At 67.6% G+C, this 55,159-nt stretch carries 53 protein-coding genes and 1 pseudogene (2 of these 54 running past the window's edge); 33 read left to right on the top strand and 21 right to left on the bottom strand.

The window, feature by feature from the left end; translation table 11 throughout:
* From HNP51_RS02985 to odhB, 7 genes are all read left to right on the top strand, one after another.
* Nucleotides 1-1,979, top strand: partial view of a TonB-dependent receptor gene (locus HNP51_RS02985; protein ID WP_184266906.1) — the 3' portion only. The gene continues 229 nt to the left of window position 1, outside the view; the window shows 1,979 of its 2,208 coding nt (coding positions 230-2,208); the start codon falls outside the window, past its left edge; its stop codon occupies nt 1,977-1,979.
* A gap of 149 nt (nt 1,980-2,128) precedes the next feature.
* Nucleotides 2,129-3,655 (top strand): MFS transporter, encoded by a 1,527-nt coding sequence (locus HNP51_RS02980; RefSeq protein ID WP_184266904.1) that lies wholly within the window; start codon nt 2,129-2,131, stop codon nt 3,653-3,655.
* Between the two features lie 158 nt (nt 3,656-3,813).
* Nucleotides 3,814-5,004 (top strand): ADP-forming succinate--CoA ligase subunit beta, encoded by a 1,191-nt coding sequence (gene sucC / locus HNP51_RS02975; protein ID WP_184266902.1) that lies wholly within the window; start codon nt 3,814-3,816, stop codon nt 5,002-5,004.
* 52 nt (nt 5,005-5,056) lie between these two features.
* A complete protein-coding gene (locus HNP51_RS02970) occupies nt 5,057-5,956 on the top strand; it encodes a glycosyltransferase family 2 protein (RefSeq protein ID WP_184266900.1) in 900 nt (299 codons plus the stop codon).
* Between the two features lie 13 nt (nt 5,957-5,969).
* Nucleotides 5,970-6,872 carry a succinate--CoA ligase subunit alpha gene (gene sucD / locus HNP51_RS02965; RefSeq protein WP_114817160.1) on the top strand — a complete coding sequence of 301 codons (903 nt, stop codon included), beginning with the start codon at nt 5,970-5,972 and terminating at the stop codon, nt 6,870-6,872.
* Nucleotides 6,873-7,196: 324 nt separating this feature from the next.
* Nucleotides 7,197-10,214, top strand: coding sequence for a 2-oxoglutarate dehydrogenase E1 component (locus HNP51_RS02960; protein ID WP_184266898.1), 3,018 nt, complete (start codon nt 7,197-7,199; stop codon nt 10,212-10,214).
* Nucleotides 10,215-10,270: 56 nt separating this feature from the next.
* The gene (odhB, locus tag HNP51_RS02955; protein ID WP_184266896.1) at nt 10,271-11,761 is read left to right on the top strand and encodes a 2-oxoglutarate dehydrogenase complex dihydrolipoyllysine-residue succinyltransferase; all 1,491 of its coding nucleotides are present in this window, start codon (nt 10,271-10,273) and stop codon (nt 11,759-11,761) included.
* 64 nt (nt 11,762-11,825) lie between these two features.
* Here odhB and HNP51_RS02950 read toward each other — a convergent pair whose 3' ends face one another.
* Both HNP51_RS02950 and HNP51_RS02945 read right to left on the bottom strand, forming a co-directional pair.
* Nucleotides 11,826-13,016, bottom strand: coding sequence for a CaiB/BaiF CoA-transferase family protein (locus HNP51_RS02950; RefSeq protein WP_184266895.1), 1,191 nt, complete (start codon nt 13,014-13,016; stop codon nt 11,826-11,828).
* 38 nt (nt 13,017-13,054) lie between these two features.
* Nucleotides 13,055-13,321: a DUF6356 family protein gene (locus HNP51_RS02945; RefSeq protein ID WP_184266893.1), complete on the bottom strand. Its 267-nt coding sequence runs from the start codon at nt 13,319-13,321 to the stop codon at nt 13,055-13,057.
* A gap of 156 nt (nt 13,322-13,477) precedes the next feature.
* On the opposite strand from HNP51_RS02945, the gene HNP51_RS02940 reads away from it, so the two are divergent.
* Nucleotides 13,478-14,668 (top strand): acyl-CoA dehydrogenase, encoded by a 1,191-nt coding sequence (locus tag HNP51_RS02940; protein WP_184266891.1) that lies wholly within the window; start codon nt 13,478-13,480, stop codon nt 14,666-14,668.
* Here the strand turns inward: HNP51_RS02940 and HNP51_RS02935 are convergent.
* Complete coding sequence (locus tag HNP51_RS02935; protein ID WP_184266889.1) at nt 14,665-15,471, bottom strand: DUF3313 domain-containing protein; 807 nt, start codon at nt 15,469-15,471, stop codon at nt 14,665-14,667. The genes HNP51_RS02940 and HNP51_RS02935 overlap by 4 nt on opposite strands.
* Before the next feature lie 124 nt (nt 15,472-15,595).
* On the opposite strand from HNP51_RS02935, the gene HNP51_RS02930 reads away from it, so the two are divergent.
* Nucleotides 15,596-16,921: a S1C family serine protease gene (locus HNP51_RS02930; RefSeq protein ID WP_184266887.1), complete on the top strand. Its 1,326-nt coding sequence runs from the start codon at nt 15,596-15,598 to the stop codon at nt 16,919-16,921.
* A gap of 109 nt (nt 16,922-17,030) precedes the next feature.
* Nucleotides 17,031-17,501, top strand: coding sequence for a hypothetical protein (locus HNP51_RS02925; RefSeq protein WP_184266885.1), 471 nt, complete (start codon nt 17,031-17,033; stop codon nt 17,499-17,501).
* A 358-nt stretch (nt 17,502-17,859) separates the two neighbouring features.
* Here the strand turns inward: HNP51_RS02925 and fabB are convergent, their stop codons facing one another.
* The 3 genes from fabB to HNP51_RS02910 all read right to left on the bottom strand — a co-directional run bounded on the left by fabB (nt 17,860) and on the right by HNP51_RS02910 (nt 20,267).
* Nucleotides 17,860-19,089 carry a beta-ketoacyl-ACP synthase I gene (gene fabB, locus HNP51_RS02920; protein ID WP_184266883.1) on the bottom strand — a complete coding sequence of 410 codons (1,230 nt, stop codon included), beginning with the start codon at nt 19,087-19,089 and terminating at the stop codon, nt 17,860-17,862.
* Nucleotides 19,090-19,150: 61 nt separating this feature from the next.
* Entirely contained in the window at nt 19,151-19,684 is a 534-nt protein-coding gene (gene fabA, locus HNP51_RS02915) for a 3-hydroxyacyl-[acyl-carrier-protein] dehydratase FabA (protein ID WP_184266881.1), read from the bottom strand.
* A gap of 112 nt (nt 19,685-19,796) precedes the next feature.
* Nucleotides 19,797-20,267 carry an SH3 domain-containing protein gene (locus HNP51_RS02910; protein ID WP_184266879.1) on the bottom strand — a complete coding sequence of 157 codons (471 nt, stop codon included), beginning with the start codon at nt 20,265-20,267 and terminating at the stop codon, nt 19,797-19,799.
* A gap of 153 nt (nt 20,268-20,420) precedes the next feature.
* Between HNP51_RS02910 and HNP51_RS02905 the strand changes: the two genes are divergently transcribed.
* Nucleotides 20,421-21,407 carry a D-glycerate dehydrogenase gene (locus HNP51_RS02905; protein ID WP_184266877.1) on the top strand — a complete coding sequence of 329 codons (987 nt, stop codon included), beginning with the start codon at nt 20,421-20,423 and terminating at the stop codon, nt 21,405-21,407.
* Here HNP51_RS02905 and HNP51_RS02900 read toward each other — a convergent pair.
* Entirely contained in the window at nt 21,404-22,177 is a 774-nt protein-coding gene (locus HNP51_RS02900; protein WP_184266875.1) for a molybdopterin-synthase adenylyltransferase MoeB, read from the bottom strand. The two genes, HNP51_RS02905 and HNP51_RS02900, sit on opposite strands and share 4 nt — an antisense overlap.
* Before the next feature lie 30 nt (nt 22,178-22,207).
* Nucleotides 22,208-22,618 carry a BLUF domain-containing protein gene (locus HNP51_RS02895; RefSeq protein ID WP_184266873.1) on the bottom strand — a complete coding sequence of 137 codons (411 nt, stop codon included), beginning with the start codon at nt 22,616-22,618 and terminating at the stop codon, nt 22,208-22,210.
* A 140-nt stretch (nt 22,619-22,758) separates the two neighbouring features.
* Between HNP51_RS02895 and hslV the strand changes: the two genes are divergently transcribed.
* Both hslV and hslU read left to right on the top strand, forming a co-directional pair.
* A complete protein-coding gene (gene hslV / locus HNP51_RS02890) occupies nt 22,759-23,313 on the top strand; it encodes an ATP-dependent protease subunit HslV (RefSeq protein WP_184266871.1) in 555 nt (184 codons plus the stop codon).
* Nucleotides 23,314-23,384: 71 nt separating this feature from the next.
* Nucleotides 23,385-24,689, top strand: a complete 1,305-nt coding sequence (gene hslU, locus HNP51_RS02885; RefSeq protein WP_184266869.1) for an ATP-dependent protease ATPase subunit HslU — start codon at nt 23,385-23,387, stop codon at nt 24,687-24,689.
* Nucleotides 24,690-24,707: 18 nt separating this feature from the next.
* Here hslU and HNP51_RS02880 read toward each other — a convergent pair whose 3' ends face one another.
* The gene (locus HNP51_RS02880; RefSeq protein WP_184266867.1) at nt 24,708-25,460 is read right to left on the bottom strand and encodes an alpha/beta fold hydrolase; all 753 of its coding nucleotides are present in this window, start codon (nt 25,458-25,460) and stop codon (nt 24,708-24,710) included.
* An 80-nt stretch (nt 25,461-25,540) separates the two neighbouring features.
* Between HNP51_RS02880 and HNP51_RS02875 the strand changes: the two genes are divergently transcribed.
* From HNP51_RS02875 to HNP51_RS02825, 11 genes are all read left to right on the top strand, one after another.
* Nucleotides 25,541-26,506: a glycosyltransferase family 9 protein gene (locus tag HNP51_RS02875; protein ID WP_184266865.1), complete on the top strand. Its 966-nt coding sequence runs from the start codon at nt 25,541-25,543 to the stop codon at nt 26,504-26,506.
* 126 nt (nt 26,507-26,632) lie between these two features.
* Nucleotides 26,633-27,154 (top strand): translation initiation factor IF-3, encoded by a 522-nt coding sequence (infC, locus tag HNP51_RS02870; protein WP_114817143.1) that lies wholly within the window; start codon nt 26,633-26,635, stop codon nt 27,152-27,154.
* Nucleotides 27,155-27,429: 275 nt separating this feature from the next.
* Nucleotides 27,430-27,627 carry a 50S ribosomal protein L35 gene (rpmI, locus tag HNP51_RS02865; protein ID WP_003166435.1) on the top strand — a complete coding sequence of 66 codons (198 nt, stop codon included), beginning with the start codon at nt 27,430-27,432 and terminating at the stop codon, nt 27,625-27,627.
* A 56-nt stretch (nt 27,628-27,683) separates the two neighbouring features.
* On the top strand, nt 27,684-28,040 hold the full coding sequence (gene rplT / locus HNP51_RS02860; RefSeq protein WP_114818141.1) for a 50S ribosomal protein L20: 357 nt from the start codon (nt 27,684-27,686) through the stop codon (nt 28,038-28,040).
* A gap of 183 nt (nt 28,041-28,223) precedes the next feature.
* Nucleotides 28,224-28,427 carry a dodecin family protein gene (locus tag HNP51_RS02855; RefSeq protein WP_114818166.1) on the top strand — a complete coding sequence of 68 codons (204 nt, stop codon included), beginning with the start codon at nt 28,224-28,226 and terminating at the stop codon, nt 28,425-28,427.
* A gap of 70 nt (nt 28,428-28,497) precedes the next feature.
* The gene (gene pheS, locus HNP51_RS02850) at nt 28,498-29,574 is read left to right on the top strand and encodes a phenylalanine--tRNA ligase subunit alpha (RefSeq protein WP_184266863.1); all 1,077 of its coding nucleotides are present in this window, start codon (nt 28,498-28,500) and stop codon (nt 29,572-29,574) included.
* A gap of 17 nt (nt 29,575-29,591) precedes the next feature.
* Entirely contained in the window at nt 29,592-30,011 is a 420-nt protein-coding gene (locus HNP51_RS02845; RefSeq protein ID WP_184266861.1) for a hypothetical protein, read from the top strand.
* Entirely contained in the window at nt 30,008-30,394 is a 387-nt protein-coding gene (locus HNP51_RS02840; protein WP_184266859.1) for a hypothetical protein, read from the top strand. Before HNP51_RS02845 ends, HNP51_RS02840 begins: the two co-directional genes overlap by 4 nt.
* The gene (pheT, locus tag HNP51_RS02835; RefSeq protein WP_184266857.1) at nt 30,391-32,814 is read left to right on the top strand and encodes a phenylalanine--tRNA ligase subunit beta; all 2,424 of its coding nucleotides are present in this window, start codon (nt 30,391-30,393) and stop codon (nt 32,812-32,814) included. The genes HNP51_RS02840 and pheT overlap by 4 nt, the downstream gene beginning before the upstream one ends.
* Nucleotides 32,815-32,816: 2 nt before the next feature.
* Complete coding sequence (locus tag HNP51_RS02830; protein WP_184266855.1) at nt 32,817-33,368, top strand: TIGR00645 family protein; 552 nt, start codon at nt 32,817-32,819, stop codon at nt 33,366-33,368.
* 244 nt (nt 33,369-33,612) lie between these two features.
* Complete coding sequence (locus tag HNP51_RS02825) at nt 33,613-34,236, top strand: EipA family protein (RefSeq protein ID WP_184266853.1); 624 nt, start codon at nt 33,613-33,615, stop codon at nt 34,234-34,236.
* A 58-nt stretch (nt 34,237-34,294) separates the two neighbouring features.
* On the opposite strand, the gene HNP51_RS02820 is transcribed toward HNP51_RS02825, so the two are convergent.
* The 6 genes from HNP51_RS02820 to glmS all read right to left on the bottom strand — a co-directional run bounded on the left by HNP51_RS02820 (nt 34,295) and on the right by glmS (nt 40,461).
* Nucleotides 34,295-35,194: an NAD(P)H-binding protein gene (locus tag HNP51_RS02820; protein WP_184266851.1), complete on the bottom strand. Its 900-nt coding sequence runs from the start codon at nt 35,192-35,194 to the stop codon at nt 34,295-34,297.
* Between the two features lie 10 nt (nt 35,195-35,204).
* Entirely contained in the window at nt 35,205-36,425 is a 1,221-nt protein-coding gene (locus HNP51_RS02815; protein ID WP_184266849.1) for an NAD-dependent epimerase/dehydratase family protein, read from the bottom strand.
* A gap of 140 nt (nt 36,426-36,565) precedes the next feature.
* Entirely contained in the window at nt 36,566-36,919 is a 354-nt protein-coding gene (locus tag HNP51_RS02810; protein ID WP_184266847.1) for a UrcA family protein, read from the bottom strand.
* A 149-nt stretch (nt 36,920-37,068) separates the two neighbouring features.
* Nucleotides 37,069-37,422, bottom strand: coding sequence for a UrcA family protein (locus HNP51_RS02805; protein ID WP_184266845.1), 354 nt, complete (start codon nt 37,420-37,422; stop codon nt 37,069-37,071).
* Nucleotides 37,423-37,682: 260 nt separating this feature from the next.
* Nucleotides 37,683-38,561, bottom strand: a complete 879-nt coding sequence (gene galU / locus HNP51_RS02800) for a UTP--glucose-1-phosphate uridylyltransferase GalU (protein WP_184266843.1) — start codon at nt 38,559-38,561, stop codon at nt 37,683-37,685.
* 85 nt (nt 38,562-38,646) lie between these two features.
* A complete protein-coding gene (gene glmS / locus HNP51_RS02795) occupies nt 38,647-40,461 on the bottom strand; it encodes a glutamine--fructose-6-phosphate transaminase (isomerizing) (RefSeq protein ID WP_184266840.1) in 1,815 nt (604 codons plus the stop codon).
* A gap of 193 nt (nt 40,462-40,654) precedes the next feature.
* Between glmS and glmM the strand changes: the two genes are divergently transcribed.
* Nucleotides 40,655-42,004, top strand: a complete 1,350-nt coding sequence (glmM, locus tag HNP51_RS02790; protein ID WP_184266838.1) for a phosphoglucosamine mutase — start codon at nt 40,655-40,657, stop codon at nt 42,002-42,004.
* Here the strand turns inward: glmM and HNP51_RS02785 are convergent.
* Both HNP51_RS02785 and HNP51_RS02780 read right to left on the bottom strand, forming a co-directional pair.
* On the bottom strand, nt 42,001-43,311 hold the full coding sequence (locus HNP51_RS02785; protein WP_184266836.1) for an FAD/NAD(P)-binding protein: 1,311 nt from the start codon (nt 43,309-43,311) through the stop codon (nt 42,001-42,003). The genes glmM and HNP51_RS02785 overlap by 4 nt on opposite strands.
* A gap of 41 nt (nt 43,312-43,352) precedes the next feature.
* Nucleotides 43,353-44,852 (bottom strand): phosphomannomutase/phosphoglucomutase, encoded by a 1,500-nt coding sequence (locus HNP51_RS02780; protein ID WP_184266834.1) that lies wholly within the window; start codon nt 44,850-44,852, stop codon nt 43,353-43,355.
* Between the two features lie 197 nt (nt 44,853-45,049).
* Between HNP51_RS02780 and gpmA the strand changes: the two genes are divergently transcribed.
* From gpmA to HNP51_RS02765, 3 genes are read left to right on the top strand one after another with little or no spacing between them, the layout of a single operon-like run.
* Nucleotides 45,050-45,775, top strand: coding sequence for a 2,3-diphosphoglycerate-dependent phosphoglycerate mutase (gene gpmA, locus HNP51_RS02775; protein WP_184266832.1), 726 nt, complete (start codon nt 45,050-45,052; stop codon nt 45,773-45,775).
* 41 nt (nt 45,776-45,816) lie between these two features.
* The gene (locus tag HNP51_RS02770) at nt 45,817-46,416 is read left to right on the top strand and encodes a bifunctional diaminohydroxyphosphoribosylaminopyrimidine deaminase/5-amino-6-(5-phosphoribosylamino)uracil reductase RibD (RefSeq protein WP_184267552.1); all 600 of its coding nucleotides are present in this window, start codon (nt 45,817-45,819) and stop codon (nt 46,414-46,416) included.
* Between the two features lie 60 nt (nt 46,417-46,476).
* On the top strand, nt 46,477-47,748 hold the full coding sequence (locus HNP51_RS02765; protein ID WP_184266830.1) for a pentapeptide repeat-containing protein: 1,272 nt from the start codon (nt 46,477-46,479) through the stop codon (nt 47,746-47,748).
* 65 nt (nt 47,749-47,813) lie between these two features.
* Here HNP51_RS02765 and HNP51_RS02760 read toward each other — a convergent pair whose 3' ends face one another.
* On the bottom strand, nt 47,814-48,287 hold the full coding sequence (locus tag HNP51_RS02760; RefSeq protein WP_184266828.1) for an Hsp20 family protein: 474 nt from the start codon (nt 48,285-48,287) through the stop codon (nt 47,814-47,816).
* A gap of 286 nt (nt 48,288-48,573) precedes the next feature.
* Between HNP51_RS02760 and HNP51_RS02755 the strand changes: the two genes are divergently transcribed.
* From HNP51_RS02755 to HNP51_RS02745, 3 genes are all read left to right on the top strand, one after another.
* Nucleotides 48,574-49,374: a class I SAM-dependent methyltransferase gene (locus tag HNP51_RS02755; protein ID WP_184266826.1), complete on the top strand. Its 801-nt coding sequence runs from the start codon at nt 48,574-48,576 to the stop codon at nt 49,372-49,374.
* Nucleotides 49,375-49,452: 78 nt separating this feature from the next.
* The gene (locus HNP51_RS02750) at nt 49,453-50,355 is read left to right on the top strand and encodes a class I SAM-dependent methyltransferase (RefSeq protein WP_184266824.1); all 903 of its coding nucleotides are present in this window, start codon (nt 49,453-49,455) and stop codon (nt 50,353-50,355) included.
* Complete coding sequence (locus tag HNP51_RS02745) at nt 50,352-51,377, top strand: alpha/beta fold hydrolase (protein ID WP_184266822.1); 1,026 nt, start codon at nt 50,352-50,354, stop codon at nt 51,375-51,377. Before HNP51_RS02750 ends, HNP51_RS02745 begins: the two co-directional genes overlap by 4 nt.
* Before the next feature lie 53 nt (nt 51,378-51,430).
* On the opposite strand, the gene hisN is transcribed toward HNP51_RS02745, so the two are convergent.
* Nucleotides 51,431-52,213 carry a histidinol-phosphatase gene (hisN, locus tag HNP51_RS02740; RefSeq protein ID WP_184266820.1) on the bottom strand — a complete coding sequence of 261 codons (783 nt, stop codon included), beginning with the start codon at nt 52,211-52,213 and terminating at the stop codon, nt 51,431-51,433.
* A 64-nt stretch (nt 52,214-52,277) separates the two neighbouring features.
* Nucleotides 52,278-52,550, bottom strand: a pseudogene (locus HNP51_RS02735) (helix-turn-helix domain-containing protein); the annotation flags it as partial.
* A 185-nt stretch (nt 52,551-52,735) separates the two neighbouring features.
* Between HNP51_RS02735 and HNP51_RS02730 the strand changes: the two are divergent.
* Nucleotides 52,736-52,993 carry a GlsB/YeaQ/YmgE family stress response membrane protein gene (locus tag HNP51_RS02730; protein ID WP_114817939.1) on the top strand — a complete coding sequence of 86 codons (258 nt, stop codon included), beginning with the start codon at nt 52,736-52,738 and terminating at the stop codon, nt 52,991-52,993.
* 76 nt (nt 52,994-53,069) lie between these two features.
* Here HNP51_RS02730 and HNP51_RS02725 read toward each other — a convergent pair whose 3' ends face one another.
* Nucleotides 53,070-53,525, bottom strand: a complete 456-nt coding sequence (locus tag HNP51_RS02725) for a superoxide dismutase (RefSeq protein ID WP_184266816.1) — start codon at nt 53,523-53,525, stop codon at nt 53,070-53,072.
* Nucleotides 53,526-53,672: 147 nt separating this feature from the next.
* On the opposite strand from HNP51_RS02725, the gene HNP51_RS02720 reads away from it, so the two are divergent.
* On the top strand, nt 53,673-55,159 hold the 5' portion of the coding sequence (locus tag HNP51_RS02720) for a phosphatidylglycerol lysyltransferase domain-containing protein (protein WP_184266814.1). It continues 178 nt past the right edge of the window; only the first 1,487 of its 1,665 coding nucleotides appear in the window; its start codon is at nt 53,673-53,675; its stop codon lies beyond the right edge, outside the window.

Genomic DNA, 55,159 nt, shown 5'->3' with positions numbered 1-55,159 from the left:
AGCAGCAGACCCCGAACGCCACGGTTCAGATCGCGCGCGGCTCGAACTCGACCCTGATCTCCTTCATTCGCGGCATCGGCCAACAGGATCCGCTGTGGGGCTTTGAGCCGGGCGTCGGCCTCTACATCGACGACGTCTATGTGGCCCGCCCGCAAGGCGCCGTGCTGGACATCTTCGACATCGAGCGCATCGAAGTGCTGCGCGGCCCGCAGGGTTCGCTGTACGGCCGCAACACCGTCGGCGGCGCGATCAAGTACGTGACCTCGCGTCTGGACGCGGATTCGCCGGAACTGACGCTGCGCGGCGCCTACGGCAGCTACAACCAGATCGACCTGATGGCCCAGGGCTCGATGCCGGTCACCGACAAGCTGCGCATCGGCGCGGCCATCGCCAGCTATGACCGCGACGGCTACGGCGAGAACCTGAACACCGGCGCCGAACACTATGACAAGGATGTTCTGGCCGGCCGCGTCAGCGTCGAGTTCCAGCCCTACGACAACGCCTTCTTCCGCCTGGCCTATGACCGGGTCGAGGACAAGTCGAACCCCCGTCACGGTCACCGCGAAGTCGCCGGCGTCGGCCCCGGCGCGGGCGTCCCCGGCAGCGTCTATGACACCTATGCCGGCCTCGGCGACCGCAACAAGGTGACGACCGAAGGCGTGTCGCTGACCGCCCAGGTCGACCTCAATGATGTCTGGTCGTTCAAGTCGATCACCGCCTATCGCACCGGCGACACCGACACCCTGATCGACTTCGACAACACCCCGGCGCCGACGCTGGACGTGCCGGCCATCTATGGCGACCACCAGTTCACCCAGGAATTCCAGGCGCTGTTCAGCACCGACCGGATTCAGGGCGTGGCCGGCCTCTTCTATCTGGACGGCACCGCCTCGGGCGCCTTCGACACCATCGCCCAGAACTTCGGCATCGTCATCGGCACCGCCGGCTATGTGAAGACGACCAGCATCGCCCTGTTCACCGATGTGAACCTGGACCTGACGGATCGTCTGCATCTGGGCCTGGGCGCCCGCTACACGATGGATGACAAGACCGGCCACGTCTTCCGCGCCAACTACCTGGGCGCGGCGCGCAGCCCGCTGTTGGGCGGCGCGGCGCGCAACCCCATTCTGCTGCGCACCGACTACACCCGCTCCAACACCTTCGACCAGTTCACGCCCAAGGCCTCGCTGTCCTATGACTTCTCGGACCGCCTGACCGGCTACGCCTCCTATTCGAAGGGCTTCAAGTCGGGCGGCTTCGACATGCGCGGCGACGCCATCCTGACGCCGAATACGGTCAACGGCTATCAGCCTGAAATGGTTGATTCCTACGAGATCGGCCTGAAGGGGTCGGCCTTCGACCGTCGCCTGAGCTTCTCGTCGGCCATCTTCTACAACGACTACACTGATCAGCAGGTCACCACCCAGGTTCCGGCCGTGGGCGGCATCGCCAGCTTCGTCGACAACGTCGGCTCGTCGAAGTTCTTCGGCGCGGAATTCGAAGGCTCGGTCGTCCTGACCGACAGCCTGACGGCCAATGTCGCGATCGGCTACCTCGACTCCAAGTTCGAAGAGTTCCTGCGCTACAACCTGACGACCCAGAAGTACGAGGATATCTCGAGCCAGGTCGTGCTGCAGAACGCGCCGAAATGGACGGGCTATCTGGGCCTGACCTGGCGCGGCGACGTGGCCGGCGGTTCGCTGGCGGTGACCCCCTCGGTCAGCTATCGCGACGACTACAGCCAGTTCGAGTTCCCCAACCCCGTGCTGGATCAGGACGCCTTCGCCCTGGTCGACCTGTCGGCGGTCTGGACCGACCCGAGCCGCACCTGGACGGTCGGCGTCTATGGCAAGAACCTGACCGACGAAGAGTATCGCGTCGGCGGCTACAACTTCGCCGGCGCCGCCTACAACAACTCGCTGATCGGCTACTACGGCCCGCCGCGCACGGTCACGGCGTCGCTGCAGTACAAGTTCTGATCGGGATATTTCTCCTGAACGCCTGATCCTCTGATCGCGGGCGGCGGTTCAGCCTGAACCGCCGCCCTTTTTTCTTTTGGCGCCGCCCGACGACGCCGCTACCGTCGTTCTCAAAGAAGACCAAGAACCAAGCCTGAGGGGGCAACGCCATGACCACGTCCGAGGCCGCAGCGCCCAAGGAGGCCGTCGAGGCGGCCATGTCGCCCCGCTACCGCTACTATGTGCTGGCGGTGTTGATCCTGATCTACATGCTGAACTTCCTGGATCGGCAGATCATCGGCATCCTGGCGGCGCCGTTGAAGGAAGAGTTCGGCATGTCGGATAGCCAGTTCGGCCTGCTGGGCGGCATAGCCTTCGCCTCGGTCTATTCGACCCTGGCCATTCCCCTGGCCTGGATGGCCGACCGGTTCAGCCGGGTCTGGATCATGACCGGGGCCCTGGCGGTCTGGTCGGGCTTCACCGCCCTGTGCGGCGTAGCGGGCTCCTTCACCCAGTTGTTCCTGTGCCGCATGGGCGTTGGGATTGGGGAGGCGGGCGGCGTGGCGCCGGCCTATTCGCTGATCGCCGACTATTTCCCGCCGCACCAGCGCGCGCGCGCCATGGCGGCTTTCGCCTTCGGCATTCCTTTGGGCATGGCGGCGGGGACCCTGGTCGGCGGCCTTCTGGCGGCGACCTATGGCTGGCGCACCGCCTTCATCGTGGTCGGCCTGCTGGGCGTGCTGGTCGCGCCCCTGCTGCGGTTGACGGTGCGTGATCCCAAGCGCGGCGGGACGGACGCGGTCAAGACCGCCGCCCAGGTCGCGGCGCTGGAAGCGGCGCCCGTCGGCACGGACCGCCCCGGCAAACTGGCCGCCCAGATCATGTTGGGCATCGGCGGCGGCGCCCTGGTGCTGGCGGCTCTGATCCAGTTCGCCGGGCTGTCGCTGGGCAACCCGCTGGTCTTTGCGTTCGGCGGCCTGCTGGGCGTGGTGATCGGGATTTCCCTGATGATCGCGCGGCGGACAGCCACGGTCGTCATCAGGAAGCGCAGCTTCTGGCTGCTGGCCCTGGGCGCGGCCTCGTCCTCGGTCTGCGGCTACGGCGTGGCCGGCTGGCTGCCGCTCTTTTTCATGCGCAGCTTTGACCTGACCCTGGCGCAGACCAGCGTCTATTACGCCGGCATCGCCCTGATCGGCGGCATCCTGGGCATCTGGATGGGCGGCATGATCGCCGACAAGCTGTCGAGGAAGGGCAAGGGCGCCTATCCGATGGTGCCGGCCGTGGCCTTCCTGATCTCGGCGCCCTGTTTCATCCTGGCGATGAACTCGCCCTGGCTGATCGGCCTGGTCCTGCCGGGCGGCGGCAGCCACGCCCAGCAACTGGTGCTGGCCTTCCTGATCTTCCTGCTGCCCACGGGGCTGAACCTGGCCTGGCTGGGGCCGATCACGGCGGCGGTCCAGCATCTGGTGCCGGCGGCCATGCGTTCGACCGCCTCGGCCCTGTTCCTGTTGATCAACAACCTGTTGGGGATCGCGGTCGGCTTCTACTACTTCGGCTGGATGAGCGACCTGCTGGCCCCGCGCTTTGGCGAGGAGAGCCTGCGGTGGGCTATCTACACCGGCATGGGCTTCTATGTGCTGGCGGCCATGCTGCTGTTCGGGGCCTCGCGCACGCTGAAGAAGGACTGGGTCGACTGATCCCGCCCCGTCAGATGCTGCAACGAGCTGAGCCGTTTCGCGCATAAGAAAAGCCTGGGGGGAGCATAAGGCGACGAACGGTTGCGTCTGCGAAGGGCCGACGCCTATAAGCGCGACCAAAGTTTCCACAAACCTCCTCCCAACGGCGCGGATCAGACATGAACATTCACGAGTATCAGGCCAAGCAGGTTCTCAAGGCCTTTGGCGCACCCGTCGCCGAAGGCGTCGCCATCACCTCGGCCGACCAGGCCGAAGCCGCCGCCAAGCAACTGCCTGGCCCGCTCTATGTGGTGAAGTCGCAGATCCACGCCGGCGGCCGCGGCAAGGGCAAGTTCAAGGAACTGCCGGCTGACGCCAAGGGCGGCGTGCGCCTGGCCTTCTCGATCGAGGACGTGGTCAAGAACGCCAAGGAAATGCTGGGCAACACCCTGGTGACGGCTCAGACGACCGACGCCGGCAAGCAGGTCAACCGCCTCTACATCGAAGACGGCGCCGACATCTCGCGCGAGCTCTACCTGTCGATCCTGGTCGATCGCGCCTACGGCCGCATTTCCTTCGTCGTCTCGACCGAAGGCGGCATGGACATTGAAGCCGTCGCTCACGACACCCCGGAAAAGATCATCACCGTCGTCATCGACCCGACGACCGGCGTGACCGAAGCCGACTGCGCCACCCTGTCGGACGCGCTGAAGCTGGAAGGCGACGCCCGTGAAGACGGCAAGTCGCTGTTCCCGGCCCTGTATAAAGCCTTCGTCGAGAAGGACATGGCCATGCTGGAAGTGAACCCGCTGATCGTCATGGAAAACGGCCGCCTGCGCGTTCTGGACGCCAAGGTGTCGTTCGACGGCAACGCCCTGTTCCGTCACCCCGACATCAAGGAACTGCGCGACGTCACCGAGGAAGACGCCAAGGAAATCGAAGCCTCGGAATGGGACCTGGCCTACGTCGCCCTGGACGGCAACATCGGCTGCATGGTCAACGGCGCCGGTCTGGCCATGGCGACCATGGACATCATCAAGCTGTACGGCAAAGAGCCCGCCAACTTCTGCGACGTCGGCGGCGGCGCCGGCAAGGACAAGGTCGCGGCGGCCTTCAAGATCATCACCGCTGACCCGGCCGTCCAGGGCATCCTGGTCAACATCTTCGGCGGCATCATGAAGTGCGATGTCATCGCCGAAGGCGTGGTCGCAGCCGTCAAGGAAGTGGGCCTCAAGGTGCCGCTGGTGGTGCGTCTGGAAGGCACCAACGCCGAGCTGGGCAAGAAGATCCTGAACGAGAGCGGCCTGGCCATCACGGCGGCGGACGACCTCGACGACGCCGCCCAGAAGATCGTCGCGGCGGTCGGCTGACGTCAACCGCTCACGGCCCTCGCCCTGGCGGGGGCCTGGTTGGAGTGAAGCCTTGGACAAGTTCGAAGTCGTTGCGATGGTCCTGGCGCCAGAGCAGCACATCGCCACCTTCATCGCCCACTATCGTCGGAGGGGCGCGGACCGTGTTCGCGTCTTCTTCGACGGCGACATGGCGCCGGAAGGCCCGTTCGAGGGCGGCGAGATCGTGGTGTGCGACGAGGCCTTCTGGCGCAGCCTGGGGCAGTCACGGCCGCAGGGCGTGGAGAACCGCCAGCGCGCGGTTTACAATCACGCCTACCGGCAGTCCGTCTCGGACTGGGTTCTGGTCGTGGACGTCGACGAGTTCATTCTCGGCGATGACGCGATCGGCGAGCTTCTGTCCAAGGTCGAGCCTGAGCGGGAATCCGTGATCTTCCGTCCAGTCGAGGCTGCCTACTCCAGCCGGAGCGAACTGAGCCAGGAATACGGCGCCGCCTACTTCAGGAAACCCTACGGTCGTCCCTACTGCTCCATCCTGCCGCACCTGGTCTATCCCGGCAGCGGCGGGTGCTTCACCAAGGGCCTGCTGGGCCATGACATGGGCAAGCACGCTGTTCGAACCGGCATCGCCGACATCGTGATCGACATTCACGAGTCCAAGCGGGACGGAAAGCCTCTGGAGGCCGCACGGAACGTTCCGGGGGCGTCTGGTCGACCGCTGTTCCTGGCCCACTATGACGCCATCAGCCTGGAGCATTGGCGCGCCAAGTGGGATCGGCGTCTGGCGGCGCGGGACCTGATGGAGGTGGGCCGCAAGCGCAACCGGCAGTTCGAACTCTACGCCGCCGCCCGGCAGCGTGGGACGGAGACCGAGCTGTTCAGGCGACTCTACACCCTCGGCGCGATCCAGACCTTCCTGCTCAGATGCCTCAACCTGATTATTCCTCACAAACCTAACGACCTGACCGTTTAGAGAAAGTCTTCCGATGTCCATTCTCGTCGACAAGAACACCAAGATCATCGTCCAGGGCCTGACCGGCAAGACCGGCGGCTTCCACACCGAACAGGCCCTGGCCTATCACGGCACCCAGATGGTCGCCGGCGTGCACCCCACCAAGGGCGGCACCAACTGGACCGGCTCGCACGGCGAAACCCTGCCCATCTACGGCTCGGTCGCCGAAGCCAAGGAGCGCACGGGCGCCGACGCCACCGTGATCTACGTCCCGCCGGCAGGCGCCGCCGACGCCATCATCGAAGCCATCGAGGCCGAGATCCCCTTCATCACCTGCATCACCGAAGGCATTCCGGTGCTGGACATGGTGCGCGTCAAGGCGCGCCTGGACCGCTCCAACTCGCGCCTGCTGGGCCCGAACTGCCCCGGCATCCTGACCCCGGAACAGTGCAAGATCGGCATCATGCCGGGCAACATCTTCTCCAAGGGTTCGGTCGGCGTCGTTTCGCGCTCCGGCACCCTGACCTATGAAGCCGTGTTCCAGACCACGAACGCCGGCCTGGGTCAGACCACGGCTGTCGGCATCGGCGGCGACCCCGTCAAGGGCACCGAGTTCATCGACGTCCTGGAAATGTTCCTGGCCGACGACGAAACCCACTCGATCATCATGATCGGTGAAATCGGCGGCGGCGCTGAAGAAGACGCCGCTCAGTTCCTGATCGACGAAGCCAAGAAGGGCCGCTCCAAGCCCATGGCCGGCTTCATCGCCGGTCGTACGGCTCCGGCAGGCCGCACCATGGGCCACGCCGGCGCCATCGTTTCGGGCGGCAAGGGCGACGCGGAGTCCAAGATCGCTGCGATGGAGGCTGCGGGCATCCGCGTCTCGCCGTCGCCGGCGCGCCTGGGCCACACCCTGTTGGAAGTGCTGAAGGGCTAAGAAGCCCTTCGGCAAAATCGCTAACGCTCGCCGCGCGGCGGCTCGCTGTTTGGCGAGTTTGCTGCGCCGCCGCTCCCGGCGAATGTCGGGGTTTCTGCAGCGTTGAGTTAAGCGAACGGTGTTCCGGGGCGAAATTTAGCGTCCCGAGACCCTTTAAAACGCCCTCGGAATCGTCCGGGGGCGTTTTTTCTTGCGGATTCGACCAATTTCCACCCGCAACGCCCCGCTTCGGTCATGACCAGTAAGGAAACACGGCCTATATGAGCGGCGCTGCTCTCCGCGCAGGCGTGCGCGCGCAGCCGAATGTAGGATGACGAGAGAAACATGGCGGACGATGCAGGTCAGCTGAACCAGGTCTTTGCCGAGACCAGCTTCCTCTATGGCGCGAACGCCGCCTTCATTGAGGACCTGCACGAAAAATGGGCCGCAGACCCCGGCTCGGTGTCGGGGGAATGGCGCGCCTTCTTCGATCAGTTGAAGGACAACGCCGACCTGGTGAAGCAGTCGGCCGCCGCCGGCTCCTGGGGCCGTGGCGCCGCCACCGATCCGAGCGAAGACACCGCCGTGTTCGACGGCCGCTGGCCCGCGCCGAAGGTTGATCCCAAGGCCCCCGCCGGCAAGCCCGGCCCGCGCCCGGCCGCTCCGGCCGCCGACGCCTCGGGCGCGCTGACCGCCGCCGACGTGCGCGCCGCCGCCCATGACTCGATCCGCGCCCTGATGCTGATCCGCAGCTACCGCGTGCGCGGCCACCTGCAGGCGACGCTGGACCCGCTGGGCATCGAACAGCCGATCGACAACCCCGAGCTGACCCCCGAATTCTACGGCTTCACCGCCGCCGACATGGATCGCCCGATCTTCCTCGACGGCGTCCTGGGCCTGCAGACCGGCTCGATCCGTCAGGTGCTGGAAATCCTCAAGCGCACCTACTGCGGCAACATCGGCGTGCAGTACATGCACATCGCCGAGCCGGAAGAGAAATCCTGGCTGCAGCAGCGCTTTGAAGGCCCGGACAAGTTCGAGCAGAACGCCTTCACCAAGGAAGGCAAGCTGGCCATCCTGCACAAGCTGATCGAGGCCGAGGGCTTTGAACGCTTCCTGCACAAGCGCTTCCCCGGCACCAAGCGCTTCGGCCTGGACGGCGGCGAGGCCATGGTCCCGGCCCTGGAGCAGGTGATCAAGCGCGGCGGCAATCTGGGCGTTGACGAGATCGTCTTCGGCATGGCCCACCGCGGCCGCCTGAACACGCTCGCCGCCGTCATGGGCAAGCCCTACAAAGCCATCTTCCACGAGTTCCAGGGCGGTTCGACCGTGCCGTCGGACATCGAGGGCTCGGGCGACGTCAAATACCACATGGGCGCCTCGTCGGACCGTGAGTTCGACGGCAACAAGGTCCACCTGTCGCTGACCGCCAACCCGTCGCACCTGGAGATCGTCAACCCGGTCGTCCTGGGCAAGGCGCGCGCCAAGCAGGCCTTCGACATCCGTGAAGCCAACGCCGGCAAGCCGGAGGCCGAATGGGCGCTGGACCGCTCCAAGGTCGTGCCCCTGTTGATCCACGGCGACGCCGCCTTCGCCGGTCAGGGCGTGGTGGCCGAGTGCTTCGCCCTGATGGGGCTGAAGGGCTACCGCACCGGCGGCACCCTGCACTTCGTCATCAACAACCAGATCGGCTTCACCACCAGCCCGCGCAACTCGCGCTCGTCGCCCTATCCGTCGGATGTGGCGTTGATGGTCCAGGCCCCGATCTTCCACGTCAACGGCGACGACCCCGAAGCGGTCGTCTTCGCGGCCAAGGTGGCGACGGAATACCGTCAGAAGTTCCACAAGGACGCGGTGGTGGACATGTTCTGCTACCGTCGCTTCGGCCACAACGAAGGCGACGATCCTACTTTCACCCAGCCGCTGATGTATTCGAAGATCCGCGCCCAGCCGTCGACGCGCGAGATCTACTCCAAGCGCCTGGTCGAACAGGGCGTGGTCACTCAGGCCGAAGTCGACGCCGAAGTCGCGCGCTTCGAGGCCTTCCTCGACGCCGAGTTCGAAGCCGGCAAGACCTTCAAGGCCGACAAGGCCGACTGGCTGGACGGTCAGTGGCAGGGTCTGGGCATCGACAAGGGCGACGACCAGCAGCAGCGCGGCAAGACCGCCGTTCCGGCTGATAAGCTGAAGGATTACGGCCATCGTCTGACGCAGATCCCCAACAGCGTCGACATCCACAAGACGCTGAAACGCGTCGTCGAGGCGCGTCGCGAGACCGTCACGACCGGCCAGAACATCGACTGGGCCACCGCCGAAAGCCTGGCCTTCGCCTCGCTGCTGGACGAGGGCTATAATGTCCGCCTGTCGGGTCAGGACTCAGTGCGCGGCACCTTCTCGCAGCGTCACTCGGGCATCACCGACCAGACCACGGAACAGCGCTACATCCCGCTGAACCACCTGCGCGACGGTCAGGCCCACTTCGAGGTCATCGACTCGGCCCTGTCGGAAGAGGCGGTGCTGGGCTTCGAATACGGCTACTCGCTGGCTGATCCGAACACCCTGACCCTGTGGGAAGGCCAGTTCGGCGACTTCGTCAACGGCGCCCAGGTGGTCATCGACCAGTTCATCAGTTCCGGCGAACGCAAGTGGCTGCGCATGAGCGGCCTGACCATGCTGCTGCCGCACGGCTATGAAGGCCAGGGCCCCGAGCACTCCTCGGCCCGCCTCGAGCGCTTCCTGCAGCAGTGCGCCGAGAACAACATGCAGGTCGCCAACTGCACCACCCCGGCCAACTACTTCCACATCCTGCGTCGCCAGATGCACCGCGACTATCGCAAGCCGCTGATCCTGATGACGCCCAAGTCGCTGCTGCGTCACAAGAAGGCGGTCTCGACCCTGGCCGACATGGCCGAGGGTTCGTCCTTCCACCGCGTGCTGCGTGACGATGCTCAGCTGCGTCCGGACGTGGCCGGCATCGCGATCAAGGCCGACAAGGACATCCGCAAGGTCATCGTCTGCTCGGGCAAGGTCTATTACGACCTGCTGGACGCGCGCGAGAAGGCGGGCGTCAACGACATCTATATCCTGCGCCTGGAACAGTTCTATCCGTGGCCGATCAAGTCGATCTCGGCCGAGCTGGCCCGCTTCCCGAACGCCGACCTGGTCTGGTGTCAGGAAGAGCCCAAGAACATGGGCGGCTGGACCTTCGTCGATCCGTGGATCGAACTGACGCTCGAGAAGATGGATATCAAGGCCAAGCGCGCGCGTTACGTCGGGCGTCCGGCCTCCGCCTCCACGGCGGCCGGCCTGATGAGCCGCCACCTGAAGGAACTCGAGACCTTCCTCGCCGAGGCCATGGCCTGACCGGCCCTGCCTGACCTATAGATACGCCAAGACACAAAAAGACACTGGACCGAACCATGGCCGATATCCTCACTCCCGCCCTCGGTGAATCCGTCAGCGAAGCCTCCATCGCCAAGTGGACCAAGAAGGTCGGCGACGCCGTCCGTAAGGACGAAGTCCTGGTCGAACTGGAAACCGACAAGGTTTCGCTGGAAGTCGTGGCCCCGGCCGACGGCGTCCTGGCGGCGATCAACGCCGCTGAAGGCGACACCGTCGTTCCCGGCACGGTGCTGGGTTCGGTGAGCGAAGGCGCTTCGGCTCCGGCGGCTGCGCCCGCCGCCGCTGCAGCCCCCGCCGCCGCTCCGGCCGCTTCGGGCGGAGCCTCGGTCGAGATCGCCGTCCCGACCATGGGCGAGAGCGTCGCCGAAGGGTCGATCGGAACCTGGCTGAGGAAGTCGGGCGACACCGTCGCCAAGGACGAACTGCTGGTCGAGATCGAGACCGACAAGGTGGCGGTGGAAGTCTCGGCCCCGGCCGCCGGCGTCCTGACCATCCTCGCCGACAACGGCGCGACCGTGACCCCGGCTCAGGTCATCGGCTCCATCTCCGCCTCCGGCGCCGCCGCCGCTCCGGCTGCTGCTCCCGCCGCGGCTCCGGCCAACACCGGCTCGGCCCAGGCTCCCGCCTCGGCTCACCTGTCTCCCGCCGTCCAGCGCGTCGTGTCGGAAAACAACCTGAACCCGGCCTCGCTGTCGGCTTCGGGTCCGAAGGGCAACATCACCAAGGCTGACGCCATCGCCGCCATCGGCGCCGCCGCTCCGGCTGCGCCCAAGGCTGCTGCGGCTCCGGCTGCTCCGCGCGCCGACCAGCCGCGCGAAGAGCGGGTGAAGATGACGCGCCTGCGTCAGACCATCGCCCGTCGCCTGAAGGAATCCCAGAATACGGCCGCCCAGCTGACCACCTTCAACGAGGTGGACATGACCAACGTCATGGCCCTGCGCGCCCAGTACAAGGACGTCTTCGAAAAGCGCCACGGCGTGAAGCTGGGCTTCATGTCCTTCTTCACCAAGGCCGTGGTCCAGGCCCTGCACGAAATCCCGGCCGTCAACGCCGAGATCGACGGCACGGACATCATCTACAAGAACCACTACGACATCGGCGTGGCCGTCGGCACCGACAAGGGTCTGGTGGTTCCGGTCCTGCGCGACGCCGACACCCTGTCGCTGGCCGGCATCGAAAAGGGCATCGGCGCCCTGGGCAAGGCCGCTCGTGACGGCGCCCTGACCATGGATCAGATGCAGGGCGGCACCTTCACCATCACCAACGGCGGCACCTATGGCTCGCTGATGTCGACGCCGATCCTGAACGCGCCGCAGTCGGGCATCCTGGGCATGCACAACATCGTGCAGCGCCCAATGGCCATCAACGGCGAGGTCAAGATCCGCCCGATGATGTACCTGGCCCTCAGCTACGATCACCGCATCGTCGACGGCAAGGAAGCCGTGACCTTCCTGGTCCGCATCAAGGAACTGCTGGAAGACCCGGCCCGCGCCCTGCTGGACCTGTAAGGTCCGCGCGATCCAGAACTGACGACGGCGGCTTTTTCGGGAGCCGCCGTTTTCAATTTCAGATTTAGTCGGCCTTGAGCCCGGCCAGCACCGCGTCCGTGTCCTGACCCAGCCTCGGCGGGGGGGCGTCGTAGCGGACGGGAGTTTTCGACAGGCGGATGGGCGAGGCGACGGTGCGGACCGGCGTGGCCAGATCGGGGCGCATCTGCTCGACGGTGAGGCCGCGATGCAGCGCCTGCGGCTCCTCGAACACCTGGTCAATGGTGTTGACCGGACCGCAGGGGACGCCGGCCGCCTCCAGCGCCGCCATCAGCGCCTTCATGGTGAAGCCCGCAGTCAGGGCCGAGAGCGTCGGGGACAGCTCGGCGCGGTGCTGGACCCGCAGCGCATTGGTGGCGAAGCGCGGGTCGGCGCCCATGGGCGCGACGCCCAGGGCCTTGGCCAGGGCGCGGAACTGGCCATCGTTGCCGACCGCGATGACCACCATGCCGTCCGAACACGGGAAGGGCTGGTAGGGGGCTAGGTTGGGGTGGGCGTTGCCCATCCGCGTCGGGGCGGTCCCTGAGACGAAGTAGTTGGTCGCCTGATTGGCCAGCATGGCTGCCTGGACGTCGAACAGGGCGATGTCGATGGACTGACCCTCGCCGGTCGCCCGGGCGTGCATCAGGGCGGCGAGAATGGCGTTGGAGGCGTAGAGGCCGGTGAACAGGTCCACGACCGCCACCCCGACCTTCATCGGCTCGGCGCCCGGCGCGCCGTCGGGCTGGCCGGTGATCGACATCAGCCCGCCCATGGCCTGGATCATGTAGTCGTAGCCGGCCCGGTGCGCGTCCGGCCCGTCCTGACCGAAGCCGGTGATGGAGCAATAGACCAGGCGCGCATTGACCGCTGACAGGCTGGGGTAGTCGAGGCCGTACTTCTTCAGCCCGCCGGTCTTGAAGTTCTCGACCACCACGTCGCAGGTCGCAGCCAGGCGGCGCACGGCCTCGGCGCCGTCAGGCGTGGCGATGTCCAGAGCGACCGACTTCTTGCCCCGGTTGGCGCACATGAAATAGGCGGCGTCGCCCTTGGAGCCGTCGGTCGTGGCGGTGAAGGGCGGGCCCCAGTGGCGGGTGTCGTCGCCGGCGCCGGGACGCTCGATCTTGATCACTTCGGCGCCGAGATCGGCCAGGGTCTGCGTCGCCCAGGGGCCGGCCAGAACGCGGCTTAGATCAAGAACGCGAACGCCGGACAGGGGGCCTTGAGCTTGGGTCATGCGACAGGACTAGCCCGGCGTCGTCGTGTCGAGAAGACCTACAGCCCGACGTCCCAGACGCCGGCGTTGCGCATGCGGCACTCGCGAGCTTCCTCGGCGCGGCCGCCCATGTCGCGCGCCATGCCGCGAATGGCGTCGGAGACCGTGCTCTTGTGCACCCCCGGCACGATCGCGTGGGCGAAGGCGCAGGCCGCCAGACGGATCAGCTTGAAGCCGAACCGCGACGAGGCGGCCATATGCTGCAGATAGGTTTCGCTCACTTCACGCGGATGATCGCGGAACAGACGTGAAAATTGACTCGACATGACCCCTACCTAACGCGGTTCCCCGCGTCCCTCTACCCGGCCCTTTCATTATCGCCTAAACCGGGCGTCGGAACAGGGGTCGCATCGTCACGCCCCGGTCAGGCGCGCGTGACGATCATTAAGAAGCCCCGCACATTTATGCGCAGGATAAACGCCATGGCCGACGGTTCGACCGCTTCGCAACAGACCTTCCGCTGGGACGACCCGTTCGACCTGCGCGGCCGTCTGACCGACGACGAGCGGATGATCCAGGACGCGGCGCGGTCCTATGCCCGCGAAGCCCTGCTGCCGCGCGTGGTCGAGGCCTTCCGCGACGAGACCTTTGACCGCGCCATCATGACGGAGATGGGCGAGATGGGTTTCCTCGGGGCCATGCTGCCGGAACAGTACGGCGGCTCGGAAGCCAGCCACGTCGCCTATGGCCTGATCGCGCGCGAGGTCGAGGCGGTCGACAGCGGCTATCGTTCGGCCATGAGCGTCCAGTCCTCGCTGGCCATGTACCCGATCTACGCCTTCGGCTCGGAAGAGCAGAAGATGAAGTTCCTGCCGAAGATGGCGGCGGGCGAACTGGTCGGCTGCTTCGGCCTGACCGAGGCCGACGGCGGGTCTGACCCCGCCTCGATGAAGACCAAGGCGGTCAAGGTCGAGGGCGGCTATCGCCTGAACGGCGCCAAATACTGGATCACCAACTCGCCCATCAGCGACCTGGCCATCGTCTGGGCCAAGCTCGATGACAAGATCCGGGGCTTCATCGTCGAGCGCGACTTCGACGGCTTCACCACGGACAAGATCGGCGACAAGCTGTCGCTTCGCGCCTCGATCACCGGCGACATCGGCCTGAACGACGTCTTTGTGCCGGAGGCCAACATCCTGCCGGGCGTCCAGGGTCTGCGCGGGCCGTTCAGCTGCCTGAACAAGGCGCGCTTCGGCATCGCCTGGGGCGCCATGGGCGCCGCCGAGTTCTGCTTCCACGCCAGCCGCGACTATGTCGGCGAGCGGATGCTGTTCGGGCGCCCGCTGTCGTCACGCCAGCTGGTGCAGAAGAAGCTGGCCGACATGCAGACCGAGATCTTCCTCGGCTTCGAGGGCGCCTACGCCCTGGGGCGTCTGCTCGACACTGGCGCCTGGGTGCCGGAGGCCATCAGCCTGATGAAGCGCAACAACTGCGGCAAGGCCCTGGCCGTGGCGCGCGAGGCGCGCGACATGCACGGCGGCGCCGGCATCACCGGCGAGCTTCACGTCATGCGCCACGCCATGAACCTGGAGACCGTAAACACCTATGAAGGCGCCCATGACGTCCATGCCCTGATCCTGGGCCGGGCCATCACGGGCGAAAGCGCCTTCTAGGGCTGGTCGTTGGTCGGCGGCGCCGGCTCGTCCTGCTTTTTCCCGCCGCTGACCTCGGGCTGATAGAGGCCTGTGATGGCGCGGACGACGAAGCCTTCGGGCCGGATGCGCGGACCGAAGCGAGCGCAGGGGTCCGGGTCGGCTATGGCGCGCGGCTTGCGGTCGGCCGGGGCGAAGGCGTCGCCGACCATGTCGCCAAAGACCTCGGCCAGCTGGTGGGCGTCGCCCACGCGCGACAGGCTGGGGTTGTCCGTGCCGACCACGGTGGCGTTGCGCGCCCAGACGATGGCCGCCACCTGACGACCGTCGGGGTCCAGCATCTCGGCCTCGGCGGCCAGGCCGCCGGTCGTACCGGGCGCCCGCAGTCCGATGGGGCCGGGGATAAAGTAGCTGGCGACTGCCGAAGCCGCCGATCCCGCCTGACCGGTGGGGCTGATCCGCGTCGCCGCCAGACGCACCCTTGCGGCGCCCGGCGTCGGTGCGTCGAGGATAGTGAAGCGCTCGCTCAGTTCGTAGCAGACCTGACGATCCATCTCGCCCAGCACCAGGGCCCAGTCCTCGGCGCTCAGGGCGGGGGCGGCGTCCGCGGTCAGTTCCGCGCGTTCGATATGAACTCGCTCCACGCTCTGAGCCAAGGCTTCGTCGCGGCGTTGGCGCACGGAGGCGCGCACCGTGTCCGATCGGGTCTCCAGCCCTTCGTAACTCGAGAGATAGCCAGAGGTGGGCTCCGGCGCGGTGGCGCAAGCGGCCGCGCCCAGCCCCAGGCCAAGAACAAGCGCGACGGTTCGGGTCGTTGTGGTCATGCAATGCCTCCGTCGCCGTAAGTCGGCGGTCCGGTCCATTACGTCTGCGGCTCCGGTTCGGTTCAACGCCCATCGTCACGGCCGGCTTCCCACGCTAGTCTGCGGGCCTGTGAAGGGACCGACCATGACGCGACACACCCTGCTGGCCTCGACCGGCGCCGCCCTTGCCCTGATCTTCAGCGCCGCGCCTGTCGCGGCGGCCTCGGCCCAGACGCCGAGCGTGGCGGGCCTGCCCTATGACGCGCGGCGCGGGGTCTTCACCTTCGCCGCCGGTCTGGACGCCTCCCTGCCCGCCGTCGTGCAGGTCACGACCCTGGGCCAGTCGCGCGGCCCGCGTTCGGACGGCGATCCCAAGCCTTCGCAGGGCGGATCAGGCGTCATCATCGACGCCGCCAACGGCATCATCGTCACCAACAACCACGTCATCGAGAACGGCCAGAAGTTTACTGTCGACCTGAGCGACGGGCGCCTGTTCGACGCCGTCCTGATCGGGGCGGACAAGGCCACCGACATCGCCGTGCTGAAGATTGAAGGCGCGGGACTGTCGCAGGTCCAGACCGTGGATTCCGACACCCTGCGCACCGGCGATCTGGCCTTCGCCGTGGGCTATCCGCTGGGCCTCGATCAGACCCTGACTATGGGGGTGATCTCGGGCCTGAACCGCTCGGGCATGGGCGACGCCATCGAGGACTATATCCAGACCGATGCGGCCGTGAACTCGGGCAACTCGGGCGGGCCGCTGCTGGACAGCCGGGGGCGGCTGATCGGCATCAATACCTCTATCCTGTCGGGCGGCATGGGCGGCGGCAACGACGGCATCGCGTTTGCCGTGCCGACCCGCATCATGATGTTCGTGGTCGACCAACTGCGCGCCACCGGCGAGGTCAAGCGCGGCCAGATCGGCGTGGCCCTGGGCTCGCTGACGGCGGAGCGGGCGCGCGAGCTGGGTCTGAACCTGGTGCGCGGGGCGGTGGTCTATGACGCGGCGCCGGGATCGTCGGCCGAGGCGGCGGGACTGCGCCCCGGCGACGTCATCACCCGCATCCAGAATCGCCCCGTGGCCAACGCCGGCTCGGTTCAGGCCACGGTGGGCATCGCCCGGCCGGGCGCGACCCTGCCGGTCGTCTATCTGCGTGACGGGCGCGAGGCGACGACCAGCCTGACGGTTCAATCATCCGACCTTCCCGCCGTACGTGTCGGGCGCAGCGCGACGATGGCGCGCGGCCTGACCTTCCGCAACGCGGGCGAGGGGGCTCAGATCACCGTGGTCGAGGCCGGCTCAGCCGCAGCGGCGGCGGGCGTTCAGGCGGGCGACGTCGTGGTGTCGGCGGGCGGGGCAAGCGTCAGCGACATGACCGCCCTGGCGACGGCCTTGCAAGCCGCCGCCGGTGCGGCTGAGCTGACGGTGATGCGCGACGGCGAGCGGATCACGATCCACCTGCCCGGCTGATATTCGGCCCCGCTCGGCGGGCGGCTTCGCGCGCCGCCGCGCCCCCGGAAGCAAGCGGAACCATTGTCCTCACAGGGCGGTTTGAGCCCCGAACCGAGGAGATGCGACCGTGGACGATTTCAAGCGAGACGACCCTAATGTGATTACGCCCTTGCCGGGCGTCGAGCGACGCGTCCAGGAGACGGTGATCATTCAACGCGAAAGCAGCAACGCGGCCTGGTGGGGCGTCGGTATCCTGGCCGCCCTGGCCGTTGTGACGCTGTTGTGGTTCCTCACGCGACCGGCTGAACAGGCGACCGACGCCGACCTGCGCGTCGCCCAGGCGGAGGCCGCCGCCGAAAGCGCTCGCCAGACCGCAGAGGCGGCTCTTGTCCAGAACCAGCTCAACGGCGCCCGGGACAGCGTCGCCATCGCCCAGGCTCAGACCGCAACGGCTCGCGCCGAAGCGATTCGCGCCGAAGCCGAGGCGCGCACCGCCCAAGCCCAGGCGTCGGAGCCTGTTGTTATTGAGCGTCAAACCGTGGTTCAGCCCGCGTCGAATGGCCCTGCCGTCGTGACCAGCACGACGCCGCAGCCTTGAGGCCAGGCGGCCGGGGCCGCCCGCTCGTCCTATCTGATCGCTGAGGCTTCGACCCGGCGATCAGGCGGATCAGGTTTTGCCTGCGCTGATGCTCGCGGCTAGGTCCAGACAGCAAAACGCCCGCGTCGCCAGGAGGGGGAGGAGGGCGATCACGGGCGTCTCTGCTTGGAGGAAGCATCGGCCCGTCGAAGCCCACTAGCGGAAAAATCCTGGGGGGCTGGGGGGGCTGTTCAGGATCCGGGACTCTTCCGAACTCCGACAGGCCGATGATGTAGATTTGACCCCCGTTCCGGGCGGGCTCACGACCGAATGGGGGCCTTTTCGTGTTCTGCGAGATTTTTTGCTCGCCGGGTCGAAATCAGACCTTCGACAGGATCAGGGTGCCGTTGGTGCCGCCGAAGCCGAAGCTGTTGGACATGACATGCTTCAGTTCGCCGTCGTGACGCTGACGCAGGATCGGCATGCCCTCGAAGTCGGGGTCCAGGTTTTCGATGTGGGCGCTTTCGGCGGCGAAGCCGTGCTTCATCATCAGCAGGCAGTAGATCGCTTCCTGGGCGCCCGCCGCGCCGAGCGAGTGGCCCGTCAGCGACTTGGTGGAGGAGATCATGGGCAGGTCTTCGCCGAAGACGTTGCGCACCGCGCCCATCTCCTTGGAGTCGCCGACCGGGGTCGAGGTGCCGTGCGGGTTCAGGTAGTCGATGCGCGGGTCGCCGGCCATCTTCAGCGCCAGCTTCATGCAGCGCTCGGCGCCCTCGCCCGAGGGGGCCACCATGTCGTAGCCGTCCGAGTTGGCGGCGTAGCCGGTGACTTCAGCGTAGATGGTCGCGCCGCGCGCCACGGCGCGTTCGTACTCTTCCAGCACCACGATGCCGGCGCCGCCGGCGATGACGAAGCCGTCGCGGTCCTTGTCATAGGCGCGGCTGGCGACCCCAGGTGTCTCGTTGAAGTTGGAGGACATGGCGCCCATGGCGTCGAACATGTTCGACATGGACCAGTCGATGTCCTCGCACCCGCCGGCGAAAACCACGTCCTGCTTGCCCCAGGCGATCTGCTCGGCGGCCGCGCCGATGCAGTGGGCCGAGGTCGCGCAGGCCGAGCTGATCGAATAGTTGATGCCCTTCAGCTGGAACCAGGTGGCCAGAACCGCTGACGGGCCGCTGGCCATGGCCTTGGGCACGGCGAAGGGGCCGACGCGCTTGGGCGAGCCTTTCTCGATGGTGGTCTGGGCCGCCTGCAGGATGACCTGGGTCGAGGGGCCGCCCTCGCCGACGATCAGGCCGATGCGCTCGTCCTTGATCTCTTCGGCGCTCAGGCCGCTGTCCTTCAGCGCTTCTTCAAAGGCGATGTGCGCCCAGGCCGTGCCGTTGGCGAGGAAGCGCGCGGCGCGGCGGTCCACCAGCGGCGTCCAGTCCTCGGCGGTCACGCCGAGCGACGGCGGCGCCCAGACCTGTGAGCGGAAGCCGTACTTGGCGTGGTCGGCGGCGTGCTGGACGCCCGACTTGGCTTCGCGCAGTGAGGCTGTGACCTCGTCCTGGCCAGTGCCGATGGAGGAGACGATGCCCAATCCGGTGACGACAACACGCCGCATGGTGGTTTCCTAACGTTCAGTCTTCAGGCGCCGCGTTGACCGCGGTCTGCATTAAATGGGGTCAGGCTTCGGTCGACGCTACCACGCCGCCGAACAGGCCGACACGCATGTCGGCGCAGGTGTAGATGACCTCGCCGTCGGCCTCGAGCACGCCGTCGGCGATGCCCATGACCAGCTTGCGGTTGATGACGCGCTTCAGGTGGACCTTATAGACCACCTTCTTGATGTCCGGGGTGACCTGGCCGGTGAACTTGACCTCGCCGACGCCCAGGGCGCGGCCCTTGCCGGCGCCGCCGATCCAGCCGAGGTAGAAGCCGACCAGCTGCCACATGGCGTCCAGGCCCAGGCAGCCCGGCATGACCGGGTCGCCGATGAAGTGGCACTGGAAGAACCAGAGGTCCGGATTGATGTCGAGTTCCGCCTCGACATAGCCCTTGCCGTAGTCGCCGCCGTCGGCGGTGATGGTCTTGATGCGGTCGAACATCAGCATCGGCGGGGCCGGCAGCTGGGCGTTGCCCGGACCGAACAGTTCGCCACGGCCCGAGGCCAGCAGGCCTTCATGATCGAACGACGACGGATATTGGGACTGGCTCAAGGATGACGCTCCGGAAGTGTTGCGGGCGGGTTACACGACCCTGCGCGCCCGCTCAACTGTTGTGAAGGCTGGAGCCTGACCGGTGGATCAGCTTCCAAGCCTGATAATCGCTCTAGCTGCGACCCGCGCCGGCAGGGCGGGCGGCGTTGCACAGGGCGCGTTCCTGGGTTCCGAACACGGCGCGCTCGGGCACCCAGCCGCGGATCTTGCGGGCGCGGACCCGGCACCAACCCTCTTCGCATTCATCCAGCGAGACGATGGCGCGGGGCGACAGGCGGGCGCGTACCGAGGAGGTCGCCGACCGGCCCGAATGGATCATGATCTCCTCGGCCGAGCGGTTGAACACGCTGCGGCGGCCCGAGGCCACGGTGCGGTGGATCCAGGCGACCGAGCCGTCGGGGTCGCAGATCTTGCGCCACTCCCTGGTCTCGGCGATCACCTGCACGGGCAGGCCCGCGGCGCGGTACTCCCACAGGATCCGGTAGTCGAGGCCCGGCCCCTGGCGGGCGCGGACCTGAGAGGATTTCAGCGTGACCCAGCGCGGCACGTCCAGCCCGGTCGGCGTGGGCCGACCATCAGGCATGAGGGCGCCGGCGCCCGCGAAGACGCCTAGCCCTAGAACGGCGGTGATGACGGCGATACGCCGGAAACTTTTGAACCTGACCACAGCTTTGCTAAACACCGGATCGACCCGTCCCGTACGTGCGTTCCCGCACGTCGAAAACCCAGGCCCTCTATGTCCGCTCGCAAGCTTAAGGTCGTATTAACCAGACGCCTGCCGGACGCGGTGGAAACGCGGCTGCGCGAACTTTTCGACGCCGAGCTGAACCTGACCGACCGTCCGATGTCGCGCGACGATCTGGCCGCCGCCGTGCAGCGCGCCGAGGTCCTGATCCCGACCATCACCGACCATCTGGACGCCGAGCTGATTGCGGGCGCGGGCGATCAGCTGAAGATGATCGCCAACTTCGGCGCCGGGGTGGACCATATCGACATAGACGCCGCTGTGGCGCGCGGGATCATCGTCACCAACACCCCCGGCGTTTTGACCGAGGACACCGCCGACCTGGCCATGAGCCTGATCCTGGGCGTCAGCCGCCGCATCGTCGAAGGCGCCAATGTCGTCGCCGCCGGTCAGTTCGAGGGCTGGAGCCCGACCTGGATGTGCGGGCGCAAGCTGTGGGGCAAGCGTCTGGGCATCGTCGGCATGGGTCGCATCGGCCAGGCCCTGGCCCGCCGCGCCAAGGCCTTCGGCATGCAGGTCCACTATCACAATCGCAAACCCGTCTCGGACATGATCGCCGAGGAGCTTGGCGCGACCTGGTGGGACGATCTGGATCAGATGCTGGCGCGGATGGACGTCATCTCGCTGAACTGCCCGGCCACCAGGGACACTCATCACCTGCTGTCGGCCGAGCGCATCGCCCGGCTGCAGCCCCACGCCATTGTCGTGAATACGGCGCGCGGCGAACTGATCGACGAGGCGGCCCTGGTCGAGGCCCTGGACCGCCGCGCCCTGTTCGGCGTCGGCCTGGACGTGTTCGAGCACGAGCCGGCGGTGCATCCCGGCTTGATGGGGCGCTCAAACGTGGTGCTGCTGCCCCACCTTGGTTCGGCCACCATCGAGGCCCGTCAGGACATGGGCGACCGCGTCATCGCCAACATCATGACCTATCAGAACGGTCACCGTCCGCCCGACCGGGTCATCCCGGCCATGCTCTAGGCTTGAGCTGATCCGCAAACCGGGCAGGCTGGGTCGGCGGCGACCCTGACCACCCGGCTGGTTCCGGCCAGGCCGTCATAGAGCGTCAGACGGCCGGTCAGGGGCTCGCCGGCCCCGGTGATCAGTTTGATCGCCTCCAGCGCCGCCATGGCGCCGATGACGCCGGCCAGAGCCCCGACGACGCCGACGCGGGCGCAGGTCTCGGCGTCGGGCGGGGTCTCGGGCACCAGGCATTGATAGCAGGGCTGGCCGGTGAAGACCCCGACCTGGCCGTTCCAGCGGCCCAGGGCGCCGGACACCAGCGGCACGCCGTTCGCGACGCAGGCGGCGTTGACGGCGAAGCGGGTCTCGAAGTCGTCGGTGCCGTCCAGCACCACATCGAACCGTTCGATGATGCTGCGGGCGTTGTCGGGCGTCAGACGCTCGACAAAGGGCTCGACGGCGACATGGGGGTTGAGCGCGGCGAGATGCGCGGCGCCCGCTTCGACCTTGGGCCGCTCGGCGTCGGCGGTGGTGAAGATGATCTGGCGTTGAAGGTTCGACAGGGCGACCGCGTCATGGTCGATCAGGCCCAGGGTTCCGACCCCGGCGGCGGCCAGGTAGAGTGCGGCGGGCGCCCCGACCCCGCCCAGGCCGACGATCAGCACCCGCGCGCGCTTCAGCGCCTGCTGGCCGGGGCCGCCGAGCTCGGACAGCACCAGTTGGCGCGCGTAGCGATCGACCTCTTCATCAGAGAAGCGGGTGGGGGCGGGAGCGGAAGACTGGGTCACGCCTCTGTCTAGCGCAGTCGAGCCAAGCCGTCAGGCGGGAATGGGCAGGGCCTGGGCCGCCGTGGTCAGCAGGGCTTCGGCGCGATGAGGGCTCAATTCGTCGAGGGCGGCCCCGTTCAAAATGCGGGCGGCCTCAGGCGTCATCTGCGCCAGGGTCATTGGCCACGCCGGAAAGAGGCGGGCCGGCACGTCCTGATCCGACAACAGGCGGAGGTTCTCGTGGCGGGGATCGGCCCGGAGTCGATCCAGCAGCCGGTCCACGTCGGCGCGGTGACCCTCGATGGCCTGAAGGAACCGCCCGTCATGACGCATCAGCACCCCGGTCAGCCCGTCTCGACGATTGTTGCGCTCCGACTCGCCGAGGATTTCGGCCAAAATCAGCAGGCTGGTCGCGGCGTCGCCGACGGCGTCGCTGACGTAGAGGGCGCGGTGGAGAGGCAAGGCGGGAACTCGAACTGAACGCGACGCAACTGATATCGGAAGACTCCCTGTCACGGGGGCGGGGGATAGGCAAGCAATGCGCCGCCCCTGCGGCGTGGCGGCGTCTTGCGAGAGGGCGCAATCCTCGCCATCTGATCGCCATGACCCAGACCTCAAGCTTCCCCGACTGGCACGGCACCACCATCCTGGCGGTGCGCAAGAACGGCCGCACCGTCATCGCCGGCGACGGCCAGGTCTCGATGGGGCCGACCATCGTCAAGGGGGCGGCGCGCAAGGTGCGCACCCTGGCGGGCGGCAAGGTCCTGGCCGGGTTCGCCGGGGCCACGGCTGACGCCCTGACCCTGATCGAGCGGCTTGAGGCCAAGCTGGAGCAGTATCCGGATCAACTGGCGCGCGCCTGCGTCGAACTGGCCAAGGACTGGCGCACCGACCGCTATCTGCGCCGGCTGGAGGCCATGCTGCTGGTCGCCGACAAGGACACCATCCTGACCGTGACGGGCGTCGGAGACGTGCTGGAGCCGGAATACGGCGTGGCCGCCGTCGGCTCCGGCGGCAACTATGCGCTGGCCGCCGCCCGCGCCCTGATCGACGTGCATACCGAGATGGACGCCGAGCAGATCGCCCGCAAGGCCATGCAGATCGCCGCCGACATCTGCGTTTACACCAACGGCAATCTGACCATCGAAAGTTTGTAGGGCGCTATCGCTCGCCGCGCGGCGGCTCGCTGCTTGAGCGCCTATCCGAGTATTTCTGGACCGTCTGAACCATGACCGATCTGTCTCCCCGCGAAATCGTTTCCGAACTGGACCGCTACATCGTCGGTCAGGACGACGCCAAGCGCGCCGTGGCCGTGGCCCTGCGCAACCGGTGGCGCCGCAAGCGCGTGCCCGAGGATCTGCGCGACGAGGTCACGCCCAAGAACATCCTGATGATCGGCCCGACGGGCGTGGGCAAGACCGAGATCGCCCGGCGCCTGGCCAGGCTGGCCGGCTCGCCCTTCCTCAAGGTCGAGGCCACCAAGTTCACCGAGGTCGGCTATGTCGGCCGCGACGTCGATCAGATCATGCGCGACCTGGTTGAAAGCGCCCTGGTCATGGTGCGCGACAAGCGCCGCGCCGGGGTCAAGGCGCGCGCCGAGGGCCAGGCCGAGGAGCGGATCCTGGACGCCTTGGTGGGGCCGGGCTCGCAGCCCGCGACGCGCGAGGCCTTCAGGAAGAAGCTGCGCGCCGGGGAACTGGACGACAAGGAGATCGAGATCGCCCTGGCCGACACGACCTCGCCGCTTCAGGGCCTGGACATGCCGGGCGGCGGCGGCAACGTCGGCCTGCTGAACCTGTCCGACCTGCTGGGCAAGATGGGCGGCGGGCGCACCAAGACGGTCAAGCTGACCGTGGCCGAAGCCATGGCGCCGCTGACGACGGAAGAAAGCGACAAGCTGCTGGATCAGGAAAGCCTGACCAAGGAAGCGCTTCTGCTCGCCGAAAACGAAGGCATCGTCTTCCTCGACGAGATCGACAAGGTGGCGGCGCGTCAGGGCGCCTCCGGGGCCGATGTTTCACGTGAAGGCGTGCAACGCGACCTGCTGCCCCTGATCGAGGGGACGACGGTGTCGACCAAGTACGGGCCGGTGAAGACCGACCACGTCCTGTTCATCGCCTCGGGCGCCTTCCACGTGGCCAAGCCGTCGGACCTGCTGCCCGAACTGCAGGGCCGCCTGCCGATCCGGGTCGAGCTGAAGGCCCTGACCCGCGACGACTTCAAGCGCATCCTGACCGAGCCCGAGGCCAACCTGATCCGTCAGAACCAGGCCCTGCTGGAAACCGAGGGCGTCACGTTGGTCTTCACTGACGATGCGGTCGAGGCGATGGCCGACGCCGCCGTGGCGGCCAACAACACCGTCGAGAACATCGGCGCCCGCCGGCTGCAGACCGTGATGGAGCGGGTGCTGGAGGAGACCAGCTTCAAGGCCTCGGACCTGTCGGGCCAGACCCTGACCTTCGACGGCGACAAGGTGCGCGAGAAGGTCGGGGAACTGGCCAAGAACATCGACCTGAGCCGCTTCATTCTGTGATTGGACGGCGGTGCGGGGTCAGCCCCGCATCGCCTCCACCGCCGCGACCAGACGATCCAGGTCGCTGGGGCTCGACAGCCGGTGGTCGCCGCCCTCGATCAGGTCCAGACGCACGTCGCCGCCGGTCAGACGCTCGGCCAGTTCGATCTGATGGCGCCACGGCACCACGTCGTCGGCGCGGCCTTGCAGGACGTGAACCGGCGCGCTGATGTCGATCACCCCGTCCAGCAGCAGCCAGTCGCGCGCCTCTTCGAACATGCGCCGGGTCAGGACGTAGGACCCCAGCCCCTCCTCGGTGATGACGGTCTCGCCTTCGCGCAGGATGGCCTGACGCTCGTGGTCGGCCAGACCCGGCCACATCAGCTTTTCGGTGAAGTCCTGGGCCGGATTGACCAGCACCAGACCCTTGATCCGCTCCGGCCGCGCCAGGGTCGCCAGCAGGGCGACCCAGCCGCCCATTGATGAGCCGACCGGGATGACGGGGCCGTCGAGACTGTCGATCAGGGCGATCGCGTCCTCGCGCCAGCGACCGATGGTGGCCTGTCTCCAGTCGCCCGAGGACTGGCCGTGGGCGAAGTGGTCGTAGCGGACATAGTTCCAGCCACGCTCGCGCGCCGCCTGTTCGAGGGCGAGCGCCTTGGTCCCCTCCATGTCCGAGCGGAAGCCGCCGACCCAGATCACGGTCGCTCCCGTGCCCGCCACAGCCTTGAAGGCCAGGCTCTCGCCGTCCTGGCGGTTCAAGGTCTGGATCGGGGTTTGGACGTCGGACATGCAAAGCTCCTCGGACTGTCATTCCTTGCGGAATGGCTTTAGCAGAGACCGGGTTTCTTCACAGGCCGCGAGAGCCCCGCTTGTCCGCACCCAAAGCCCTTTTCGTGTCCTCGAACCGCATCGGCGACTGCGTCATCTCTTCCGGCGTGATCCGCGAGATCGCGCGCCAGTTGCCGGGGGTGCGGATCACCGTCGCCTGCGGCCGTCCGCCCGCGCCCTTTTTCCGCTCGGCGCCGAATGTCGAGCGGGTCATCATCCTCGACAAGAAGAAGGCCGCCGGACACTGGGTCGATCTGTGGAAGCAGGTACGCGGCACGCAGTGGGATCTGGTCGTCGACATCCGCGGCTCGGCCCTGGCCTGGTTGATCCCGGCCAAGCGCCGCATCGTCTATAACCGCCGCTGGGAGACCGGCCTGCGCAAGGTCGAGATGGTGTCGCGCCTGATGGGCTCGGCGACGCCGCTGGACCCGGAAATCTTCCTCGACGATCAGGCCCGCGCCGAGGCCGCCGCCGTCATCGACCCGCAGCTGGCCGCAGGGCCGGGCGCGGGGCCGATCCTCGCCCTGGCGCCGATCGCCCATCAACCGGGCAAGTCCTGGCCCGCCGACCGCTGGGGCGCGCTCGTCGAAAAACTGAAGGCCGAGCCGCGCTTCGACGGCTGGCGCTTCATGCCGGTCGGCGGACCCGGCGACCGGCCGCCGGCGACACCCGCCCTGGAGGCCGCCGGTGACCGCGGCATCGACTGCGTGGGCAAGGGCGATATCCTGTGTTCAGCCGCCGCTATCGACCGCGCCGCCCTGTTCGTCGGCAATGACAGCGGGCTGATGCACGTCGCGGCGGCGCTTGGCCGACCCACGCTGGGCCTGTTCGGTCCGACAGAGTGGTGGCTCTACGGACCCTGGGGGCCCAAGACGCGCATGGCGGCTTCGAACGAGACCCGCGGGCAGTTCGCACCAATCGAGGATTTGACCGTCGATCACGTCTTTGAAGGGGTTCTCGCGCTGCATGACGCCTACATCGGCGGCTCAAACCCCGACCAGCCTTGAATTACAGGGCTTCTATCGCCATATTCCCGCCGCCGGGAACGCCGCTCTCAGTCGCGCGCTGATCTCTGCGAGAATTATCGCCTACTCTTCTGACCACATAAGGAAACGACGCCCATTCGCCGTCCCATGCAAGCGCCGCCCGTCAAAGACGGGCCGCCCATCAACCAGGAAATCCGCGCCACGCGCGTGCTGCTGATCGACCAACACGGCGAGAAACAGGGCGTCATGCCGCTGTCGTCCGCGCTGGAAGCGGCCGAAGAGGCCGGTCTGGATCTCGTCCAGATCGTCGGCAACGCCGAGACGCCGGTTTGCAAGATCCTGGACTACGGCAAGCATCGTTTCCAGGAGCAGAAGAAGAAGGCCGAGGCGCGCAAGCGTCAGAAGGTCGTCGAGCTCAAGGAAATCAAGCTCCGTCCGAACATCGATACCCATGACTATGAGGTCAAGGCCAAGTCGATGCATCGCTTCTTCGAGGAGGGCGACAAGGTCAAGGTGACCCTGCGCTTCCGCGGTCGTGAAATGGCGCACCCGGAACTGGGCATGAAACTGCTCAACAAGGTGCAGGCCGACTTCGACGAAGTCGCCAAGGTCGAGTACGCTCCGCGTATGGAAGGCCGCCAGATGATCATGATCCTGGCGCCGCGCTGATCGCGATCCATCGCTGAATATGAAAAGCCCCGGCCTTGCAGCCGGGGCTTTTTCTTGCCCGAAGGGCTGGGGCGCGGGTTGGCGGCCGGGAATCGCGTCGGCCGGATTGTTGAAGCCGTGACTCCGCTTGCCTCGCGCCGGGGTTCGGCGTAGAAGCCGCCTCTTCGCGACCGAACAGCCGGGCTAACAGGCATGCCTGGGCCGTTCGTTTCAGCTTCGCACTCCGGGCTCAAGCAGCTCGAAGAGCGATAGCCCACTAAAAAGAGAGAGTGAAAATGCCGAAACTGAAGACGAAGTCTGGCGCCAAGAAGCGCTTCAAATTCACGGCCACTGGCAAGGTGAAGGCCGGCGTTGCGGGCAAGCGTCACCGCTTGATCAGCCACAACTCCAAATACATCCGCCAGAACCGCGGCACCTCGGTCATGGCCGACGCCGACGCCAAGAAGATCAAATCCTACATGCCGTACGCCTGATCGGCGCGCGCGTTTCGATCTGATCTCTACGTAAGAATTTGAAAGGATAGCGACACATGGCTCGCGTCAAACGGGGCGTAACGTCCCACGCCAAACACAAGAAGGTTCTTAAGCAGGCCAAGGGCTTCTACGGCCGCCGCAAGAACACCATCCGCACGGCCAAGGCCGCCGTCGACCGCGCAGGCCAGTACGCCTACCGCGACCGTCGCAACAAGAAGCGTTCGTTCCGCGCCCTGTGGATCCAGCGCATCAACGCCGCCGCCCGTCTGGAAGGCTTCACCTACTCGCAGTTCATCCACGGCCTGGACAAGGCCGGCATCGTGCTGGACCGTAAGGTCCTGTCGACGATCGCCGCCGACGAAGCCAGCTTCAAGGCCATCGCTGACAAGGTTCGCGCCGCTCTGGCCGCCTAAGGCTTTCGCGCTCAAGCCGCTCAGCCCCGCGGGCCGAGCGCTAGCGTAAGAAGACAAAAACGCCCGTCCCGGTCGCCGGGGCGGGCGTTTTTCATGGCCAAGCCTGACCTTTTGGCCGGGTCGGGCGTTGGAGTGCGACAGCCGGGTCGACTGGCGACCTTGGCGGTTCAGGAGGCTTTGCTGATGTCCGTCGCTCGCGTCACCGAAATCACTTCATCCTCGACAGTCAGCTTCGACGACGCTGTCGCCCAGGGCATCGCCCGCGCCGACAAGACCCTGCGTCATGTCGAGGGGGCGTGGATCCAGGACCAGAAGGTCGTGGTCCGCGACGGCCAGATCGCCGAATACCGGGTCAATATGAAGGTCACCTTCGTCCTCGCGGATTGAGGGGCCGACTGAGTTTGATCGACGCTGAAGGCTTTGCGTGACGGCCGTGTCGGGCTAGACGCTGCGGACCATGACCGATCTCGCCCAGCTAGAACTCGACCTGATCAACGCCATCGGAGCGGCCGAAAGCGTCGCTGCGATCGAAGAGGTGCGCGTCGCCGCCCTCGGCAAGACAGGGGCCGTCTCCGCCCTGCTGAAGGGGATGGGCGCGCTCAGCCCTGACGAACGCCGCGAGCAGGGGCCGATCATCAACGGCCTGCGCGACCGCGTCAGCGCCGCCATCGTCGCGAAAAAGGCCGAGCTGGAGGCCGCCGAGCTGGACGCCCGGCTTCTGGCCGAGCGCGTCGACCTGACCCTGCCCAGCCGTCCGCGCCGCAAGGGCGGGGTGCATCCGACCATGCAGGTCATGGACGAGATGATCGCCCTGTTCGCCGAGATGGGCTTCGCCGTGGCCGAAGGCCCGGATATCGAGGACGACTTCCACAACTTCACCGCGCTGAACTTCCCGCCCAAGCACCCGGCGCGGGAGATGCACGACACCTTCTTCCTGAAGCCCGACCCGGAAACGGGCGAGCGCAAGGTGCTGCGCACCCACACCAGCCCGGTGCAGGTGCGGACCATGATGAGCCAGAAGCCGCCGATCCGCATCATCGCGCCCGGCCGCACCTTCCGTAAGGATTCCGACGCCACCCATACGCCGATGTTCCACCAGATCGAGGGTCTGGTGATCGACCGCGACATTCACATGGGGCACCTGAAGACCACGCTGGAGACCTTCATCGCCCGCTTCTTCGAGCTGGACGACGTCAACGCCCGCTTCCGTCCGCACCACTTCCCCTTCACCGAACCCTCGGCCGAGATGGACATCCGCTGCGACCGCTCGGGCGGCAAGCTGACCCTGAACGAGGGCGAGGACTGGCTGGAGATTCTCGGTTGCGGCATGGTTCACCCCAATGTGCTGCGCAACTGCGGCATCGACCCGGACGAGTATCAGGGCTTCGCCTTCGGCATGGGCGTGGATCGCCTGGCCATGCTGAAATACGGCGTCTCCGACCTGCGCCCCATGTTCGAGGCCGATACGCGCTGGCTGGCGCACTACGGCTTCTCCGCCTTCGCCGCGCCCAACCCGGCCAGCGGCCTCAGCTGACTTCGAGAGTTTCAGACATGACCGACCAGACCCAGACCCCGATGTCCGCAGAAGAAAAGTTCGGCCGCGAACTGGTGGCCCGCACCACCTTTGAAAAGGAAGCCGTCTGGCTGCCGTCGCTGTCGGTGCATCACATGAACGCCGGCCAGACCTTCATCGAGGGCAAGACCTTCACCGAATGCCTGATCGAAGGCCCGGCGGTGATGGCGGTGATGAACGGCACCAGCTTCGACACCTGCAACATGGGCGTGGCCGAAAACCCGAAGACCCTGTTGCTCGACCCGCGCGGCGACATGATCGCCGGCGCCATCGGCATGTCGAACTGCAAGTTCGTCCGCTGCCGTTTTGTTCAAGTGGCTTTCACCGGCGCGCGTGAGATGCTTGATGGCCTCGAGAAGGATCTTTTGAGTGCGCGCGGCGAGGCGGCCCAGGCATGACCGACGCACCCATCACGCTCGAACTGCTCGGCCCCGGCCCGGAATACAAGAAGGTCAACGTCTGGTTGCCGCAGCTGTTCATGGAGACCAGCCGCGCCGGGTCGCTGATCGTCGAGAACCGCACTTTCATTGACTGCCTGATCGAAGGGCCGGGCGTTCTGCTGCCCTTGGAAGGCTGCCATTTCGACGGCTGCAACATGGGCGACGCCCATGGCGACCCGCGCAACCTGATGCTGCAGCCCGTCGGGCCTCAGCGCGTGACAGGCGCTATTCCGTTCAAGGACTGCAAATTCATCAACTGCCGCTTCCTGGGCGTAGGCTTCACCGGAACCAAGGCTTATCTCGACGACATGGTCGCTGCCTTGGGCGGAGCCGCCCAATGAAGTTCACGCTTTCCTGGCTGAAGGACCACCTCGAGACCGAGGCCGACGTCCACCAGATCGCCGAGGCCATGACCATGGCGGGGCTGGAGGTCGAGGCGGTCCATGATCCGGTCGCCGTCCTGGCGCCCTTCACCGTGGCCAAGATCCTCTCGACGGCGCGTCACCCCGACGCCGACCGCCTGCAGGTCTGTCAGGTCGAGACCGTCGATGGCCTCAAGGAAATCGTCTGCGGCGCCCCGAACGCGCGTCCGGGCCTGACCACCATCTACGCCCCCATCGGCGCCTATGTGCCTGGCCTGGGCGTGACCCTGGTCGAGAAGCCGGTGCGCGGCGTCGTCTCGCACGGCATGTTGTGCTCGGCCTCGGAGCTGGAGCTGGCCGACGAGAGCGACGGCATTCAGGAACTGCCGCCGGAGATCCCGGTCGGGACCCCGGTCGCCGGCCTGTTCGGCGCCGAGCCGGTCATCGATTTCGAGGTGACGCCGAACCGCCCCGACTGGCTGGGCGTCGCCGGCATCGCCCGCGACCTGGCCGCCGCCAGCGTCGGCACGCTGAAGCATTTCGACATCGCCGTGGTGCGCGGCGCCTTCCCCTCGCCGATCTCGGTGCGGCTGGACGCGCCGGAGATGTGCCCGGTCTTCGCCGGTCGCGTCATTCGCGGCGTCAAGAACGGCCCGTCGCCGGCCTGGCTGCAGAAACGCCTGACCGCCATCGGCCTGCGCCCGATCAATCGTCTGGTCGATGTCACCAACCTGATCGCCTACGACCGCGCTCGGCCGCTGCACGTTTATGACATGGCCAAGCTGTCGGGGACCGAGATCGTCGTGCGGGGCGGCCTGACCTCGGCGGAGACGGGCGAACCCGAGCATCTGATCGCGCTTGACGGCAAGACCTACGCCGCCGCGCCGAGCGACTGCGTCATCGCCGACGCCGGGGGCGAGCGTCCCATCGGCCTGGGTGGCGTCATGGGCGGCGAAAGCACCGGCTGCGACGAGGCGACCACCGACGTCTTCCTGGAAAGCGCCTGGTTCGAGCCTATCGTCATCGCCCAGACGGGCCGCACCCTGGGCATCCATTCCGACGCCCAGTACCGCTTCGCGCGCGGCGTCGATCCGGTCTCGGTGACGCCGGGTCTGGAGCTGGCCACGCGCCTGATTCTGGACCTGTGCGGCGGCGAGCCGTCCGAGATCGTCTTCGTCGGCGAACCGCCGGCCAGCCCGGCGCCCTTCGCCTTCGACCCGGCCTATGTGAAGCGCCTGACCGGCATGGAACTGAGCGACGACCGCATCGGCACCATCCTGGGCCAGCTCGGTTTTCTGGTCACCGCCGGCGGCGCCGATCAGGCTGAACCCTGGACCGTGACGCCGCCGTCATGGCGCCGCGACGTCGAAGGCCGCGCCGACCTGGTCGAAGAGGTGGCGCGCATCGAGGGCTTCGCCGCCCTGCCCAACACGCCCCTGCCCGAGGTCGCTCGCGCCCCCGGCGGCGTGCTCAGCCCGCGTCAGGCCCGCGTCCGCATCGCCCGTCGCGCCCTGGCCAGCCTGGGCTATGCCGAGGCCGTGACCTGGTCCTTCACCAAGCAGTCGACCGCCGTCCTGTTCGGCGGCGGCGATGATCGTCTGGTGCTGGAAAACCCCATCGCGGCCGACCTCGACTGCATGCGGCCGTCGATCCTGCCCAACCTGGTCCAGGCGGCGGCGCGCAACGCCGCGCGCGGCCACGCCGACGCGGCCCTGTTCGAGGTCGGCCCCGTCTATCTGAACGACCAGCCGAACGGCCAGCGGACGGCCATCAGCGGCCTGATCGCGCCCCACCCCGACCGCCACTGGGGCGGAACGGGCGAAGACGCCCTGTTCGACCTCAAGGCCGACCTGTTCGCCCTGCTGGAAGAGATCGGCGCGCCCGTCGCCTCGCTGCAATTGGCGCAAGGCTCGAACCAGAGCTGGTGGCATCCCGGTCGTTCGGCCCGCCTGCAACTGGGCCCCAAGAACGTCATCGTCGAGTTCGGCGAACTGCATCCGCGCGTGCTCAAGGCGCTGGACGCCGACGGTCCCATGCTGGCCTTCGAGGTCATCCTCGACGCCGTGCCTGAGCCGCGTGGGAAAGGCGGCAAGGCGCGAGGCGCGGCGGACCTGCCGAACCTGATGCCGCTCAGCCGCGACTTCGCCTTCCTGTTGGACGAGGCCAAGGCCGTGGGCGACCTGACCCGCGCCGTCGCCGGCGCCGACAAGGCCCTGATCGCCGAGGTGCGCGTCTTCGACGTCTATCGCGGCCAGGGCGTGCCGGAAGGCCAGAAGTCGGTCGCGATCGAGGTCGAGATCCAGCCGCGCGCCGCCACCCTGACCGAGGCCGAGATCGAGGCCCTGACCGCCAAGGTCGTCGCCGCCGCCGCCAAGGCCGGCGCGGTGCTGAGGACCTAAGGATGGCGGACAAGAAGCCCTGGGCCGAGGTTCAGTTCGAGCGCAGCCTGTTCCGCGCACGATGGCTGATGGCGCCCTTCTACCTGGGGCTGGTCGCGGCCCTGATCATGCTGCTGGCTGTCTTCGTCCGGGAACTGATCTATTACGTGCCGCAAGCTTTCGTCATGGGCGAAGGCCACATGAAGTCGGACGGCGCCATCCTGGCCATCCTCAGCCTGGTGGACCTGTCGCTGGCGGGCAACCTGCTGCTGATCGTCATCTATTCCGGCTACGAGAACTTCGTGTCCAAGCTGGATCTGGACGAGAACCACGTGGATCGGCCGCCGTGGATGGGCACGGTCGACTTCTCGGGCCTGAAGATGAAGCTGATCGCCTCCATCGTGGCGATCTCGGCCATCTACCTGCTCAAGAGCTTCATGAACATCGGCAAGCCGGGCGTGCCGCTGGACGAGGCCGGTCTGATGTGGGCCGTGATCATCCACCTGACCTTCGTGGCCTCGGGCGTGCTGCTGGCGCTCATGGACTGGATCGCCGCGAAGACCGACAAACACTAGGGCTTTGCCCTAGTGTTTTCTTTTTGAGGCCTATCGCGCTTCGCGCTACTTGAGGCCCGCGATGTTAGAGGCTCCCGGGGGCGCCCGAGAGGCTGCTGACGAAGCCTTGATCGGCTTGGACGGCGCGGAATACAGCCAAGCAAGGTTCGGTTAACCTTAAAGCCCCAAGGCTGCCGCAAAAGACACGGACGGTAAGGTCAAGCCCGCGACGATGGGCGACCCGTCCTCTGTCAGGAGCCTCGACATGCATCGCCGCCAACTGATCCGCACCAGCCTTGGTCTCGCCGCCGCCGGCGCTCTGCCCGTGGGCCTCGGCGCCTGCGCCTCGACGCGCCAGCCGACCGACCCCAACTACCCGATCGCCTCGGACCAGAACGCCCAGGCCTATACCTTCGAGGAGCTGGTCTCGGCCGGATCGCGCGAAATGGGCATCGCCGCCGAGGCCATGGGCTCGGCCCTTGAGCGCGTCTTCGCCGAACAGGGCGACCGCCCGACCGCCTATATCGCCGGCGAGGAAGCCGCCGGCGCGGCTGTCGTCGGCGTGCGCTACGGTCGCGGGGCGCTGCACATGAAGGACCTCTCGGCGTCCCAGGAAGTCTTCTGGCAGGGGGCTTCGATCGGTTGGGACGTGGGCGGCAACGCCAGCCGCGTATTCACCCTGGTCTACGGTCTCTATCACCCGGACATGCTCTATCGCCGCTACCCCGGCGTCGAGGGCTCGGCCTATCTGGTCGCGGGCCTGGGCGTGAACTATCAGCGTGCCGACGGCATCGTCCTGGCCCCGATCCGCACCGGCGTCGGCCTGCGCCTGGGCGCCAACGTCGGCACCATGAGCTACAGCCGCCAGCGGAACATTCTTCCTTTCTGACTTTATGAAACGAAGAGGCGCTACGCTCGCGACGCGGTCGCTCGCTGCTTGAGCGCGTTCAGGGGCGCCCTTGCGGCGGCGGGGCTGCGAGGATGCTTTCCAATCCCTCGCGCCAGGTCGGGTATTTGGGCCGCCAGCCTAGCTCGGCTTTGGCGCGGGCGTTCGAGAGGCGTTTGTTGTCATTGTAGAAGCGCCGCATGGCGTCCGAGACGGACGGGTCGTCCAGCGACACCTCGGGCGGCAGGGGCAGGCCCAGCCGCGTCGCCGCTCCCGCCATCACCACGTCCGCCGGCGCCGGCTCATTGTCGGCCAGGGTATAGGCGCGGCCGGGATGGGGGCGGGCCATGGAGGCGAAGACCCCGGCTACGGCGTCCTCGACATGGATGCGGTTGAACACCTGGCCAGGCTTCTTCACCAGTCGGGCCATGCCTTCGCGCAGACGGTCCAGCGGCGAACGGCCGGGGCCGTAGATGGCGGGCAGGCGGAAGATCTGCACCGTCAGCCCCATGCCGCGTCCGGCGTCTAGCCAGTCCTGCTCGGCCCGCACGCGTCGCGCGCCCTCCAGGCTGGCGGCGTTCAGTTCGTCGTCCTCGAAGGCCCAGCCGCCCGCCCGGTCGCCATAGACGGCGGTGGAGGAGACATAGCCGATCCAGTCGGGATAGGCGCCCGAGGCTGTGATCGCCGGGATCAGGGCCTTCAGGCCGGGACAGCCGGCGCCGTCGGGCGCTGCGGTGATCAGGATGGCCGAGGCTTCATCGACCGCGGCCCGCAACGCCGCCGTGTCGGCCGGATCGATCGGCAGGACGCCCGCCGCCGTCAATTCCGCGCGTCGCGCCGGATCGCGCGAGGTGGCGAAGGCGCGAGCGCCGCGTCGGATCGCCTCGCGCGCCGCCTCAAGCCCCAGATAGCCGCCGCCGAAGACCAGCAGGGACAAGGCGGCGGGGGCAGGCTGGGTCATGGCGATCCGGTCAGGCGGTCTTGGCGACGTCGGGGACGTCTTTCCCCTGAGACTGCAGCGCTTCTGCGCGCTTGTCGTTCCAGGCCGAGACGCAGGCGATCTTGGAACGGTCGGCCCGGTCGGCGTAGCGGCGGGCGATGTCGGTGACGTCGGCCATCAGCCCCTCGGCCAGGGTGATCGGCTTCAGGCCCAGGTCGCGGAACTGGTCGTTGGCGACGACCAGTTCGTTCTCGTCGGCCTCCTGACGCGGGTTGGGCACGTTGTGAACCTCGGCGCCGGTCATGTCGGCCACCATGCGGGCCAGGTCGCGGACGCGGCGGCTCTCGGTCATCTGGTTCAGGATCTTGACCCGGTCGCCGGACTTGGGCGGATTGTTCAGCGCCAACTCGACGCAGCGCACCGTGTCCTGGATGTGGATGAAGGCCCGCGTCTGGCCGCCCGAGCCGTGCACCGTCAGCGGATAGCCGACCGCCGCCTGCATCAGGAAGCGGTTCAGCACCGTGCCGTAGTCGCCGTCATAGTCGAAGCGGTTGATCAGGCGCTCGTCCTGCTTCGTCTCCTCGGTCTGGGCGCCCCAGACGATGCCCTGGTGCAGGTCGGTGATCCGAAGGCCGTCGTTCTTGGCATAGAACTGGAACAGCAGGGCGTCCTGCGTCTTGGTCATATGATAGATGCTGCCCGGATTGGGCGGGAACAGGATCTCCTGCTCGGTCGGGCCGTGGTCGGTGTCGACCGTGACCTTCAGATAGCCCTCGGGAATGCGCAGCCCGGCGGTGGTGTAGCCATAGACTCCCATGGTCCCCAGGTGGGCCAGATGCACGTCCCGGCCGCTCTCGACGATGGCCGCCAGCAGGTGGTTCGTGGCGTTGAGATTGTTGTCGACGGTGTAGAGCTTGTGCCGCGCCGACTTCATCGAATAGGGGGCGGCGCGTTGCTCGGCGAAGTGGACGACGCTGTCGGGCGCCCAGTCCTTGATCAGGGCCACCAGGCGGTCGAACTCCTTGCCCACCGTCATGTTGACGAAGTCGATGGTGCGGCCGCTGACCTCGCGCCATGCGTTGATGCGTTCGCCCATGGTGCGGATGGGGGTCAGGGACTGGACCTCCAGCTCATTGTCGATGTTGCGACGGCTGAGGTTGTCGACGATCAGCACCTCCCATCCGCGCGCCGACAGGTGCAGGGCCGTGGGCCAGCCGCAGAAGCCGTCGCCGCCGAGAATGATCACCCGCATGGTCGAACCCTGTGTCGTCTATCACTCCCCCCTGCCTAGCCGATGGCGGGGGCGGGCGGAAGCGGCGGCGATGCGGGTCTTGATGCGACCGAGCGCCGCCCGCCGCCCCCGTGCCGGACGCGAGGGCGGCGGGCGCCAGGCTATCGACGCGTTCGCAGGGCCGCGAGGGTCACGGTGGGCCTCCCGGCGTATTGATCCGCGCGGCGGGCGGCGACCTGGGCCCACCCGTCCGCCACGGCGTCCCTGATGCACCAGTGACGGACCAGATAGTGGTCCATCGGCAGGCTGGCCGTGTCGCAGGTACGCCGGGCCGCCGTCTTGAGACGATGATCCAGCATTCGGGTTCCCATCGGCTGCCTCAGGTCGAGGTCGGCATAGGATACGATGACAGCCTCAGCGCCCTTGACGGGCTGGGTGGCCGGGGTTTGGGCTTGGACGCCGTTCGGCGTGGCGATGGCGAGCAACAGGGCTGCGCCCATGATCGTCGTGTGCATCTTGCAATCTCCTGATCGCCCTTCCGCTGCGCTTGTCCTTTCGCAAAAGACCAGCGACCGACTGATGTCTGACAACTGGTCGGCGCGGTCATTGTTCTTCGTGAAACACGAGGTTCTGTCGCCGGACCTTCACAAGGTCGTTCCCGAGTCTAGGGCCGCGGTCGGGTGCGCAAGGCCGCGATCATGACGGGGCGGCTTTCGGCGGATCGGATCGCGCCGTGCGCGGCGACCTGGTTCCAGCCGTCCTGCACGGCGTCTCTGACGCACCAGTGGCGGGCGCGGGGGGCGGCCACGACCAGGTTGGGGTCGCCGCAGACGCGCTGGGCGGCGGATCTGAGCCGATTGTTCAACAAGCGGGTCGCCGCCGGCTGGCTCAGGTCCAGGTCGGCGTAGGCGACAGCAAGGGTTTCGGCGTGCGCCGGAACGGCGGCCGTTTGGGCCTGTACGGTGCAAGGGGGGGCGACCGCGAGCAGCAATGCCGCCCCCGTGACCAAGATCTTCATCGTGCGTCTCCAGTTTAGGCCCATCGCCGCGCCATTAGCGTCAGCATAAAAGGGCGTTGCTTGACTGGAGATCGACGTTAGGCGAACGGACGTAGCGCTGTCTCGAAAAAAACGCAGCGTTCAATCGGCCAAGTTACACGAATTTGTTGAGGTAAACTTGGGGTATATGGGGAAACTATCTCGTATTCTGAGCGATCGTGAGGTTTTGTCTCATGTGCCTAAGGTAATGGCGTGTTTCGTCTCACGAATGCTGAGGCTGTTCAGAGCAGAGCGGTGATCGCCGCGCGGGTGGCTTCGCCCAGGTCGGGGCGTTTCAGGGCCAGGGCGACATTGGCGCGCAACAGGCCGATCTTGTCGCCGCAGTCGTGGGTCACGCCTTCGTACTCATAGGCGGTGAAGGTCTGGGTCTTCATCAGCCGGTCCATGGCGTCGGTCAGCTGGATCTCGCCGCCCGCGCCGCTTTCCTGGGTTTCCAGCAGATCGAAGATTTCCGGCTGCAGGATGTAGCGGCCCGAGATCGACATGTTGGACGGCGCCGTGCCCTGGGCGGGTTTCTCCACCATGCCCTTCATGGCGAAGCGACGGCCGTCCTGAGCCGAGGGGTCGATGATGCCGTATTTGTGGGCGGCGGCCTCGGGCACGGCCTCGACGCCGATGACATTGCCGCCGACCTCGGCATAGAGGTCCGCCAGCTGCTTCAGGGCGCCCGGCTGCGAATCGACGATGACGTCGGGCAGGATGACGGCGAAGGGCTCGTGGCCGATGATGTCACGGGCGCACCAGACGGCGTGGCCCAGGCCCTTGGGTTGCATCTGGCGGGTGAAGCTCATCTCCCCAGCCGTGGCCAGCTCGGCGTTCATGGCCTCCAGCAGCTCGATCTTGCCCTTGGCCAGAAGCTGGGCCTCCAGCTCGATCTGATGGTCGAAGTAGTCTTCGATCGCCTGTTTGGCGCGGCCGGTGACGAAGACGATGTGCTCGATCCCCGCCTCGCGCGCTTCCTCGACGATGTAGCTGAGGATGGGCCGATCAACGACGTTCAGCAGCTCCTTCGGCGTGGTCTTGGTGCCGGGCAGGACGCGGGTGCCCAGGCCAGCCACGGGAAGAACCGCCTTGCGAAGGCGTGCGGGGGAAGTCGTCATCAGTCGTCCTGAAACAGCCGTTAGGCGCCTGTCATAGGCGCAAACCGTGACCGTTCCAAACGGCGGCTGAGGGTTCAGGTTCCGCTCACTCCACCGTCACCGACTTGGCCAGGTTGCGCGGCTGATCGACATCCGTGCCCTTCTGGACCGCTGTGTAATAGGCCAGTAACTGCACCGGCACGGCGTAGACCAGGGGCGCGATCAAGGGGTGACAGTCGGGGGCGTCGACGCGGCGGATGCCGTCGCCGTGGGGCGCAGGGGCGGTCGCCGGGGCGATCATGATGACGGGGCCGCCGCGCGCGGCGACCTCGGCCAGGTTGGAAGCGGTCTTCTCGAACACCTCGTCCAGCGGGGCCAGGGCGATGATGGGGGTCTTTTCATCCACCAGGGCGATGGGGCCGTGCTTCAGCTCGCCGGCGGCGTAGCCCTCGGCGTGGATATAGCTGATCTCCTTCAGCTTCAGCGCGCCCTCCATGGCCAGGGGGAACATGGCGCCCCGGCCGAGGAACAGGACGTCCGTGGCCTTGGCCAGGTCTTGAGCGATGGCGCGGATCTGGCCGTCCATCTGCAGGGCCTCGGCGATCAGGCGCGGGGCCTCGAACAGGGCCTTGACCAGCGCCGCCTCTTCGTCGGCGCCGATGCGGCCGCGCGCCACCCCCGCGGCGACGGCCAGGGCCAGCAGGGCCGAGACCTGGGCGGTGAAGGCCTTGGTCGAGGCGACGCCGATCTCCGGCCCGGCGTGGGTCGGCCACAGGACGTCGGCCTCGCGCGCCATCGACGAGGTGTGGACGTTGACGACGGCGGCGGTCTTCAGGCCCTGCGCCTTGCACCAGGTCAGGCTGGCCAGGGTGTCGGCGGTCTCGCCCGACTGGCTGACGGCCACGGCGACCGTGCCCGGCGTCAGGGCGGGGGAGCGGTAGCGGAACTCCGACGCGATCTCGACGTCGCAGGGCAGGCCGGCGTATTTCTCGAAGGCGTATTTGCCGATCTGACCGGCGTAGAAGGCGGTGCCGCAGGCGATGATCTGGATGCGGTCGACAGCGGCGAAGTCGATGGCTTGTGTCTTGGCCGCGCCCGTCACCAGATCAAGGTATTCCGACAGGGTGTGCTGGACGCTGTCGGGCTGTTCGTGGACTTCCTTTTCCATGAAGTGGCGATAGGCCCCCTTCTCGACCATGGCCGAGGAGGCCGAGACCTGCACCACGGCGCGGTCGGCGGGCCGGCCCGAGGCGTCGAACATGTGCGCGCCCGACCGGGTCATGGCGACGTAATCGCCTTCTTCCAGATAGGAGATCTTCTGGGTGAAGGGACCGACGGCCAGGGCGTCCGAGCCCAGGTACATCTCGCCCTCGCCCCAGCCGACGACCAGAGGACTGCCCCGGCGCGCGCCCAGGATCAGCTCGTCCTCGCCCTCGATCAGGACGGCGAGCGCATAGGCGCCGGTCAGGCGGTCCAGCGTGGCCTTGAAGGCGTCCAGCGGGGCCAGGCCCGCCGCCAGCTTGTGATCCAGCAGATGGGCCACGACCTCGGTGTCGGTCTGGCTCTCGAAGACGCGGCCCTCGGCCTCCAGCTCGGCCTTCAGTTCGGCGAAGTTCTCGATGATGCCGTTGTGGACCAGGCAGACGCGGCCCGCCTTGTGCGGGTGGGCGTTGGCGGTGGTTGGAGCGCCGTGGGTGGCCCAGCGGGTGTGGCCGATGCCGAGGGTCCCAGCCAGCGGCTCGGCGGCCAGCACGGCCTCCAGTTCGCGGATCTTGCCCTTGGCGCGGCGACGCTCGATGCAGCCGTCGACGACGGCGGCGATGCCGGCGGAATCATAGCCGCGGTACTCCAGCCGCTTCAGGCTGTCGACCAGACGGGGAACGACAGGGCCGGCGCCCGTAATGCCGATGATGCCGCACATGAGGTCTGCTCCGATCAAGGGGCGAAGCGGTCTCGCTTTGCGCGACGCCGCCGTAAGGGGTAAGCGAGAGGGTTCCGCCCGTCTCGCCCTGTGATCTTGCGTCTAGGGGAAGCGAAGGCCGGCGACATCAAAAAATGGGTTTCGGAAGGTTTCTTTGCAAACCCTCCGGCGCCGCCAGCGAAGGACGACGCCCTTGGGCGAGAGAAAATACTTCGGCACCGACGGCATCCGTGGTCGCGCCAACACCCATCCGATGACGGCCGAGGTGGCGCTGCGCGTGGGTCTGGCGGCGGGCAAGATGTTCCGCACCGACGACGACCGCCGCCATCTGGTGGTGATCGGCAAGGACACCCGCCTGTCCGGCTACATGATCGAGCCGGCCCTGGTGGCGGGGCTGGCCTCGGTCGGCATGGACGTGCGCACCTTCGGGCCCCTGCCGACGCCGGGCGTGGCCATGATGACGCGCTCGATGCGCGCCGATCTGGGCATCATGATCTCGGCCTCGCACAACGACTACGCCGACAACGGCATCAAGCTGTTCGGGCCGGATGGTTACAAGCTGTCGGACGAGATCGAGCTGAAGATCGAGGCCATGATGGACGAGGGGCTGGATCAGGACCTGGCCCCCGCCAACAAGCTGGGCCGGGTCAAGCGCATCGACGACGCCCCGCCGCGCTATATTGAAATCGCCAAGTCGGCCTTCCCCAAGAAGCTCAGCCTCAAGGGCCTGCGCATCGCCATCGACTGCGCCAACGGCGCCGGCTACCGCGTGGCCCCGACCACCCTCTATGAGCTGGGGGCCGAGATTTTTCCCGTCGGCGTCGAGCCGAACGGCCTGAACATCAACGCCGAATGCGGCTCGACCCATCCCGAGGCCGTGTCCGAGGCGGTGAAGCGCTATCGCTGCGACATCGGCATCGCCCTGGACGGCGACGCCGATCGGGTCATCATCTGCGACGAGAAGGGTCATGTGGTCGACGGCGATCAGATCATGGCCCTGGTCGGTCTGGCCTGGGCGCGCAAGGGCCGACTGAACGGTGGCGGCGTGGTCGCCACCGTCATGTCCAACCTGGGGCTGGAGCGTAAACTGAAGGCCGAGGGCCTGACGCTGGAGCGCACCAAGGTGGGCGACCGCTATGTCATGGAGCGGATGCGCGCGGGCGGCTTCAACATCGGCGGCGAGCAGTCGGGCCACATCATCCTGAAGGACTACGCCACCACCGGCGACGGCCTGATGGCGGCGCTGCAGGTGCTGGCGGTTCTGGTCGAGACCGGCGTGCCGATGAGCGAGCTGGCGCGCCAGTTCGAGCCGGTGCCGCAACTGCTGCAGAACGTCCGCTACACCGCCGGCAAGCCGCTGGAAGACGCCAAGGTCAAGGCCGCCATGGCCGAGGCCGAGGCCGCCCTGAACGGTTCGGGCCGTCTGCTGGTCCGCCCGTCGGGCACCGAGAAACTGATCCGCGTCATGGCCGAGGGCGACGACGAGGCCCTGGTCAAGCGCGTGGTCGCCGAGGTTTCGGCGGCGGTGAAGGCGGCGGGTTAGGCTGTGAGCACGTCCGTCAGCGCCTCGATGCGCTGGCGGATGTCGGGCACGGCGATGGTCTCCCACAGGGCCGCGCGGGCGGGCGGGCCGAGGACGTAGAGGTCCTGATCCGGCGTGCCGTCGGCGTGGCGGACGCGACCCGCCTCGTCCAGGTCCAACCCCAACTTCAGCGGATCGAGACGGGCGCGGCCCTCCGCGATCAGGGCGGCGGTCAGCGGCGTCGTCGTGACGTCGTGGCCGGGTCCGGTGCAGTCGATCACCCATTGGGCCGTCAACGTCTGCGGCGCGCCGCGCGGCGAACGGAGGCTCAGGCTCACGGCGTCGGGCGAAGCTTTGGTCGCGGCGACGCGCCCGGCAATGACGCTCAACCGGCCCTCGGCGATCAGGGCGTCCAGCGCCGCGGCGATCTCGGGCGCGATGCGGTGGCGGTGAACGTCCCACCAGGGGCGCAGATGGCGCAGGAAGCGGGCGCGTTCCTGCGCGGTTGCTTTGCGCCACAGCTCGGCGGTGATCGGCCGATAGCCCTCCATGACCTGTCGCCAGCCGTGTTCACGCGCCAGCCGTCGGGCCGAGGCCAGACGCGCCGACAGGACGCCGGTCAGCGCCTCGGGCGGCAGGGGCGCCGGGGCGTCGTGATGCTGGCCGTGGGCGCGGGGCGTCAGGCCGCGTCGCGAAACCGCCGTCGCCGCGCCGCGCCAGCCCTGGGCCTGCAGCCCCAGAACCACGTCGACCATCGTCAGGCCGGAGCCGAGGATCAGCAGGGCGTCGCCGGGCTGGATGTGGTCCAAGGCGCCCGGCGCCCAGGGATTGGACAGGATGCGCGGGTTCTGCCCCGTCGGCGTATTGCGCGGCGCCGGGTTGCCGGTGGCCAGAACCACGGCCCGGCCCTGGATGCGTCGCCCGTCCGACAGGGCCACGGTCTGTCCCTCGACGGCGACGGCTTCGCCGTTCGCGCGCTGGATCAGGCCGGGATGCGCCGCTTCGACACTATCCAGTCGGGCGCGGACGTAGAGGCCGTAGAGCCGACGCGGGGCGAAGCCGTTGGGGTCGGCGCGGTCGGGATGATGCGCCTTCAGCCAGTCGGCGAAGTCGCCGGGTCGCTCGGCCAGGGCGCTCATCCGTTCGGTCCGCACGTTCAGCCGATGGGCATCCAGCGTCGCCGAGTAGGCCACGCCCAGACCGAAGGCGTCGCCGCGCTCGATCAGGGCCGAGGCCTGGCCGCGCTCGGCCAGCCGCGCAGCCAGCATGGCGCCCGAAAAGCCGCCGCCGACGATGACCACGGGCAGGGAGGAGGCGGCGTCGTTCATCGGATCACCACGCCAGAGCCGTCGCAACGCGTCAAAGGGATTCAGATTTCCTGATTGAAGGCGCCGATTTCGGGATGGGCGGCCAGGCGAGGTTTGACCTCTTTCCTGAACAGGTCGCGCATGTCGTCGGCGGAGCGCATGCTCTCGACCACCACCACCAGTTCCGGCTTGTTGCTCGAGGCCCGGACCAGAACCCAGGAGCCGTCCTCAAGGTGGACGCGCACGCCGTTGACCGTGATGGCCTCGACGATCTTGCGGCCCAGGATCGAGCCGCCCGACGCCGCCAGGTCCTCGTATTCCTTCACAATTTTCGCCAGTACATCGTACTTCAGCTCGTCGTCGCAGTGGGGCGACATGGTCAGCGAGGTCCAGGCGTCGGGCAGGGCGGATTTCAGTTCGCTGAGTTTCTTGCCGGGGTTGCGGTCCAGCATGGCGAGGATCGCGCCCGCCGCCACCAGACCGTCGTCATAGCCGTGGCCCAGGTCGCCCGAGAGGAAGAAGTGGCCCGACTTCTCGAACCCGGCCAGGGCGTTCAGTTCGGCGGTCTTGCGCTTGATGTAGGAGTGGCCGGTCTTCCAGTAGACGGTTGTGGCGCCGTTGGCCTTCAGCACTTCGTCGGTCTTGTAGAGGCCGGTCGACTTCACATCGACGACGAACGTGGCGTTGGGGTGCAGGGCCGACAGGTCGCGGGCCAGCATCAGGCCGATCTTGTCGGCGAAGATCTCTTCGCCGGTGTCGTCCACCACGCCGCAGCGGTCGCCGTCGCCGTCGAAGCCCAGGGCGAGGTCCGCGCCGGTCTCGCGCACCTTGGCCGCCATCTGCATCAGCATGGCGTGGTCTTCCGGGTTCGGATTGTATTTGGGGAAGGTCCAGTCGAGCTCGGTGTCCATCTCGATCACCTCGGCGCCCATCAGACGCAGGGCTTCGGGGGCGAAGGCGCCGGCCGTGCCGTTGCCGCAGGCGGCGACGACCTTGAGCGGACGGGTCAGCTTCAGCTTGGAGGCGACGTCCTGGATGTATTGCTCGCGGAAGCCCTCGACGCGTTCGACGCGGCCGCCGGGGCGGGCGACGCCCTGACCGTCCAGCACGATTTCCTTGAGGCGGCCGATCTCGTCGGGGCCGAAGGTCAGCGGGGCCTGGGCGCCCATCTTGACGCCGGTCCAGCCGTTTTCATTGTGGCTGGCCGTGACCATGGCCACGCAGGGGCAGTCCAGCGCGAACTGGGCGTAGTAGGCCATGGGCGACAGGGCCAGGCCGATATCCACCACCTCCATCCCGCCTTCCAGCAGGCCGAGGATCAGCGCCTGCTTCACCGACAGGGAATAGGAGCGGAAATCATGGCCGACGGCGATGCGCGGACGCTGACCGATCTCGTGGACATAGGTGGCCAGACCCAGGCCCAGGGCCTGAATGCCCAGAAGATTGATCTCTTTTTCCAGGATCCAGCGGGCGTCGTATTCGCGGAAGCCGGTCGGCTTCACCAGGGCGATGGTTTCATACTCCGCCGTATTGGGGCGGATGTCCTGGCGCGGCTTCGACATTAAGAATTCCTGAGTGTAGGCTTGTGGGAGAACGCGGTTCAGCGACAGGCCCCCAGTCGTTGCGGTATAGCGGGCCTGTCCGGCGAGGCCAACAACGCACGGCGGCCATGGCGGCTGCATTCTTTTCCCGAATGGTGAAACCTTGACCGCCCCCGCGTCCCCGGCCTACGCGAAAGGGCTACGATACGGAGACGCCCATGCCCCGCCTGATCCTGCTGCGCCACGGCCAGAGCCAGTGGAACCTGGAAAACCGCTTCACCGGCTGGGTGGACGTCGACCTGACCGCCGAGGGCGAGGCCCAGGCGCGGCGCGGCGGCGAGCTGATCGCCGAGGCCGGGTTCAAGCCCGCCGTCATGTTCACCTCGGTGCTGACGCGGGCCAAACGCACCGGCGCCCTGGCGCTGGACGCGGCGGGTCTGAAGGATGTGCCAGTGATCGAGGACTGGCGCCTGAACGAGCGTCACTACGGCGGCCTGACCGGTCTGGACAAAGCCGAGACCGCGGCCAGGCACGGCGAGGATCAGGTCAAGATCTGGCGCCGCAGCTATGACGTGCCGCCGCCGCCCCTGGCGCCGGGCGGCGAGTTCGATTTCGGCTCTGATCCTCGCTACGAGGGCAAGGCCATTCCCGACACCGAGAGCCTGAAGACCACGCTGGACCGGGTGCAGCCCTATTGGGACGCCGAGATCGCGCCGCGCCTGAAGGCGGGCGACGACGTGCTGATCGCCGCCCACGGCAACTCGCTCCGCGCGATCGTCAAGCTGCTCTTCTCGGTGCCGGATGATCAGATCGTCGGCGTCGAGATCCCCACCGGCAACCCGCTGGAGATCGATCTGGACGCCGACCTGAAGCCGGTCGCCGCCCGCTATCTGGACGAAGCACGGGCCCAGACGCTGCCGCCCATCGTGAGCATGGGCGCGTGAGTACGTCCGGCAAGTCCGCCTCGGGGGACGACGCCGTCCACATGCGTCGCGCCATTGATCTGGCGCTGGCGAGCATGGGCGAGACCTGGCCCAATCCGGCGGTCGGCTGCGTCCTGGTCAAGGACGGGGTGGTGCTGGCTGAAGCGGCCACCGCGCCGGGCGGACGTCCGCACGCCGAGGAACAGGCCGTGCCCGCCGCCGGCGAGGCCGTGAAGGGCGCGACCGCCTATGTGACGCTGGAGCCCTGCGGCGCGCGGTCCTCGGGCCGCAAGTCCTGCGCCCATTTCCTGGCCGAGGCCGGGGTGGAGCGGGTGGTGATCGCGGCGCTGGATCCCTCGCCCTTCGCCTCGGGCCGGGGCACCGAGCGTCTGCGCCAGTCGGGCCTGACGGTCGAGACGGGCCTGCTGGCCGAGGAGGCCGCCGTCCTGTGCGAAGGCTTCCTGCACCGGGTCGAGACCGGTCGGCCCATGGTCCGCGTCAGCCATGACGGCAAGGGTTTCGACGGCCGCTTCGTCGCCGCGCCACGCGCCGACCTCACGACCGAGCTGAACCGGCTGGGCGAGGCGGGCTATACCCGACTTTGGACCCAGGAGGGTGAACTGGCCGACGCCCTGCGCGAGCAGGGCTTGTTGACCGAGTAGGGCTCGGAAACCCTCGTTTCCGCAAAGCTTCCTTAATGCGGCGTAAGCCATGTTGTCGGCATGAGCGACGCTGCCGATCCTGTCCGCAAGAAACCGACCCAGGCCGAGGTCGATCTGATCTGCGCCAAACATGACCGCTTGTGGCAGGCGCGGCCCGGCGGGGCGCGGGCCGTCTTCGCCTGGATGGACCTGTCGGGGCTGACGCTGCGGGGGCGCAACCTGGCCGACGCCGACTTCGCCGCCGCCCGTTTGCACGGCTGCGACCTGTCCGGGGCCAAGCTGGACAACGCCAACTTCTTCGGCGCGGACATGCAGGACATCAACCTGACCGAGGCCAGTCTGCGTCGGGCCGATCTGCGCGGCGCCTGCCTGCGCGGGGCCGACCTGTCGGGGGCCGACCTGTTCGAGGCCGATCTGCGCGAAGGCACGATTGCGGCGGCGGACGGCAAGCTGGGCTTCCGCGTCATCGAGGCCCAGAAGCGCGGCGACACCCAGGCCCAGGGCGCGAGCCTGGTCGGGGCCAACCTGCAACGCTCGCGCATGACCGGCATGGTGGCCATCGCCGCCGACTTCACCGACGCCATCATGAAGGACTGCAAGCTGGTCCGGGCCAATCTGAAACAGGCCAACTTCACCGGCGCCGATCTGGCGGGCGCGGACCTTTCGGGGGCTGACCTATCGGGCGCGGACCTGACTGACGCCATCCTGGTGGGGGTCAAGGCCACCATGTGGCGCACCGACGGAGCCAATATGGAGGGGGCCCTGACCGACAATCGGTCGGCGGGCGAATCCGTCAGCCGGATGCCCGCCGCCGAGATGCTGCGCGACCATGCGCAATGGTGCGAGACGGGCGGCGTCGAGGGCCAGCCCTCGGTGTTCGACGGGGTCGATCTGCGTCCGCTGGAGTCCATTCGCGGGTTGAACCTGACGGCCCTGTCGGCCAAGGGGGCGGTCTTCTACGGTCTCGACATGGAGGGCGTTCAGCTTCAGGGGGCGCAGCTGGAGGGCGCGGACCTGCGCTCGGCCAATCTGCGTCGGGCCGATCTGCGCGGGGCGCGGCTGGGGCGGGCCAAGCTGAACGGGTCGGACCTGCGCGAGGCCCAACTCGGTCCTTTGATGCTGGGGGCGGACCGGCTGCTGCCGGCGGACCTTTCGGGGGCGATCCTGCGCGGGGCCGACCTGTCGGGCGCCGACCTGCGTCGCGCGGTTCTGAAGGGCGCGGACCTCAGCCGGGCGGTCATGCACGGGGCCCAGGTCAAACAGGCGGACTTCACAGGCGCCCAGACGGGCGGCGCGCGCGGGCTGGACCCGGCGGATCTGAAGGCGGCCTAGAGCGCGCACGAAAAAGGGGCGACGCGAACGCCGCCCCTTCTCAGTCAGTGAGGCGTCAGCTGCGCTTAGGCGGCCTTATCCGCCTTCCCGCTCTTGTCCTCGATCATCTTGCCGGTCGCGATCTCGATGCGGCGCGGCTTGAGGGCCTCGGGCAGTTCGCGTTGCAGGTCGATGGTCAGCAGACCATTGGACAGGTCGGCGCCCTTGACCACCACATAGTCGGCCAGCTGGAAGCGGCGCTCGAAGTCGCGCTCGGCCAGTCCGCGATGCAGATAGGTCTTCTGGACCGAGGCGTCGTCGTTGGCGGCCTTCTTGCCGGTGACGGTGAGCGAGTTTTCCTTGGCCTCGATGTTCAGCTCGTCGGGCGAGAAGCCGGCGACGGCGATTTCGATGCGATAGGCGTTTTCGCCGGTCGTCTCGATGTTATAGGGGGGCCAGCCGTTGTCCTGGCTGGAGCGCGCGGCGCTTTCCAGCTGGCGGGCCAGACGGTCGAAGCCGACGGCGGAACGGTACAGCGGCGAAAAATCATAGGTACGCATGGGTCATCCTTCTGAGATTCAGCAAGGTTGAGCCGCCCGGCGATTGGGGCCCCGGACGGCGGAGGGGTCAGGCCCGGCGGTCCGAAATCGGCCCCGTCAGGTCTGGAGAGCCCGGGATCGGCGCTTTCGGAGAAAGAAGTAGGCGCGCTTTTTCACTCCGCAAGGGGGAGCCGCTGCGAGGAAAGGGGCGCGCGAAATCGTCGCTTGGCCCAATCCACGCCTTGCCGAGGCCGCGAAGCGCCGTAAGGGTTACAGATTGTTTCCTTCAGGACCGACCGGAGCCCCCATGCGACCTCTCGTCCTCGCCGCCATCCTGGCGTCCGCCCTCGCTTCGCCCGCCTTTGCACAAAGTGTTCCGCCGGAGCCGCCGACGTTGCAACACCGCCAAGGCCTGTCGATGGAGATGCCCAAGGTCGAGGAGGACGCCGCGCTTCAGGCCGCCATCACCTCGACGACCCGGCCCGAGGCGGACCGCGTTCGCGACAGCCAGCGTCATCCGTTCGAGACCCTGACCTTCTGGGGTCTGCAGCCCGGCCTGACGGTGGTCGAGATCGAGCCCGGCCGCGCCGGTTGGTGGCGCAACATCCTGGAGCCCTATGCGGCAGCCACGGGCGGGCGCTACGTCCCCGTCAGCAAGCCGACCGAGAGCATGGGCGTCGAGGACGGAACCGCCGACATGGTGGTGGTGGCGCGCGCCTTCCACAACTGGTCGCGCGACGGTCGGACCGATCCGCATATGGCCGCCTTCTTCAAGGCGCTGAAGCCCGGCGGCGTCCTCGCGGTCGAACAGCACCGCAGCGTCGAGGGCCTCAACGTCGCTGATGTGGCCTCGACCGGCTATGTGCCTGAAAGCTACGTCATCCACGCCGCCCGCCGCGCCGGGTTCGAGTTGGAGGCGCGCAGCGAGCTGAACGCCAACGCCAAGGACGACCGCGATCATCCGTTCGGCGTCTGGACCCTGCCTCCGGTCCGCACGTCGGAACGGGCCGGCCGCACCCTGACGGCCGAGGAGCGCGCCGCCTTTGACGCGATCGGCGAGAGCGACCGCATGACCCTGCGTTTCCGCAAGCCCGAGACCGCGAACTGATGCGGTCTGGGATTTTGACGCTGCTGGAGAAGCGCCTTAAGCGCGATGGCATGATGAGCCTGACCCAGGGAGGCGCGCATGTCTGAGCGATCGACGCGACGCGCGGTTCTGGCGGGCGCCTGCATGGCCGCCTTCACGGGTCTGGCCGCCTGCGGCAAGAAGGAAGAGAAGACGGCGGCGCCGCAAGCGCCCGCCGCCCCCGCCGGACCGCCGGAAGGCTCGCTGGAATGGGCGGTGGCCGGGTCGTGGCGCTCGGCGGCCGACAAGGCGCGCGACGTCTGGCGTCATCCGGTCGAGACCCTGCGTTTCTTCGGTCTGCAGCCGAAGATGACGGTCGTCGACTTCTGGCCGGGCAGCGGCTGGTACGCTGAGATCCTCGCCCCCTATCTGAACAAGGGCGGCGGCACGCTTTACCTGGCCGGTTTCGCCGAAGGCCCGGGCGCCGACGGGGCCCAGTTGGCCCTCAACAACGCGCTCAAGGCGCGGCTTGAGGCTGACAAGAAGCTGTACGGCGCGGTCCAGTTCACGGCCTTCGGCCCGACCACGGGGCCGGTGGCGCCCGTCGGGACCGCCGACCTGGTGCTGTTCATGCGCTATGTTCACGCCTGGATGGCGGCGGGCATCGCCGAGAAGGCCTTCTCCGACGCCTTCGCCGCCCTGCGCCCCGGCGGTGTGCTGGGCGTCGAGCAGCACCGGCTTCAGCCGGACGAGGATCAGGATCCGGCGGCCGCCAACGGCTATGTGCAGGAAGCCTTCGTCAAGCAACTGGCCGCCGAGGCCGGCTTCGTCTTCGTCGAAGCCTCGGAGATCAACGCCAATCCGGCGGACACCAAGGATCACCCCTTCGGAGTCGAAACCCTGGCGCCGCGTCGCCTGACGGCGCCGATGGGTGAACCGGCCAACCCCGAGTTCGACCGCACCAAGTACGACGCGATCGGCGAGAGCGATCGCATGACCTTGAAGTTCAGGAAGCCCGAGTGAACCGCGCCACCGCCTTCGCCGCCCATGCGCCCCTGATGGGGGTTCCCGGCGCCGCTTCACCGCCCGGCGGAGAGGGCGACTGGTTCCGCGGCGCGGGCGGGCTTCGCCTGCGGGCCGCCCTGTGGACGCCGTCGGCCATGGTGGCCAGAACGCCGCGCGGCACGGTGGTGCTCAGCCCCGGCCGCACCGAGCCGATCGAGAAATACTTCGAGGTCATCGGCAACTTCCTGGCGCGCGGCTTCTGCGTCCTGGCCCATGACTGGCGCGGTCAGGGCCTCTCGGCGCGCTTGCTGCCCGACCGACTGCGGGGCCACGCCCGGGCGGTCGAGGAGTTCCTGGACGACTACGCCCGTCTGCTGGACGCCTACGAGGCCAGGGCGCCCAAGCCCTGGATCATGGTCGGTCACTCGATGGGCGGGGCGCTGAACCTGCTGTCGCTGGAGGCGGGCGAGGACCGCTTCGCGGGCGCCCTGCTGTCCAGCCCGATGCTGCGCATCAAGACCGGCAAGCGATCGATGTGGTCGGTCAAGCTGGCGGTGCGGTGGAACCTGCGCCACGGCAAGGCGGGCGACTATGTGCTGGACAACCCCGACGATCCCTTCGACCACACCTTCGAGAAGGACAGCCTGACCTCGGATCGCAACCGTTACGACCTGTGGCGTCAGCAGCTCTACGCCTGCCCGCATCTGGCCATCGGCGGGCCGACCTGGGGCTGGCTGGCCTTCGCCCTGGACGCGGGCGAGCGGGCGTTGAAGCCGCGCGCGCTGAAGGCGGTCAAGATTCCGGTCTGCGTGGTTCAGGCGTCCGAGGACGACAAGGTCTGGAAACAGACCAACCGCTGGGCGGCGCGCCGCCTGGGCCGGGGCCGCTATGTCGAGGTGTCGGGCGCGCTGCACGAGGTCATCATGGAGGCGGACCCCCTGCGCGGCGTCTTCCTCGACGAGTTCGACGCCCTGGCGGGTTATGTGGCTCCACCCGAGGGGCAGGCGGCGACATCTGCGCCGGAGAAGGGCGCGGCCTAGGGGGTGGCCGCACAACGCCGTCACCCTCGGGCTGGTCCCGAGGGTGACGCTCCTTATTGATGAGCGTTCAGAACGGCCAGGGCCTGATCGATCAGGGCGGCGTCGCCTACGGCCAGGATGCGGCCGTCGCCGTCAGGCGTCTGGCCCGCCCAGCCGGTGACGCCCCCGCCCGCCGCCTCGATCACGGGCTTCAGCGCCGACCAGTCCCAGACCTTCAGCTCGGTCTCGGCCACCAGGTCGATACGGCCCGCCGCCACCATGGCGTAGGCGTAGGCGTCGCAGCCCAGCCGGGCGAGCCGGGCCGAGGCGCGCAGCCGGGTCCAGGCCTCGCGGTCTGCGCCAACGAAGATGTCGGGGTCGGTGGTGGCGATCAGGGCCTCGGACAGCGACGGACAGGCGCGGGTCTTCAGCGGCGTGTCGGCCCCGTCGCGCAGCAGACGGGCCCCGGACGGTCCGCCCAGAAAGATCTCGCCCAGATAGGGTTGGCCGATGGCGCCGATCACCGGCGCGCCTTCATGGCGCAGGGCGATCAGGGTGGTCCACAGCGGCAGGCCGGCGATGAAGGCGCGGGTGCCGTCGATGGGGTCCAGCACCCAGACGTGCTCGGCGTCGGGGCGGTCCTCGCCGTATTCCTCGCCGATCACGCCGTGGTCCGGATAGCGGGCGGCGATCAGGCGGCGGATGGCGGCTTCGGAGGCGCGGTCGGCCTCGGTGACGGGATCAAAGGCGCCGGGCCCGGCCTTGTTCTCCTCGGCGTTGTCGCCGCGGAAATAGGGCAGGGCCGTGCGCGCGGCCGCTTGCGACAGTTCGACGGCGAAGGCTTCCAACTCGGTCATGCCGAGCAGATACACCGCCCGCGGTCGGGGGGCGAGGGGCCTGCTCTCAACGATGTCAGGCGGCTTCGTCGCGCACGAAGGGCTCTAGGCCGGTCGCGGCGACGGGCCTTTCACCGGCCTCGCCCAGGCCATCATAGAAATAGCTGATCGGGGTCGATAGCGCCTCGGCCAGTTCCCACAGGCGGGCGGCCGAGATGCGGTTGGCGCCGCATTCGTATTTTTGAATCTGCTGGAAGCGGACCCCGACCTGAACGGCCAGCTGTTGCTGGGTCAGGCCCAGAAGACGGCGACGACGACGCAGGCGACGGCCTAGGTGAAGATCGATGTCGGCGGCCATGACGGCCCCTCCCTCTGACAATCTTTGCTGTACCGGATCGGTACGGCTCAGGCGTCATGCCGCAAGGGCCGTGCCGATTTCGCCTGCGAGGCGAATGGCGAAGCTTCTTGTCGTCTTCAGGCAACCGCTGTGCTCGCGGCGCATTACGGTCGAGGCATCAAGCCTGACTTTAAGGGAGGGTACGAATGAGTGGATTTGGATTCATCGCCTGGATCATCATCGGCATCATCGCCGGATGGTTGGCGGAAAAGATCATGAAGCGCAGCCATGGCCTGCTGACCAATCTGATTGTAGGCGTCATCGGCGCCCTGCTCGGCGGCTTCCTGGCCAATAACCTGCTGGGGATCGACGCCTCGGGCAGCTGGATTGTCGGCATCATCGTCGCCACCATCGGCGCCGTCCTGCTGCTGTTCCTTCTGGGACTGGTGAAGAAGCGGGGCTGATCGGGAACACCGAAAGCCGAACAACGAAAGGGGCGGCCCGTCGGGCCGCCCCTTTAATTCATGCCGGCTCTGAAAATCAGGCGGTGGGTTCGTCACCCGCCGGCGGCTCGACCGGCTCGGCGGCGTCCGTCGGCTCAGCGGGGGCATCAACAGGCGGCGTGGCGGCAGGGGCTTCACCGGCGATCGGGGCGGCCGCCTGGAAATCGGACAGGCTGGCGTTGACGACGATGGCGTCCCCGTCCTGACGGATGCCAGCCACCGGCACCGGACGCACCGAGCCGTCAGCGCCGCGCACAGTCAGTTCCTGACCCGAGGCGCCGTTCTGGGTGCCGACCAGCTTGCCGAGCTCGGAACCATCGGCGCTCTTGACCGTGGAGCCTGGCGTCAGGGTCAGGCTTTGGGGTTGAGCCGGGGCCGCCTCAGCGGTAGCCGGTTCGGGCGTCTGCGGCGTCGTGGCGTCTTGTGCGAGCACAGGGGCGGCGAACAGGAAGGCGCCGGCGATACCGGTCAGCAGGGCGGTCTTGCGGATCATGAGGTCTCTCCGTTTGAGCGAGTCTGGCGCTCGCGAAAAGGTGAACTCGCTGCGTTTGGGATTGTTTCAGGCGCCTAGAAATGACCTTTTCAGCGCCGCAAACGGCCGATTCCTGCTGTATGTGAGGCGCAGGTCTCGAGAGGACGCATGACGACAGCGAAACGGCAGGGCGGAGCGAGGCGACTGGTGCAGCGTCTGGGGGAGCTGGCCTATGAGCTGACCCCGCAGGTCTTTGCGGTCGCTTCGTTCATCCTGGGCGCCGTCATGTTGCTGTCGGCGGTCACCCCGGCCTTCAGCGGCCGCTTGCAGGCGCTGGACCGGATCGCCGCCCCGCTGCTGATCGACCTGTCTCACTTCGCGGCCAGCGTGACCGGCTTTCTGCTGCTGCTGGTGTCGGCGGGTCTGTGGCGGCGGCGTCGGGGCGCCTATTACGCCGCCCTGTTCGGCCTGATGCTGGGCGCGGTCTTCTCGCTCATGAAGGGGCTGGACTGGGAAGAGGCGGCGGAATTGACCCTGGCGGCGGCCCTGCTGCTGCCGTGCCGGGCCGCGTTCAACCGCCGCTCGCGGCTTGGCGAGCCCTTGCGTCCGGGCTGGCTGCTGATGCTGGCCGCGGCCGTGGTCGCCATGCTGTGGCTGGGCTTCTTCGCCTATCGCGACACGGCCTACACCGACGAACTGTGGTGGACCTTCCTGACCGACAGCCAAGCCTCGGGCTTCCTGCGCGCGGGCGCCGTCTTGGCTATTCTGACCCTGGCCGTGACGGTGCGCTCGTTGCTGACGGCGCCCGGCGCCCGCAGCCACGGCCCTGCCGGGCCCGCCGACATCGAACGCGCCCGCGTCGCCCTGGCCGAGGCCGATACGGCGACGCCGGAAGCCAGTCTGGCCCTGCTGGGCGACAAGGCCCTGCTGTTCAGCCCGTCGGGGCGCAGCTTCATCGCCTATCGCGTGCGGGGGCGGCGCTGGATCGCCATGGGCGAGGTCGCGGGTCTGAAAGCCGAACGGCTGGAACTGCTGTGGGCCTTCGCCGAACTGGCTGACAGCTATGGCGGGGCGCCGGTCTTCTATTCCGTCGGCGAGGGCATGCTGGCGGATCTGGCCACCCTGGGCCTGGCCGTGCGCAAGGTGGGCGAGGCGGCGGTGATCGACGCCGAGCACTTCTCGACCGAGGGCAAGGGCAAGCAGAACCTGCGCACCGCCGTGAACCGCGCCGAGCGCGAAGGCACGACTTTTGAAGTCTTGCCCGCCGGGGCCGCCCTGGCGCAGGAGGCCGAACTGCGCGCCGTGTCCGACGCCTGGCTGGATCACCACAACGGGTCCGAGAAGGCCTTCTCGCTGGGGCGGTTCGATATCGACTATCTGAAACGCTCGCCGATCGCCGTGGCGCGCCACGGCGGCCAGATCGTCGCCTTCGCCAACCTGCTGGTCGGGGCGCGCGGCGAGGAGGTCATGATCGATCTGATGCGCCATACCCCGGACGGGCCGCACGGGGTGATGGACTATCTGTTCACCCGCACGGCGCAGTGGGCGCGGGCCGAGGGCTTCCTGCGTCTCGATCTGGGCATGGCGCCCCTGTCGGGTCTGGAGGATCGACGTCTCGCGCCCGTCTTCGCTCGCGTCGGCGCTCTGGTCTTCGA

The sequence above is a fragment of the Brevundimonas bullata genome, from assembly GCF_014207965.1.
GTDB lineage: Bacteria > Pseudomonadota > Alphaproteobacteria > Caulobacterales > Caulobacteraceae > Brevundimonas > Brevundimonas bullata_A.
Note: the sequence above shows the minus strand (reverse complement) of the source record. Positions and strands in the feature narration are given on the sequence as shown.

What these genes read in the sequence shown, in the direction of transcription:
- HNP51_RS02980 (WP_184266904.1), top strand. Translation starts at nt 2,129, where the DNA reads ATGACCACGTCCGAGGCCGCAGCGCCCAAGGAGGCCGTCGAGGCGGCC.
- sucC (WP_184266902.1), top strand. Translation starts at nt 3,814, where the DNA reads ATGAACATTCACGAGTATCAGGCCAAGCAGGTTCTCAAGGCCTTTGGC.
- sucD (WP_114817160.1), top strand. Translation starts at nt 5,970, where the DNA reads ATGTCCATTCTCGTCGACAAGAACACCAAGATCATCGTCCAGGGCCTG.
- HNP51_RS02960 (WP_184266898.1), top strand. Translation starts at nt 7,197, where the DNA reads ATGGCGGACGATGCAGGTCAGCTGAACCAGGTCTTTGCCGAGACCAGC.
- odhB (WP_184266896.1), top strand. Translation starts at nt 10,271, where the DNA reads ATGGCCGATATCCTCACTCCCGCCCTCGGTGAATCCGTCAGCGAAGCC.
- HNP51_RS02950 (WP_184266895.1), bottom strand. Translation starts at nt 13,016, where the DNA reads ATGACCCAAGCTCAAGGCCCCCTGTCCGGCGTTCGCGTTCTTGATCTA.
- HNP51_RS02945 (WP_184266893.1), bottom strand. Translation starts at nt 13,321, where the DNA reads ATGTCGAGTCAATTTTCACGTCTGTTCCGCGATCATCCGCGTGAAGTG.
- HNP51_RS02940 (WP_184266891.1), top strand. Translation starts at nt 13,478, where the DNA reads ATGGCCGACGGTTCGACCGCTTCGCAACAGACCTTCCGCTGGGACGAC.
- HNP51_RS02935 (WP_184266889.1), bottom strand. Translation starts at nt 15,471, where the DNA reads ATGACCACAACGACCCGAACCGTCGCGCTTGTTCTTGGCCTGGGGCTG.
- HNP51_RS02930 (WP_184266887.1), top strand. Translation starts at nt 15,596, where the DNA reads ATGACGCGACACACCCTGCTGGCCTCGACCGGCGCCGCCCTTGCCCTG.
- fabB (WP_184266883.1), bottom strand. Translation starts at nt 19,089, where the DNA reads ATGCGGCGTGTTGTCGTCACCGGATTGGGCATCGTCTCCTCCATCGGC.
- HNP51_RS02910 (WP_184266879.1), bottom strand. Translation starts at nt 20,267, where the DNA reads ATGCCTGATGGTCGGCCCACGCCGACCGGGCTGGACGTGCCGCGCTGG.
- HNP51_RS02905 (WP_184266877.1), top strand. Translation starts at nt 20,421, where the DNA reads ATGTCCGCTCGCAAGCTTAAGGTCGTATTAACCAGACGCCTGCCGGAC.
- hslV (WP_184266871.1), top strand. Translation starts at nt 22,759, where the DNA reads ATGACCCAGACCTCAAGCTTCCCCGACTGGCACGGCACCACCATCCTG.
- hslU (WP_184266869.1), top strand. Translation starts at nt 23,385, where the DNA reads ATGACCGATCTGTCTCCCCGCGAAATCGTTTCCGAACTGGACCGCTAC.
- HNP51_RS02880 (WP_184266867.1), bottom strand. Translation starts at nt 25,460, where the DNA reads ATGTCCGACGTCCAAACCCCGATCCAGACCTTGAACCGCCAGGACGGC.
- infC (WP_114817143.1), top strand. Translation starts at nt 26,633, where the DNA reads ATGCAAGCGCCGCCCGTCAAAGACGGGCCGCCCATCAACCAGGAAATC.
- rpmI (WP_003166435.1), top strand. Translation starts at nt 27,430, where the DNA reads ATGCCGAAACTGAAGACGAAGTCTGGCGCCAAGAAGCGCTTCAAATTC.
- rplT (WP_114818141.1), top strand. Translation starts at nt 27,684, where the DNA reads ATGGCTCGCGTCAAACGGGGCGTAACGTCCCACGCCAAACACAAGAAG.
- HNP51_RS02855 (WP_114818166.1), top strand. Translation starts at nt 28,224, where the DNA reads ATGTCCGTCGCTCGCGTCACCGAAATCACTTCATCCTCGACAGTCAGC.
- pheS (WP_184266863.1), top strand. Translation starts at nt 28,498, where the DNA reads ATGACCGATCTCGCCCAGCTAGAACTCGACCTGATCAACGCCATCGGA.
- HNP51_RS02845 (WP_184266861.1), top strand. Translation starts at nt 29,592, where the DNA reads ATGACCGACCAGACCCAGACCCCGATGTCCGCAGAAGAAAAGTTCGGC.
- HNP51_RS02840 (WP_184266859.1), top strand. Translation starts at nt 30,008, where the DNA reads ATGACCGACGCACCCATCACGCTCGAACTGCTCGGCCCCGGCCCGGAA.
- pheT (WP_184266857.1), top strand. Translation starts at nt 30,391, where the DNA reads ATGAAGTTCACGCTTTCCTGGCTGAAGGACCACCTCGAGACCGAGGCC.
- HNP51_RS02830 (WP_184266855.1), top strand. Translation starts at nt 32,817, where the DNA reads ATGGCGGACAAGAAGCCCTGGGCCGAGGTTCAGTTCGAGCGCAGCCTG.
- HNP51_RS02825 (WP_184266853.1), top strand. Translation starts at nt 33,613, where the DNA reads ATGCATCGCCGCCAACTGATCCGCACCAGCCTTGGTCTCGCCGCCGCC.
- HNP51_RS02820 (WP_184266851.1), bottom strand. Translation starts at nt 35,194, where the DNA reads ATGACCCAGCCTGCCCCCGCCGCCTTGTCCCTGCTGGTCTTCGGCGGC.
- HNP51_RS02815 (WP_184266849.1), bottom strand. Translation starts at nt 36,425, where the DNA reads ATGCGGGTGATCATTCTCGGCGGCGACGGCTTCTGCGGCTGGCCCACG.
- HNP51_RS02810 (WP_184266847.1), bottom strand. Translation starts at nt 36,919, where the DNA reads ATGCACACGACGATCATGGGCGCAGCCCTGTTGCTCGCCATCGCCACG.
- HNP51_RS02805 (WP_184266845.1), bottom strand. Translation starts at nt 37,422, where the DNA reads ATGAAGATCTTGGTCACGGGGGCGGCATTGCTGCTCGCGGTCGCCCCC.
- galU (WP_184266843.1), bottom strand. Translation starts at nt 38,561, where the DNA reads ATGACGACTTCCCCCGCACGCCTTCGCAAGGCGGTTCTTCCCGTGGCT.
- glmS (WP_184266840.1), bottom strand. Translation starts at nt 40,461, where the DNA reads ATGTGCGGCATCATCGGCATTACGGGCGCCGGCCCTGTCGTTCCCCGT.
- HNP51_RS02785 (WP_184266836.1), bottom strand. Translation starts at nt 43,311, where the DNA reads ATGAACGACGCCGCCTCCTCCCTGCCCGTGGTCATCGTCGGCGGCGGC.
- HNP51_RS02780 (WP_184266834.1), bottom strand. Translation starts at nt 44,852, where the DNA reads ATGTCGAAGCCGCGCCAGGACATCCGCCCCAATACGGCGGAGTATGAA.
- gpmA (WP_184266832.1), top strand. Translation starts at nt 45,050, where the DNA reads ATGCCCCGCCTGATCCTGCTGCGCCACGGCCAGAGCCAGTGGAACCTG.
- HNP51_RS02770 (WP_184267552.1), top strand. Translation starts at nt 45,817, where the DNA reads ATGCGTCGCGCCATTGATCTGGCGCTGGCGAGCATGGGCGAGACCTGG.
- HNP51_RS02765 (WP_184266830.1), top strand. Translation starts at nt 46,477, where the DNA reads ATGAGCGACGCTGCCGATCCTGTCCGCAAGAAACCGACCCAGGCCGAG.
- HNP51_RS02760 (WP_184266828.1), bottom strand. Translation starts at nt 48,287, where the DNA reads ATGCGTACCTATGATTTTTCGCCGCTGTACCGTTCCGCCGTCGGCTTC.
- HNP51_RS02755 (WP_184266826.1), top strand. Translation starts at nt 48,574, where the DNA reads ATGCGACCTCTCGTCCTCGCCGCCATCCTGGCGTCCGCCCTCGCTTCG.
- HNP51_RS02750 (WP_184266824.1), top strand. Translation starts at nt 49,453, where the DNA reads ATGTCTGAGCGATCGACGCGACGCGCGGTTCTGGCGGGCGCCTGCATG.
- hisN (WP_184266820.1), bottom strand. Translation starts at nt 52,213, where the DNA reads ATGACCGAGTTGGAAGCCTTCGCCGTCGAACTGTCGCAAGCGGCCGCG.
- HNP51_RS02730 (WP_114817939.1), top strand. Translation starts at nt 52,736, where the DNA reads ATGAGTGGATTTGGATTCATCGCCTGGATCATCATCGGCATCATCGCC.
- HNP51_RS02725 (WP_184266816.1), bottom strand. Translation starts at nt 53,525, where the DNA reads ATGATCCGCAAGACCGCCCTGCTGACCGGTATCGCCGGCGCCTTCCTG.